Annotated in this window: 44 protein-coding genes; 35 read left to right on the forward strand and 9 right to left on the reverse strand. The window is 61.5% G+C overall.

Annotation, left to right across the window (positions count from 1 at the left end; translation table 11 throughout):
* Positions 1–127 precede the first annotated feature (127 nt).
* The 10 genes from J7355_RS16405 to J7355_RS16445 all read left to right on the forward strand — a co-directional run bounded on the left by J7355_RS16405 (position 128) and on the right by J7355_RS16445 (position 11,486).
* Positions 128–625, forward strand: a complete 498-nt coding sequence (locus J7355_RS16405) for a cytochrome c biogenesis protein CcdA (protein WP_209064646.1) — start codon at positions 128–130, stop codon at positions 623–625.
* A gap of 69 nt (positions 626–694) precedes the next feature.
* Positions 695–907, forward strand: coding sequence for a GDCCVxC domain-containing (seleno)protein (locus J7355_RS17955; RefSeq protein WP_280637641.1), 213 nt, complete (start codon positions 695–697; stop codon positions 905–907).
* A gap of 48 nt (positions 908–955) precedes the next feature.
* Positions 956–3,379 (forward strand): cation-translocating P-type ATPase, encoded by a 2,424-nt coding sequence (locus tag J7355_RS16410; protein WP_209064648.1) that lies wholly within the window; start codon positions 956–958, stop codon positions 3,377–3,379.
* Between the two features lie 45 nt (positions 3,380–3,424).
* Positions 3,425–3,832, forward strand: a complete 408-nt coding sequence (locus tag J7355_RS16415) for a hypothetical protein (RefSeq protein WP_209064650.1) — start codon at positions 3,425–3,427, stop codon at positions 3,830–3,832.
* Positions 3,833–4,071: 239 nt separating this feature from the next.
* Positions 4,072–4,356 (forward strand): hypothetical protein, encoded by a 285-nt coding sequence (locus J7355_RS16420; RefSeq protein WP_006911923.1) that lies wholly within the window; start codon positions 4,072–4,074, stop codon positions 4,354–4,356.
* A 209-nt stretch (positions 4,357–4,565) separates the two neighbouring features.
* The gene (locus J7355_RS16425) at positions 4,566–4,913 is read left to right on the forward strand and encodes a hypothetical protein (RefSeq protein WP_006911924.1); all 348 of its coding nucleotides are present in this window, start codon (positions 4,566–4,568) and stop codon (positions 4,911–4,913) included.
* 64 nt (positions 4,914–4,977) lie between these two features.
* Positions 4,978–6,369: a TolC family protein gene (locus J7355_RS16430; RefSeq protein WP_006911925.1), complete on the forward strand. Its 1,392-nt coding sequence runs from the start codon at positions 4,978–4,980 to the stop codon at positions 6,367–6,369.
* Positions 6,362–7,879, forward strand: coding sequence for an efflux RND transporter periplasmic adaptor subunit (locus J7355_RS16435; RefSeq protein WP_021031448.1), 1,518 nt, complete (start codon positions 6,362–6,364; stop codon positions 7,877–7,879). Before J7355_RS16430 ends, J7355_RS16435 begins: the two co-directional genes overlap by 8 nt.
* Complete coding sequence (locus J7355_RS16440; protein ID WP_123657079.1) at positions 7,873–11,109, forward strand: CusA/CzcA family heavy metal efflux RND transporter; 3,237 nt, start codon at positions 7,873–7,875, stop codon at positions 11,107–11,109. Before J7355_RS16435 ends, J7355_RS16440 begins: the two co-directional genes overlap by 7 nt.
* A gap of 137 nt (positions 11,110–11,246) precedes the next feature.
* On the forward strand, positions 11,247–11,486 hold the full coding sequence (locus J7355_RS16445; RefSeq protein WP_123657078.1) for a hypothetical protein: 240 nt from the start codon (positions 11,247–11,249) through the stop codon (positions 11,484–11,486).
* A gap of 289 nt (positions 11,487–11,775) precedes the next feature.
* Here the strand turns inward: J7355_RS16445 and J7355_RS16450 are convergent, their stop codons facing one another.
* Complete coding sequence (locus J7355_RS16450) at positions 11,776–12,183, reverse strand: helix-turn-helix domain-containing protein (RefSeq protein ID WP_006911929.1); 408 nt, start codon at positions 12,181–12,183, stop codon at positions 11,776–11,778.
* 88 nt (positions 12,184–12,271) lie between these two features.
* On the opposite strand from J7355_RS16450, the gene lnt reads away from it, so the two are divergent.
* The 25 genes from lnt to J7355_RS16575 all read left to right on the forward strand — a co-directional run bounded on the left by lnt (position 12,272) and on the right by J7355_RS16575 (position 35,451).
* Positions 12,272–13,810: an apolipoprotein N-acyltransferase gene (gene lnt / locus J7355_RS16455; RefSeq protein ID WP_006911930.1), complete on the forward strand. Its 1,539-nt coding sequence runs from the start codon at positions 12,272–12,274 to the stop codon at positions 13,808–13,810.
* Positions 13,811–13,899: 89 nt separating this feature from the next.
* Positions 13,900–14,529, forward strand: coding sequence for a cation diffusion facilitator family transporter (locus J7355_RS16460; protein WP_006911931.1), 630 nt, complete (start codon positions 13,900–13,902; stop codon positions 14,527–14,529).
* Between the two features lie 42 nt (positions 14,530–14,571).
* Positions 14,572–15,078, forward strand: coding sequence for a signal peptidase II (gene lspA, locus J7355_RS16465; RefSeq protein WP_021031445.1), 507 nt, complete (start codon positions 14,572–14,574; stop codon positions 15,076–15,078).
* A complete protein-coding gene (locus J7355_RS16470) occupies positions 15,059–15,451 on the forward strand; it encodes a hypothetical protein (RefSeq protein WP_123657077.1) in 393 nt (130 codons plus the stop codon). The genes lspA (J7355_RS16465) and J7355_RS16470 overlap by 20 nt, the downstream gene beginning before the upstream one ends.
* A gap of 68 nt (positions 15,452–15,519) precedes the next feature.
* The gene (locus J7355_RS16475; protein WP_209064651.1) at positions 15,520–17,055 is read left to right on the forward strand and encodes a multicopper oxidase family protein; all 1,536 of its coding nucleotides are present in this window, start codon (positions 15,520–15,522) and stop codon (positions 17,053–17,055) included.
* 87 nt (positions 17,056–17,142) lie between these two features.
* Positions 17,143–17,472, forward strand: a complete 330-nt coding sequence (locus tag J7355_RS16480) for a hypothetical protein (protein ID WP_209064653.1) — start codon at positions 17,143–17,145, stop codon at positions 17,470–17,472.
* 143 nt (positions 17,473–17,615) lie between these two features.
* On the forward strand, positions 17,616–18,101 hold the full coding sequence (locus J7355_RS16485) for a DUF411 domain-containing protein (protein WP_247740056.1): 486 nt from the start codon (positions 17,616–17,618) through the stop codon (positions 18,099–18,101).
* Positions 18,102–18,135: 34 nt separating this feature from the next.
* The gene (locus J7355_RS16490; protein ID WP_209064655.1) at positions 18,136–18,465 is read left to right on the forward strand and encodes a hypothetical protein; all 330 of its coding nucleotides are present in this window, start codon (positions 18,136–18,138) and stop codon (positions 18,463–18,465) included.
* A 4-nt stretch (positions 18,466–18,469) separates the two neighbouring features.
* Positions 18,470–18,757 (forward strand): hypothetical protein, encoded by a 288-nt coding sequence (locus tag J7355_RS16495; protein WP_006911938.1) that lies wholly within the window; start codon positions 18,470–18,472, stop codon positions 18,755–18,757.
* Between the two features lie 69 nt (positions 18,758–18,826).
* On the forward strand, positions 18,827–19,462 hold the full coding sequence (locus J7355_RS16500) for a peroxiredoxin (RefSeq protein ID WP_209064657.1): 636 nt from the start codon (positions 18,827–18,829) through the stop codon (positions 19,460–19,462).
* A 147-nt stretch (positions 19,463–19,609) separates the two neighbouring features.
* The gene (locus tag J7355_RS16505; RefSeq protein ID WP_006911940.1) at positions 19,610–20,245 is read left to right on the forward strand and encodes a methyltransferase domain-containing protein; all 636 of its coding nucleotides are present in this window, start codon (positions 19,610–19,612) and stop codon (positions 20,243–20,245) included.
* Positions 20,246–20,281: 36 nt separating this feature from the next.
* Complete coding sequence (locus J7355_RS16510) at positions 20,282–21,100, forward strand: VTT domain-containing protein (protein ID WP_209064659.1); 819 nt, start codon at positions 20,282–20,284, stop codon at positions 21,098–21,100.
* On the forward strand, positions 21,097–22,284 hold the full coding sequence (locus J7355_RS16515) for a thioredoxin family protein (RefSeq protein WP_209064661.1): 1,188 nt from the start codon (positions 21,097–21,099) through the stop codon (positions 22,282–22,284). The genes J7355_RS16510 and J7355_RS16515 overlap by 4 nt, the downstream gene beginning before the upstream one ends.
* Positions 22,271–22,897 carry a protein-disulfide reductase DsbD domain-containing protein gene (locus J7355_RS16520; protein ID WP_209064663.1) on the forward strand — a complete coding sequence of 209 codons (627 nt, stop codon included), beginning with the start codon at positions 22,271–22,273 and terminating at the stop codon, positions 22,895–22,897. The genes J7355_RS16515 and J7355_RS16520 overlap by 14 nt, the downstream gene beginning before the upstream one ends.
* A 732-nt stretch (positions 22,898–23,629) precedes the next feature.
* On the forward strand, positions 23,630–24,358 hold the full coding sequence (locus J7355_RS16525; protein ID WP_209064665.1) for a c-type cytochrome: 729 nt from the start codon (positions 23,630–23,632) through the stop codon (positions 24,356–24,358).
* Between the two features lie 64 nt (positions 24,359–24,422).
* Positions 24,423–26,399, forward strand: coding sequence for a copper resistance system multicopper oxidase (locus J7355_RS16530; protein ID WP_209064667.1), 1,977 nt, complete (start codon positions 24,423–24,425; stop codon positions 26,397–26,399).
* On the forward strand, positions 26,392–27,201 hold the full coding sequence (locus J7355_RS16535; RefSeq protein ID WP_209064668.1) for a copper resistance protein B: 810 nt from the start codon (positions 26,392–26,394) through the stop codon (positions 27,199–27,201). The genes J7355_RS16530 and J7355_RS16535 overlap by 8 nt, the downstream gene beginning before the upstream one ends.
* A gap of 97 nt (positions 27,202–27,298) precedes the next feature.
* Positions 27,299–27,649 carry an NADH-quinone oxidoreductase subunit A gene (locus J7355_RS16540; RefSeq protein WP_209064670.1) on the forward strand — a complete coding sequence of 117 codons (351 nt, stop codon included), beginning with the start codon at positions 27,299–27,301 and terminating at the stop codon, positions 27,647–27,649.
* A gap of 2 nt (positions 27,650–27,651) precedes the next feature.
* A complete protein-coding gene (locus J7355_RS16545; protein WP_209064672.1) occupies positions 27,652–28,902 on the forward strand; it encodes a hypothetical protein in 1,251 nt (416 codons plus the stop codon).
* The gene (locus J7355_RS16550) at positions 28,899–29,813 is read left to right on the forward strand and encodes an NADH-quinone oxidoreductase subunit H (protein WP_209064674.1); all 915 of its coding nucleotides are present in this window, start codon (positions 28,899–28,901) and stop codon (positions 29,811–29,813) included. Before J7355_RS16545 ends, J7355_RS16550 begins: the two co-directional genes overlap by 4 nt.
* Positions 29,814–29,872: 59 nt before the next feature.
* Complete coding sequence (locus tag J7355_RS16555; protein ID WP_348523048.1) at positions 29,873–30,412, forward strand: NADH-quinone oxidoreductase subunit J; 540 nt, start codon at positions 29,873–29,875, stop codon at positions 30,410–30,412.
* Between the two features lie 13 nt (positions 30,413–30,425).
* The gene (gene nuoK / locus J7355_RS16560) at positions 30,426–30,731 is read left to right on the forward strand and encodes an NADH-quinone oxidoreductase subunit NuoK (RefSeq protein ID WP_209064678.1); all 306 of its coding nucleotides are present in this window, start codon (positions 30,426–30,428) and stop codon (positions 30,729–30,731) included.
* 2 nt (positions 30,732–30,733) lie between these two features.
* Positions 30,734–32,557, forward strand: a complete 1,824-nt coding sequence (locus tag J7355_RS16565; RefSeq protein ID WP_209064680.1) for a proton-conducting transporter membrane subunit — start codon at positions 30,734–30,736, stop codon at positions 32,555–32,557.
* 1 nt (position 32,558) lies between these two features.
* Positions 32,559–34,043, forward strand: coding sequence for an NADH-quinone oxidoreductase subunit M (locus J7355_RS16570; RefSeq protein WP_209064682.1), 1,485 nt, complete (start codon positions 32,559–32,561; stop codon positions 34,041–34,043).
* Between the two features lies 1 nt (position 34,044).
* Positions 34,045–35,451, forward strand: coding sequence for an NADH-quinone oxidoreductase subunit N (locus J7355_RS16575; protein WP_209064684.1), 1,407 nt, complete (start codon positions 34,045–34,047; stop codon positions 35,449–35,451).
* A 216-nt stretch (positions 35,452–35,667) separates the two neighbouring features.
* Here J7355_RS16575 and J7355_RS16580 read toward each other — a convergent pair whose 3' ends face one another.
* The 8 genes from J7355_RS16580 to lspA (J7355_RS16615) form a co-directional block, all read right to left on the reverse strand.
* Positions 35,668–36,693, reverse strand: coding sequence for a tetratricopeptide repeat protein (locus J7355_RS16580; RefSeq protein WP_209064686.1), 1,026 nt, complete (start codon positions 36,691–36,693; stop codon positions 35,668–35,670).
* Between the two features lie 26 nt (positions 36,694–36,719).
* Positions 36,720–37,628, reverse strand: a complete 909-nt coding sequence (locus J7355_RS16585) for a cation diffusion facilitator family transporter (RefSeq protein ID WP_209064688.1) — start codon at positions 37,626–37,628, stop codon at positions 36,720–36,722.
* Entirely contained in the window at positions 37,621–37,974 is a 354-nt protein-coding gene (locus J7355_RS16590; protein ID WP_209064690.1) for a P-II family nitrogen regulator, read from the reverse strand. Before J7355_RS16590 ends, J7355_RS16585 begins: the two co-directional genes overlap by 8 nt.
* A gap of 14 nt (positions 37,975–37,988) precedes the next feature.
* Entirely contained in the window at positions 37,989–41,093 is a 3,105-nt protein-coding gene (locus J7355_RS16595; protein ID WP_209064692.1) for a CusA/CzcA family heavy metal efflux RND transporter, read from the reverse strand.
* A 9-nt stretch (positions 41,094–41,102) separates the two neighbouring features.
* Entirely contained in the window at positions 41,103–42,449 is a 1,347-nt protein-coding gene (locus J7355_RS16600) for an efflux RND transporter periplasmic adaptor subunit (RefSeq protein ID WP_209064694.1), read from the reverse strand.
* Positions 42,446–43,744, reverse strand: a complete 1,299-nt coding sequence (locus tag J7355_RS16605; RefSeq protein ID WP_209064696.1) for a TolC family protein — start codon at positions 43,742–43,744, stop codon at positions 42,446–42,448. Before J7355_RS16605 ends, J7355_RS16600 begins: the two co-directional genes overlap by 4 nt.
* Positions 43,745–44,805: 1,061 nt before the next feature.
* Positions 44,806–45,039, reverse strand: coding sequence for a hypothetical protein (locus J7355_RS16610; RefSeq protein ID WP_209064697.1), 234 nt, complete (start codon positions 45,037–45,039; stop codon positions 44,806–44,808).
* 104 nt (positions 45,040–45,143) lie between these two features.
* Positions 45,144–45,644: a signal peptidase II gene (gene lspA, locus J7355_RS16615; protein WP_348523049.1), complete on the reverse strand. Its 501-nt coding sequence runs from the start codon at positions 45,642–45,644 to the stop codon at positions 45,144–45,146.
* Between the last annotated feature and the right edge of the window lie 133 nt (positions 45,645–45,777).

Genomic DNA, 45,777 nt, shown 5'->3' on the forward strand with positions numbered 1-45,777 from the left:
CGTCGTATCGTCTCGCATGGTGGTGGCACCTCTTCTGTCGTCTGAAATCAGTGATTGGTCTTACTAATTTCAGCAGGTGGGTGCCGCCTCCTTCAATCGCTCATACACCAGAAATGAGCGTAGCTCCTTGGCCCGTGCCGGCATGATGACCGGACTGGGCGTGCTCGCGGCCGTGATTGGCGCCCGATTCCTAGGCATCCAGCACGGCTTGTGGATGGCACTGGGCAGCTTGTATGTCGCACTCGGTTTGGCATATCTGGCGGGCGGCGCGCCGTGGCTGATTCGCCAGAGCGACCGGCTGCTGCCCCACGTCCCAACGACGTCCGGGGGCGCCGCGCTCGGCGTTTTGTTCGGCTTCAATATCCCGGCCTGCGCGGCGCCGTTACTGGCGGTATTGCTCGGTGGCGCAGCCGCCCAGGCCGCCGCCGGCGGCGGAATGGCCTATGGCGGCGTGTCCCTGCTGATCTTTGGCCTCGCATTGTCCAGCCCGCTCGTGCTCGCGGTGTTCACCCAACGTGGAAGGCGGCTATTGAATGCGATCGCCCGTTTCGCCGCCCGCATGCCGCGCATCACCGGCGCAGTGCTCGTACTACTCGGTGTTTGGTCCATCGGGCTGGCGTTGTGAGGCCGTGTCTTGCGAGCGCACAGCCGGGCAGTTTCTTTTCGATATGCGTATCTGCACGCGGAGTGACCTATGAGTACCGTGACGCTGGAAACCACGCTCGTTTGTCCAGCCTGCGGGCATAACGCCCCGGAGACCATGCCGACCGATGCCTGCCAGTACTTCTACGAGTGCGGTGGCTGCGGTGCCTTGCTGCGCCCCGAAGCTGGTGATTGTTGCGTGTACTGCTCTTATGGGTCGGTGCCCTGTCCACCAGTGCAGCAGGACGGCGACTGCTCATGTTGAGGCGAACACGCATTGTGCACCGCGCGTTCTCCATTAAAAGGTGATGCCATGAACAAGACAACCGCAAATTCCGACGCGCTTCACCCGTGGAGCGATGACACCACTGGCGATTCCGGCATCCGCAGCGTGCGCGCCCATATCGGCGGCATGCACTGCTCGTTGTGTACCGGCACCATCGAACGGGCACTGGGTGCCAAACCCGGCGTCCAGCGGGTGGCGGTCAGCCTGACCCACGAGCAGGCGCTGGTCGAATACGACGATGGGCAGACCGACGCCGAAACCCTGATGGGCACCCTCCAGCAGATCGGCTATACCTTGAGCGATCCGCGCAAGGTCGAGCCGTTCGAACGGCAGGAGCAGGCGCTTGCCATCGAGCGCAACCGCTTCCTAGCAGCGCTGACACTGAGCCTGGCCGCGGTGGGCCTGATCGTGGATACCACCAGCGCCTGGACCCTGGGCCTGTCGTCGCTGGTCTATGTCAGTCTGATCGGCTTCGGCTATGCCGTGCTGCGTGGGCGCGGCCACGCCACTGCACTGGCCGGCAGCGCAGGGCTGGCCGCCGGCGGGCTGATTCTATTCGCGCTGCGCGCGAGCGGCATGCTAGCCGGTTACGAGCCGGTGCTGGTCGCCGCGCTCGCGCTCGCCATGATGTTCGGGCTGGCCCGGCATATGCTGGTGATGGCTGTTCAGGCGCTACGCCGTGGCATTCTCAATCAACACGTACTGGTCGAGATCGGCGCCTTCGCCGGTCTGATCGGCGGGGCGATCGGGTTGGCAGCGCAACCGCCGGGTTATCCGACAGCGGCGTTTTTTGCGGTGTCGGTGATGGTGCTGACCTATCACCTGTTTTCCGAATGGCTGTCGCTGATCGTCAAGACCCGCAGCGCACAATCGGTCAAGCGGCTGCTGGATCTGCAGCCCGAGACCGCGCACGTGGTCACCGATGACGGCGAGCAGGATAAGCCCGTGGCGCAGGTTGCAGCCGGCATGACCGTGCGTGTGCGTCCTGGCGAGCGCATTCCGGTCGACGGCGAAGTGACTGACGGCGGCTCGGCGGTCGACGAATCGTTGATCACCGGCGAGCCGCTACCGGTGGAAAAAACCACCGGCGACAGCGTCGTCGGCGGCGCCATCAACGGCAACGGCACCCTGCTGATCCGGGTCACCGCGGTCGGCGACGACAGTTTTTTGCATCAAGTGATATCCAGTGTCGAAGACGCCCGCGCGCTCAAGCCCGGCCTGCTGCACATCGTCGATCGGGTGTTGCAAGTCTATACGCCGACGGTGCTCGCGATTTCCGCGCTCGCTTTTCTGGGGTGGGCCCTCGGGCCGCTGGCCTTCGGCGCCGACCCCGAATTCCAGCGGGCGGTGTTCGCCGCGCTGACGGTGCTGGTAATGGGCTATCCCTGCGCGGTCGGCATCTCCGCGCCGTTGTCGATCGTGCGCGGTGCCGGCGAGGCCGCGGACAAGGGCGTGCTGATGCGCACCGGCGAAGCCTTCCAGGCGTTGCGCAAAATCGACACCGTGGTGTTCGACAAGACCGGCACGCTCACCGAAGGCCGGCCGGCGGTGCGTGATATCCATGGCGTCGATGGCAACGACGACACGCTGCTGGCGGTTGCCGCGGCGGTGGAAGCAGCGTCGGAGCATCCGCTGGGCCGGGCCGTGGTCGAAGCCGCACTTGAACGCGGACTGGGTTTCCCCGACGTGGCCGATTTTCAGGCCGAGTCCGGCCGCGGCGTGACAGCGCAGATCGACGGCGAGACCGTGCGGGTCGGCAGCCCGGCGTTCCTGAGTGCGGCCGGCATCGCGTTGGATGCCTTGCAGGAACGCATCGACGCTGCCGAACAACAGGGCCACACGGTGATTGTCGTGGCCCGCGGCGATCGCTTGCTCGGCGCAATCGCGCTTGGCGATGCGCTGCGCGCCGACACCGTCGATACCATCGCCCGCTTGCACGAGTTGGGCATCCGCACCGCCATGCTCACCGGCGACAACAAGCGCACTGCGACCCATATCGCCAAACGTGCCGGCATCGACGACGTGTATGGCGGCGTGCTCCCCGATCAGAAAGCCGAACGTCTGCGTGACATGCAGCACAACGTGCGTCTTGCGATGGTCGGCGACGGCATCAATGACGCCCCGGCGCTGATGCAGGCCGATATCGGCATCGCCATGGGCTCAGGCACCGACATCGCCATCGACGCGGCCGATATCATCATCCTCAACGGACAGCTCGGTGCGGTCATCACGGCCTGGCAGATCAGCCGCTGGGGCTATCGCAAGATGTTGCAGAACGTGGGCCTGGCTTTTTTGTTCAACGGCATCGGTATTCCGCTGGCAGCCACGGGCCTGATTTACCCGGTGTGGGCCATGGTCGCCATGGCGGCCAGCGTGACCGCGATCTTCGTCAACTCGCTGTGGCAGCGGCCAACGATGTTTTTCGATGCGGTGGCGAGTGTGGCCGACTGAACGAAAAAGCTCGCCGTTTATCGATTTTGACATGGAGCCGAGCCAATGAGAGTGGAACGACAAGTGTGGTCGCTTAATCGATGGCAGACCATTACGCTGATTGTATTGCAACTTTTATTCGCCGCCTGCGCGACCAGCGTTCTGATTTACCGCGCCCAAGGCTGGGCGCCGGAGGTGATCAATTTCGGGTGGCTATCGTATCGCGCCTGCAACATCTATATCTCCCTTGCTTTGGTCGCGTACTTCGTCGTTGGTTTGTGGCGAGGGCATCGTTATATCGCACCGCTGCTTACGCTGTTCGTGCTGTTTCATTTGGTTGAGGGGGCGATCATCGGCTTCTGGACCAAGGCGATCCTGCAACTCGCGGCGCTCGGTGTGTTGAGTTGGAGTATCTGGCCCGCGCTTCGTACGCCCGCGCCGCTGAAAAGCAGTTCAACCAACAGGGCGAGATGACCGGACTTTGGAATCAACGCCGAAAACAGGCAAAAGCGACGCTGCAAACCCATGGCCTCAACCGTCGCCGCTGCCCCGGGGGGAAGTCCGTGCCGCCGCATTGTCGTTCCCCTTACCGTTGTTGCCATCGCCAGTAACCGGGCACCACGGATTGTCAGGCACGCCGGCGCAAGGATCGGGCATGGGCGGCTGATCGGGTAACGGCAGCAGTTAGGCCCCGACGGCGCGTTCGTGCGCACATGGGGCGGGGGCCGTTCGGGGTCAATATCTTTGGCCCGTTCAAGGGTTGGTTCACCACCGTCAACTCGGTCGCCGTCGGCCCGCAGGGCAACGTGTTCGCCGCCGACTTCTATAACGATCGTATCCAGAAGTTCGATGCCGAAGGCGACTATTTGACGGCCTTCGCGCCGGATAACGTCGGCGGGCCCGGCCATACCGAAACCACGGTGGCCGTGGCCGCCGACGGAACCGTATTTTCCGCCAACTTCAAGGGCAACCGGGTGGAAAGATGGCAGCGCCCATGACTTGCACCATCTGCGATTAACTTACCCCGACGGCTGCTGCGTTGCCCGGCCCTCTTAATCTGTTCGAGGAATAACCAAGCCGAATCCGTCACGACAGCCACACCGGCAACGTGCTCGGCTGCCGGGCTCAGGCGCCTGGGAGAAAAACTTGACTCCGTACCACAGTCCGGACTTAATGTTTACGCTTGTGGCATGAATAGGTCGTTATCTTGAAATCTCCGGTTGCCTTTCGTCTATGGGTGTTCGTACTGGCGGTACTTACCGTGCTGCCCGCGCTCGCCTTGGCGACAAGTGTTAATGCGCAATCGCTGGATCAGAAAACGGCCCAGGCTTCGGTGGTTCCCGTCACCGATACCGCGGTCATGGCCGATAGCCATTGTAACGGCGAGATCTTTTGCCAGGCGCCTTGCGCCGTCGGCTGTGTTGCCTTGGTCGACATGCAAAAACCATTGCCGGTTACGGTGACAGCCAGGCAGCGCCCGGATGCCCAACCGGGCCATCCCACACCGCCCCACGACCACGAATTGATTCGCCCCCCGCTCATCTCCCGGATCTAGCTCTTTTCCAGGGCGCGCGCATTGGCATGCGCGGCTCTTGTTCAGCATTTTCCGGAGATGACACATGTCCCCTGGCATATTCACGCGCTATCGGCGCGCGCATGGCGGCGCCCGCGAGTGGGCGTTCGCGACAATACAAGAAATCGCCTGCGTCGGCGTGCTGCTGGCCGCCGTCCTGTTGCCCGCCACGCAGGCGCTGGCGCAAGACACCGCGTATGACTCGGCGCGCCTCGAACCCGACACGCTGGTCGCGTCGGTTCTCGATCGCAACGCCGGTCTGGCCGCGATGCGCTCGGCGGTCGACGCCGCCGAAGCGCGTATCGAACCCGCCGGGGCGCTGCCTGACCCGCAACTTTCGGGTGCGGTGGCGCCGGAGACCATTGGCGGCTTTGAAACGCCGTCCGGACGTGAGCGCAGTACCAATATTCGTTTCGAGGTCAGCCAGGATTTTCCCTGGCCCGGCACCTTGGGTCTGCGCGCGGACGCTGCGCGTAAAGAAGCGCTCGCGGCCGACGATAACGTCGCGGCGGTGCGGCTGCGCCTAGCCTCGGCCACCCGCTCGGCTTATGCCGAATGGTATTACGTACACCAGGCGCTGGAGATCAATGTCGCCAATCAAGACTTGGTGGATGAGCTGCGCCGGATAGCGGAAAATCGCTACGCTGCGGGATTGACCGGCCAGCAGGATGTGTTGCAGGCCGAGGTTGAACTCCAGCGCCTGAAACACCAGGCCATCAAGCTGCGACGCATCAAGCGCAGCGTGCGGGCCAAAATCAACAACCTGCTCAATCGAAAGGCCACCGCGCCCGTTGCCGGGCCGGCAGGGTTGCCCCTCCCCGGAAGCTTGCCGCCCTATAGCCGCTTACGCCGCAGCGCCCTGTCCAGTCATCCCGAACTGGCGCAAATCCAAAAGCGCATTGCCGCCGATGAGGACCGCGAAGCGCTGGCCAGAAAAGCGTTCTATCCCGACTTCAAGGTCTTCGGCGGCTATAACAGCCTGTGGGACGCCGGCGAGAAACGCTGGATCGCCGGTGTCGGTATCAGCCTCCCGCTGGACCGCAGCAAATACCGCGCTCGCCTCGACGAGGCCAAAGCCGAGACCATGCGCACGGAATACGAGCTGGCAGACCGCCGGACCACGCTGCTGAGCCAATTGGAACAGGCCCACGCCGCGGTGGAGGAAGCCAAGCACGCCATCGCCTTGTACGAGAACGAGCTGATCCCGCGCACGCTGGAAAACCTGGGCGCCGCCCGATCCGAATACGGCGCCGGCGGTGGCGCGTTCCTGGATGTGATTACCGCCGAGCAACGCAAGCTCAACGCGGAACTGGAACTGGAAAGCGCCCGCGCGGACTACTTCACCGCGCTGGCTGAATTGAGGCGCTGGAGCGGCGGCGAGCTGACAGGCATCACGGTGCCGGCCGCCATGAATTCCGAGGAGTTTATGCATGAATAAGAGATTAGTGATCAGCGCCCTGATCGCGATCCTGGCGGCGGCCGGCATCGGCGGCTGGCTGCTGTTGCGCGACGCGGGTGGCGCCGACGCCGGCCCGGCATCCCTGGCCCAGGCCCCGACCTACCAATCGGGACCGTTTCGACTCGCAATTGCGGTCTCCCCCGAAACGCCGGTGGTCGGTAAAAACCGGCTGGCCATCCGGCTAGAAGACAGCGACGGCAATCCAGTCTCCGGTGCCAGCATCAAGGCGGTGGCCACCATGCCGGCGATGGGGGGCATGGCGGCCATGCAGGCCCCAGCCGAGCTCGAAGAGACCGAGCCGGGGCGCTACGCGGGTCCGTTCAACCTGAAAATGAGTGGTGCCTGGCCGCTAACCCTGCAGATCAAGAAGGCCGGCCTCGGCAAAACCCGGATCAGCTTCGACCTGGCGACCGGTCGACAGGGCTTACAGCTCGCCACCGGCGGCCGTCGCCTCGGCGGCGGAGCCAAGGGGGAAATGGATTCAGGCGGGCAAGTCGCCGACGCAGCTTCGGACATGCCCACGATCAACCTCGATAACCGCCGGCGGCAGCTCATCGGCCTCGAGACCGGCAAAGTCGAACGTCGCCAGCTGGTGCGCGAGATTCGCGCCGTGGGCGAGGTGGTCTACGACGAAACCGAGTTGAGTGATGTCACGCTCAAGTACGACGGCTGGGTCGGCAACCTGAAGATCGACTACGTCGGCGCGCCGGTCGAGCGCGGCCAGATGCTGTTCGGCATCTATAGCCCCGAGTTGTTCTCGGCCCAGCAGGAGTATCTGCAGACCCTGCAGCGGCTGTCCCGCCGCGGCCCGGACGACAGCCTGGTTCAGGCCGCCCGCCAGCGGTTGATGCTGTGGGATATCGCCCCGGCGCAGGTGCGCGCGATCGAGCGGCGCGGTGAGCCGATCAAGTACCTGCCGATCCATGCGCCGGCGACCGGCACAGTGGTAGAGAAGAACGTGGTCGAGGGCTCGGCCGTCAAGAAAGGCCAGATCTTGATGCGCATTGCCGATCTGTCCACGGTCTGGATCGATGCCCAGGTCTACGACAGCGAGCTGCCGCTGATCGATGCGGGCATGACCGCCGAGGTCACCCTGCCCTATCTGCCCGACGCCCACTACGAGGCCGAGGTCGACTACGTCTACCCCTACTTCCAGGGGCAGACTCGCACCGGCCAGATCCGCCTGTCGTTGCCCAACCCGGACGGGCGGCTCAAGCCAAACATGTACGCCGAGGTCGAGCTGCAGGCCGATCTCGGGAAGCGTCTGTCTGTACCCGAGTCGGCGGTCCTGTTCTCCGGCGACGCGCGCGTGGTGTTCGTGGACCTTGGCGACGGCCGCCTGCAGCCGCGCTACATCGAGACCGGCCAGCGCAACGAGGACTACATCGAAGTCACCTCCGGGCTGGAGGCCGGCGAGACGGTCGTGACCTCCGGTAACTTCCTGATCGACGCCGAAACACGCCTGAAGACGGGGATCAAGCAATGGTGAGCGAAAAAATGCACGGCGCCGGCGACCGGCCGGACTGGATCCAGCGGCTGATCGCGTACTGCGCGCGTAACTGGCTACTCACCCTGATCGTGGTAGCCGCGGCCACAGCCTGGGGCTGGCGCTCGCTGGACGGCGCGCCGCTGGACGCGATCCCCGATCTGTCCCCTGTGCAAGTGATCGTGTTCACGGACTGGCCCGGCCGCAGCCCGGACCTGGTCGAGGACCAGATCACCTATCCGCTGGTCACCTCCATGCTCGCCGCGCCCAACGTTGAATCGGTCCGCGGCCAGAGCTTCATGGGCCTGTCGTTCGTCTACGTAGTCTTCGAGGGCGGAACCGACATCTACTGGGCGCGTTCGCGAGTACTGGAATACCTCAACTCGGCGAGCAAGGACCTGCCGGAGGGCGTCAATCCCACCCTGGGCCCGGACGCCACCGGCGTCGGCTGGGTATACCAGTATGCCTTGAAGGATACATCCGGTAACCAGAATCTGGCCGAGCTGCGCAGCATCCAGGACTTCAACATCCGCTATGCCCTGGAGGCGGTCGACGGCGTCGCCGAGGTGGCCTCGGTCGGCGGCTACGAGAAGGAATATCAGGTCAACGTCGACCCCAACAAGCTGGCGTCTCAAGGCTTCTCGCTGGACCAGGTGATCGAGGCGGTGCGCGAGTCCAACAACGATGTCGGCGGCCGGGTGCTGGAGGTCTCCGGCCACGAGCACTTCATCCGGGGCCGCGGCTACGTGAAATCCGTCGATGATTTGAAGCATGTCGTGCTGGGCACCGGGCCCGGCGGCACACCCGTCACCCTGGACCAGGTCGCCGACATCCACCTCGGGCCGGCCATGCGCCGCGGCCAGGCCGACCTCAACGGCGACGGCCTGACCGTAGGCGGCACCGTGGTGATGCGCTACGGCGAGAACGCGCTGGACGTGATCGACCGCGTCAAGCAGCGCCTGGACGAGGTCCGGGCCTCGCTGCCCGAGGGCGTGGAGATCGTGCCCGTCTACGACCGCTCCTCGCTGATCGAGCGTGCCATCGACACGCTCAAGCGGATTCTGACCGAGGAGATGCTCATCGTCTCCGTGGTGCTCCTGGTGTTCCTGCTGCACCTGCGCTCGGCGCTGGTGGCCGTGATCACCCTGCCGATTGCGGTGCTGCTGGCCTTCATCCCGATGTACTACCAGGGCCTGACCGCCAACATCATGTCGCTGGGGGGCATCGCCGTGGCCATCGGCGCCATGGTGGACGCCGCTATCGTCATCATCGACAACATCCACAAGCGGTTGGCCGCCTGGCAGTCTGGCGAAGCGCCGCCCGAAGAGCTCGCCAAATCGCGCACGGCGGTGATCATCGAAGGCATGCAGGAGGTGGGACCGTCCATCTTCTTCTCGCTGCTGATCATCGCGGTGTCGTTCCTGCCGGTGTTTGCCCTGGAAGGCAGCGAAGGGCGTCTGTTCAAACCGCTGGCCTATACCAAGACCTATTCCATGTTCTTCGCCGCGCTGCTGTCGGTCACGCTGGTGCCGGCCCTGGCCGTGCTGCTGATTCGCGGCAAGATCCGCGGCGACAAGAGCCGACTGAACCGTGGCCTGCAGCGGGCCTACATGCCGGTGGTTCGGGCCGCGGTCCATGCCCGTTGGCTCGTCATCGGCCTGGCCGCGGCGGCCCTGGTGGCCACAGTGCCGGTGTATCAGCAGCTCGGCAGCGAGTTCATGCCGCCGCTCAACGAGGGCTCGATCCTGTACATGCCCACCGCCCTGCCCGGCATGTCCATCGAGCAGGCCAATCAAACGATTCAGACCATGGACCGCCGGTTGAAGGAATTCCCCGAGGTCAAGCGTGTGTTCGGCAAGGTCGGGCGCGCCTCCACGGCCACCGACCCGGCCCCGCTGAACATGTTCGAGATCAACATCATGCTCGAGCCCAAGGACCGGTGGCGCGAGGGCATGACCTGGGACAAGCTGATCCAGGAGATGGACCAGGCGATGGACTTCGCCGGCATGCCCAATATCTGGTGGATGCCGATCCAGACCCGCACCGAGATGCTGGCTACCGGCATTCGCTCGTCGCTGGGCATCAAGGTGCTCGGCCCGAATCTGAAAAAGATCGAATCCACCGGCATCGCCATCGAACAGGCTCTGCAGGAAGACCCACGGACCGCACCGTACACGCGCAGTGCCTTCGCGGAGCGTACCACCGGCGGCTACTTCCTGGACTTTATCGTGGATCGGGCCGCCGCCGCCCGCTACGGGCTCAACGTCGGCGACGTCCAGGACGTGATCGTCGCCGCCATGGGCGGCCGTGCGGTGTCGCAGACGGTCGAGGGCCGCGAGCGCTACGACATCCTCGTGCGCTACGCGCGTGGCTTTCGGGATGACATCCAGTCGCTCAAGCGCACATTGGTCACCACCGCCGACGGTGCCCAGATCCCGATCTCCCAGGTGGCCGACATCGAGTTCACCACCGGGCCGCCGAGCATCCGCGACGAAAACGGCCAGCTCGCCGGCTACGTGAACGTGGATGTCAAATCCGAAATCGGCATCGTCGACTATGTGGCCAAGGCCAAACAGGTGGTCGCGGACCAGGTCGACATCCCGCCCGGCTATCGCCTGGAGTGGGCCGGCAAGTTCAAGTACTACCAACGGGCCGCGGCACGCCTGCAAATTTTGGTGCCGCTGACCATCGGCCTGATCTTCTTCATGCTGTTCATGCATCGGGGTTCGCTGGTCGAGACCGCGATCATCATGCTCAGCCTGCCGTTCTCGCTGGTCGGCAGCGTCTGGCTGCTGTGGGCGCTGGGCTACAAGCTGTCCGTAGCAGTCGCCGTGGGCATTATCGCAGTCTCCGGCCTGGCCGTGGAGCTGGGCCTGCTCATGATGGTGTATCTGGATTTGTCCTGGCTGCGCTACCGCAACGAAGGACTGATCCACAGCCACACGGACCTGATCGCGGCCATCGAAGTCGGCGCTACCCACCGCATCCGGCCAATGTTGATGACAGGCCTGGCCCTGTTCATGGGGCTGATCCCCATCATGCTCAGCCACGGCTCGGGCGCTGAGATGATGAAGCGCATTGCCGCGCCCATGCTCGGCGGCGTGGCTTCGGCGCTGGTCATGGTGCTGATCGTGTTCCCTGTGATTTTCTCGTTCTGGCGGGGACGCGGTTTGTCGCGGGAGGCCGACACGGAGTCGGGCACAACCAGACCCGGAGGACATCGTGACGCTTGATCGCCGCCGATCAATACAGAGACTCGCGTGCCGGATAGAACGGCGGGTGACAGACCCTGGGCACAGCGCCAGCCCCCCGGCATCCGTAGCTTCCACAAATCGAGGACCTCGTTTCAACCACGCTAAGGAGCAAGACCATGAAAATACTTGAAAGCATCTACCTCACTCTCTTCGCCCCGTTCGCCGGCATCGCCAACGCCGCGGAGCAAACCGGGCCCGGCCGGATGGGCGAGGGCGGCATGATGGACGGAGGAATGATGAACGGCGGCATGATGATGGGCGGGCCGATGATGTTCGCCTGCATGCTATTCGCGCTTCTTGTCCTCGTCGTGCTGGTGCTTGCCATCGTGGCGCTCGTCAAGTATCTGCGCAGCTAGACCGGTCATGGGGGCCGGAAACTACCGATCGTCGATGGCCCGTCAATATTCGCCATGAACGAGAGCGACCACACCCGTCGGCGGTGGATGGCGAGTGTAACGAGTATCGGCGCATTGTCGCCGGGATTCCTACTCGTCGGCGTTAAAAACGAAGCTGAGATTGATAACGATAGAGATGTTGGCACCATCGTGACAGCGCGAAAAGCCCATTTGACGTTGACGGGGTCATCTCACGAAACGGAAAAATCGTACGCTAACTGCGACGCTTGTCCGCAGCGTATCGGCAACGCTAGTGGTTATTCGCCAGGGCCTTGACGATGCGGCAATCTTCGATCCGCCCCCCATGGCAGGCATGGATCATATCGTCCAGTGAGTTTTCCAAAGCTTGCAAGGTCGCAAGCTTGTCACGCACGGCTTCAAGATGCTTTTCTGCGAGTCGAGCGACGTCTTCACAGGAAGCCTCACTCTGATCGGCATGTGTCAGGAGCGTGCGTACATCGTCTTGGCTGAAACCCAGTTCCCGGCAACGTTTGATGAATATGAGCCGTTCAAGGTGAGATGTGTCGTAATAGCGCTGACCCCCCTCACTGCGGCCCGCTTCCGGTAGCAGACCTACATCGCCATAGTAGCGGATCGTGGCCACGCCTACGCCCGTGCGTCGGGCGAGATCGCCAATACGCAGATCGGATTGCGTCATGAATACCTCGTGCTTGAAGCTCTAGCAACTCGAGGATTTATCGTGGCGCTCCTATCGCCCGCTGGCAACTCAAGCGTAGGAATATCGTGTGTGCAAGCAAGCATTGATCAACCGCGTGCCGGCGCGCAACATAACAGTATTCCCGGGCCTGCTCGCGGTCTATAGCGTGGCTTTGCTTGCTGGCGCGCTTCTGCCGCTAGCTTTCGCGCCGTTGGGTTGGTATTGGCTCGCCGTGCTGTCGCCGGCTGCTCTATTCCTACTGGCCGCCCATCTACCGAAACGCCAAGCGCTCTGGACGAGCTATTTCTTCGGCCTGGGTTACTTCGGCGTAGGCGTGTCCTGGGTGTTTATCAGCATCAGTCGCTACGGCAGCGGGCCTGCGCTTGCCATGTTCCTCACTGCGGCCTTTGTGGCCTTGTTGGCCTTGTTCCCGTGGTCAGCGATATTTCTCGTGCGCACCTTATGCTCGCGGACGGGTGGTTTCGCACTGTGGCTTGGATTGCCGGCGGCATGGGTATTGAGCGAATGGGTCCGGCTCTGGTTCCTGACCGGCTTTCCTTGGCTTTTTCTAGGTTACAGCCAGATCGGCACACCGCTTGCCGCAATCGCACCGGTGTTTGGCGTGCTGGGCGTGAGCTTTGTTGTGGCCGTGATGGCAGGTGCTCTGGCGTGGACGATGCTTCGTTTCAGCTTGTGGCGCCTGGCAATCACAAGCGGCGCACTGGTGGCGCTATTGCTCGGCACATCACTGCTTGATCGTGAATGGACCGAGCCGGTCGCCAAACCCCTGTCCGTCGCGCTTGTGCAGGGGAATATGAAACAAGACAGGAAGTGGAAGCCGGAGGCGCTCGCGTTCACCTTGAGGCGCTATCGAGCGCTTACCCAACCCTACGCGGGAACCGACCTTATCGTCTGGCCGGAAACCGCCGTGCCGGCGTGGTTCGGTCAAGCCTCTGAATATTTAGACCGATTCCAAACACGCCTCGGCGCACGCGGATCGACCCTGATACTCGGGATTCCCGTGCGCACCGACCAAGGCCAGGCATACAATGCCGCCGTCAGTTTGGCTCGTCCGCGTCGGTTCTATTACAAGCGCCATCTGGTGCCCTTCGGTGAATACGTCCCACTGCGCGGACTCGTCGGCCCATGGCTCAATATCCTGGGCGCGCCGGTAGAAGACTTCAGTGCAGGCCAGCGACCGCGACTGCTATATGCCTCCGGCGTGCCCATCGGTGCATTGATTTGCTTTGATGTGGCGTTCGGCGCTGAAGTCGCCGACCTGCTCCCGGCCGCGCAGTTGTTGGTCAACCTGAGTAACGACGCCTGGTTCGGGGATTCCCTCGGGCCGCATCAACATCTGCAAATTGCGCAAATGCGCGCCATTGAGACTGGGCGTCCGCTCTTACGTTCAACCAACACCGGCCTCACGGCCATGATCGACCACAACGGTCAAGCGCTGGCCCGCGCGCCACAGTTCGAGTCGACTGTTTTGCCGGCAGAGGTTACACCGCGCACGGGGACCACGCCCTACGTCCGCTGGCGGGACAAGCCGGTACTGGCTTTCATTGGGATCGCGCTGAGCATGCTCGTTTGGGCAGGGAAAAGGCAAAGGGATTCTTCGCGCTGACTGCTTGACCCTTTAGTTGCTAGAGGTTTTATCGTCGCTATATGTTCAACAGAGTCGGTGCACGATTGCGCCGGTGGAGGTAACACGCGATGGCCGATTGCGGCTGTGAATTCGAGGCCGAAGACCAGGCCCAACAAAAGGCGCTCTACTGGCTGCTGGCGATCAATGGCGTCATGTTTCTGGCTGAATTCGGGATTGGTTTGCTGGGCGGCTCCACCGCGCTGATCGCCGATTCACTCGACAACTTCGCCGATGCGGCGGTTTATTCTGCCGGGCTGTATGCGGTGGGGCGCGCCGTCCATCACAAGGCGCGCGCGGCTTCCATTGGCGGCGTTGTGCAGATATTGCTCGCTTTGTTCGCCTTGGGCGAAGTGGTCCGGCGGACCGTTATGGGCAGCGATCCCGAGCCCGCCTACATGATAGCGATGGGCTTGGCGGCACTTGTCGCGAATATCACGTGTTTGCTCATCATCGCCCGCCATCGGGAAGGCGGCGTCCATATGCGCGCGAGTTGGATCTTTTCGGCCAACGATGTGATCGCCAATGTTGGCGTCATTGTCGGCGGCGCGCTTGTCTACTACTTCGACACGCGTTACCCCGACCTCATTATCGGTCTGGTCGTTGGTTTCATCGTCCTACGCGGCGGTGTCCGCATCCTGAAGGACGCGCGCAAAACGCGAGACGAACTTCAGGCATCGTCGCCCACGGGAGCCCTTTGACGTGGCGATATATACGTGCACTGCGAACAGGAGTCACAGCTCGTGTCTACGGGGTCGATAGGCGGCACGCTGAAAAGTGCTAGCCCGACCGACAAGCTGCGGTGGCTGGGGTTGTCTCTTGCGCTGCTGCTCGTAGATCAAGCAGCCAAGTACGCGGCCAGCACCTATCTTGACTATGGTGAGCGCAGAGCCGTCACAGAGTTTTTTAGCTGGACACATCTACATAATACGGGTGCCGCATTCAGCTTTCTGGCCGATGCGGGTGGGTGGCAACGGGCATTCCTGATCGGTGTCGCCGTTGTCATATCGGCCTTTCTGTTGCGCTGGCTGTGGCGCGGGGTGACTTCGCAAGGTCAAGGGATCGCGCTCAGTGCGATTTTAGGCGGTGCGCTGGGCAACTTGACGGATCGCCTGCTACGCGGCTACGTCGTGGACTTTCTCGATTTCCATTTCGCACAGTACCACTGGCCGGCATTCAACCTGGCCGACGTCTGGATCACAACCGGCGCTGCATCACTGATGTGGGCACATGCAAGATACCGCGAGTGAGCGTATCGGCCCGATCGCTGAGTCCCGGCTCGGGCTGCCCGAATCCCCACCGCTGGCCGGGCACGCTAGAGTAATTTTGAATGACAAGTACGGCTCGATACCTGAATCTCTACCGACCAAAAGCATGGAAAACACCATGAAGCTATTCGTAGCATTGCTGTTGAGCCTGCTTGGCTCCATTATCGGGATCGCCCCTGCCGCGGGACAGACCGGCCCGGGCCGCATGGGCGACGGCGGTCTGATGAACGGATCAATGATGCAATGCGGCATGATGGGTGGCCCGATGATGGCCGCGTGGGTGCTGTTTGCACTTCTCGTGTTGAGCGTATTGGTGCTCGCCGTGGTGGCGCTGATCAAATACCTGCGTAGCTGATGACGACTATCGACCCCAGACGCCGCATGCTATTGCGTTGCGTGGGCGGCCTTGCGGGTATCACCGCTTTGACGCCCACAGCTCTGTTGACGGCGTGTAAAGACAACGCGGCCGCGGGTACGAAACGCGAAGGCGCGGGCCATTACGGCCTCGAAAATGGCCCCTTCGACGTCGACATTCGGCTGCGCGCGCGTCCGGATACCGTGCCCATTTTGCCCGGCACGCCAAGCGAAGTCTGGCGCTACACGGCCGAACTGCGTAATGGCCCCGCGGATACCATCACCCCGGTGGGCGACAGCTACACCGGGCCGCTGATCCGGCTGCGCCGCGGCCAGCGTTTCCACGCCCGGTTGGAGAACAGCCTGCCGGAGGACACCACCGTGCATTGGCACGGGCTGCACGTGCCGCCGGATGTGGACGGCCAGCCACGGCTGCCGATCAAGCCCGACGAAGCCATGACCGTAGCCTTCGATGTGCGCGACCGCGCCGGGCTGTACTGGTACCACCCGCACCCGCACGGACCGGACGGCGGCCGGGTGGGCTTTCAAAGCTATGCGGGTTTGGCCGGCCCGCTGGTCATCGAGGACGAGGCCGAGCGCGCCCTGGGGCTGCCGGCCGGGGATCAGGAAATGATCCTGGTTCTGCAAGACCGCCGCTTCGCCGGCGACAACGAGTTGACCTATATCGGCAGCGGCATGGGCACCATGATGACCCGCATGCGCGGCTTTCTCGGCGACCGCATCCTGGTCAACGGACAACCGGATAGCGCACGCGAAGTCGCCACCCGGCCGTACCGTCTACGAATACTCAATGGCTCCAACTCGCGCATCTACAAACTGGCCTGGAGCGACGGCCGGCCCATGACTGTGCTCGGCACCGACGGTGGCCTGCTGGCGGCGCCGCGCCAATATCCCTTCGTGGCCCTGGCGCCGGCCCAGCGCATCGATCTGTGGGTGGATTTATCCGCAAACGACCCCGGCGATGAACTGCGCCTGCTCAGCGACAGCTACCAGGCCGGGATGATGGACAACATGATGGGCGGCGGAATGATGGGTAGCGGCATGATGGGCGGCGCAGACCTCCCCGCAGGCACACGCGTCCCGTTACTCGCCTTGCGCGTAACACGGCGCGAACGCGGCAAGGAACGACTGCCTGAACGTCTCGCCGAGGATTTGCAGACGCCACCGGTCGAGCGCGACACCCCGTTGCGCCGCTTCAAGTTGGGCATGGTCATGATGCGCGGCTTCGCCATCAACGGCCGCCGGTTCGAAGGCGCCACCGTGGCCGACCACGAAATCGTGCCCCTGGGACACACCGAGGTCTGGGAATTTGTCAATGACTCCATGATGCCGCATCCCATGCACGTGCACGGGCTGCAGTTCGCGGTCGTCGGGCGAGAGCAAATCGGCGGCCGCCGGGGCTGGAGCGGTCTGGCGGCCGGACTGGTCGATTCCGGGCTACACGACACGGTGCTTGTGTTGCCGGGCGAACGCGTGCGTGTCGCGTTGACCTTCGCCGACTTCGAGGGGCTTTATTTGTATCACTGCCACAACATGGAACACGAGGATAACGGCATGATGCGTTACTACCGCGTTCGTTCATAAACCGAGTTACTATCGTGTATAAAAAACCTCGACTCCGTACCCGGCTTCAGTCTTGTAAAGATAAAATCCAAGCCCTATAGTTTTTATATGAAGCGGTTCATTGCCCAATTGCTCGTGATGATCGTTATGCTCGGCAGCGTACTGGCGAGCCCCGCGGTCATGGCATGGTCCATGGAGTCCGAGACCCGGATGGACGATTGCGCACTTTGCCAGAACGAGTTGTCGAATCAGCCGCATTCGGCATCGGCTACCGCCAGCTGTGCCGTGGCCGCCTGCGCGATGGTCGCCAGCATGAACCGTACCGATATACCGGTTTTTCATCCGGCGCCCGCGGCGCTGTTTCCTTCCCCGTCCGCCCATCGCGGCCGGCTGCTGGATGGCCCCGATCCCTTCCCTCCGCGTGACCTCCACGCCTGATCCGACGGGCGCCTAACGCGCCACGTTCCTCGGATTCTTCCTGGCGGTCGCTCGGGCAATTTGTGCCCGACCGCAGCGCTCCGCAGCACACGATCGTCGTGACCCGACGAAATACGGGTAATGCGAAAACCGTGCCCCTGAGGATGAATCCGGACACATCGATTCAAGTCACGTGGAGTCATATTCCGATGAAGAACATTCTAATTCGCGCCATAGCGATGTGGTCGCTCCTGGCGTTTGCCTCGGCCTTTACCGGCATCGCTTTCGCGGCGCCGATCCAGGCCGCCCTGTATCACAACCCCGGCTGTATGTGCTGCGAGAAATACGCCGACTACCTCAATGAAAACGGTTTCGACGTCGAAGTGCTCGACACCAACGATATGGCCGGCATCAACCGTCAGCACGGCGTGCCCGCCAAGCTCTCCTCCTGCCACACCATGATGGTCGGCAACTATGTCGTCGTCGGCCATGTGCCGGCGCAAGTAATCAACAAACTGCTGGACGAACAGCCCGATATCCGTGGCATCTCGCTGCCCGGAATGCCGATGGGATCCCCCGGCATGGGTGGCGAAAAGCAGGAACCTTTCGTGATTCACACGCTGAGTGATGACGTTTACACGACGTATTAGGCCTGTCTTCAGGCAACCATCGAGGAAATCAATGGTGAAAAGCTGCAATTCCGAAGCATCGACTTCGTCGTCCGACTCGGGTCATCCGGCCCGGCGCTGGCTCGAGCCACGCAGCGTGCTCGTGGGCGGCTTGGTCGCCGCGGTAATCGGGCTCGTATTCAACTGGAACTGGGTCGTGGCCATCGGGGCCGTGCCGCTGCTGTTCATCCTGCCCTGCATGATCATGATGGGCTGGATGATGTGGAGCATGCGACCGAAAGCTACTGATGATTCAACGGCCCGACAGGAACCAAACACGCAAACCCGTTATTCACAGCAGACAGCGCCGTTGAGCGCGCCTTCTGCACAATCCAAAGAGGACTAGAACCATGCGTACAACAGTAAAAACGATTATTGCCGCCGCTCTGATCGCGGGCGCACCCGCCGTACTCGCCGCCACGCCAGGCGACGATACCCAGTCGGCACCCGCGGACAACATGGGGCAGATGATGCAAGACGATAGTGAAAAGGGTCATGGCATGGGCATGAACAACAAGGACATGCCGATGATGAAAATGATGACCCGGATGAACGACATGATGGAAACCTGCAACAAGATGATGCAGAGCAAGATGGAGAATATGAACGGCCCGGACGGTTCGACCGACAAGGGCTAGACACGAATGCGCCGGCGGCCCCAATCCCGGTGGCCGCCGGCCTCTTCTTGATCGAACAGGAGTATAGAAATGAGCTTACATCTAGGCGATACCGCCCCGAATTTCACCGCCGATACCACCGAAGGCGAGATCGATTTCCACGAATGGCTTGGCGACGGCTGGGGCATGTTGATGTCGCATCCGGCCGACTTCACACCGGTGTGCACCACCGAGCTGGGCGCGGTCGGCGGTCTCAAGGAAAGGTTCGCCCAGCGCAACGTGAAAGCCATCGTGGTCTCGGTGGATTCGGTGGATGATCACAAACGCTGGTCGGCCGATATCGAGGAAACCCAAGGCCAGTCCGTGAACTTCCCGATCATCGGCGACTCCGACCGCAAGGTCGCGGAACTCTACGACATGATCCACCCGAACGCCGGCGACACGTCGACCGTGCGCAGCGTGTTCATCATCGATTCCAACAAGAAGATCCGGATGACGCTGACCTATCCGAAGAGTGCCGGGCGTAATTTCGACGAGATTCTGCGGGTGATCGATTCGTTGCAGCTGACCGACAACTACAAGGTCACCACCCCGGCCAATTGGCAGGACGGCGACGACGTGATCGTGTCGCCGGCGTTGTCCAATGAAGAAGCCGAGAAGCTGTTCCCGGCCGGCTGGAACGAACTCAAGCCCTACCTGCGCATGACCAAGCAGCCGAACAAGTAACGACTGAGAGTGTGCTGCCCCGGATACAGGCGCGTCGCGTTGCTGTATCCGGGGCGTTACCGGCGATCACGTCATGAGCCGTCCGCGCTGGGTATGGACCCGATCGATGCATGACGTCGGCCATCCAATCAAAGGCTTGTTTCCGACATGCAAACCCAAGCTCCGTACCAAGAGGTTGTCGCGGAATACGCTCGGATTGCGGGCCGCTATGATCGGAAGTGGTCGTTCTATATCGAGGCGACGATGCAGGAGACGATCGCGCGTTTGCCGCTGGGCGAGGAGGATCGATTACTCGATGTGGGCTGCGGAACGGGCGCCCTGCTTTATCGTCTTGCGACCGTTCATCCCCCAACTCGGCTCGTGGGCGTGGATCCGGTACCCGCCATGCTCAAAATCGCGCGCCGCAAACTCCCGTCTGATATAGCGCTTCATGAGGGATGGGCAGAGCAGCTCCCATTTGCCGACGCACAGTTCGACCTCGTCGTTTCCTGCAGCATGTTTCACTACGTCGCGCGGCCGCTCGACGCGTTGATCGAAATGCAGCGCGTGCTGCGACCCGGCGGCCAGCTCATGCTCACGGACTGGTGTGGCGATTATCTGATGTGCCGGCTGTTCGAGCGCTATCAACGGCTGCGCGCTCATGCGCACGCACGGACCTATCGAACGCATGAGTGCGCTCGAATGCTCAAAGAAAGCGGCTACGCCGCCGTGCAGATCGAAACCTACAAAATCAACTGGCTCTGGGGGCTCATGACCGCCCGTGGTACCCATGTTCAAGCTTAATTTCCTACCGAAACGAAAAGATCGGCGAGAAGCCCGATGGCGATGAACGCAGATTTGCTGTTCGTCTGCCTGGCGTTGGCCGCACTGGGCCTCGTATTGTTGGCCGTGGTCTTCCGCACATTGCTACGCACCGCGCGCAGCGGGTGGCTGATAGCGGCTGTGGTGCTAACCGCGGCATTGCTTTGGATCGATATCGTTATCCTCTGGTGCTTGGTCGAATACACCCTGTTTGCTGTCGATTTTAGTAGCGATGGTTTGCACGCGCTCCTTGAGCGCGCTGGTCCCTGGGCGCCTGCGGCTTCCATCGGCCTGATGACGGCTCACTCTTTCGTGCCGTTTCCGGCCGAGGTGATCGCAATCGCCAATGGCGTCGTCTTCGGCTCCGGGCTGGGTGTACTGCTCACCTGGGCGGGTGCAATGATCGGCGCAATACTGAGTTACGAGATCGCAAGGGCCCTGGGCCCGGCCGCACGGTCACGCTTGGTTCCGCTGCGTTACCAGGCGCGGTTGGATGCATTCGTGAGTGATAGCAGTATTACGACACTGCTGACCGCGCGCCTGATACCGATCATGTCCTTCAATCTGGTCAATTACGCCGCGGGACTCGCCGGCGTGCCGCGATGGACGTTCGTCTGGACCACCGGCGTGGGTATTTTGCCGCTGACCGTACTGAGCGTACTGCTCGGCAGTCAGGCGCTGCACTTTCCGGCCTATATCTGGATTCTCGCAGGCATTGCCGCGCTGATCTTGTTTGGCGCGGCGCGACTCACTCGATCGCGTGTCGCATATGAGAACGACGGCCGTCGCGCCAAATCCGAGACCCGGAATCGCCGCCGAGAAAAGACCACACGATGACGATCTGGACGAATCTCCTATTGGCGATGTTTGCCGGCGTGCTGCTAAACCTCACGCCGTGCGTTCTTCCCGCTTTGCCCATCAAGTTGCGCACGATCGCACGTGTGGTGGGCAACGGTTCGCGACAACGCTTTTTGGCAGCGATCGCGCTGCTGGCCGGCACGCTCACCTTCTTCGGCGCGCTCGCTTTGGCGACCGCCATGCTGAACTGGACCTGGGGCACCCTGTTCCAGGCGTTCTGGTTTCGCGCGGCCCTGGCTTTTCTGCTTGCCGGCCTCGGCGTTTACAGTCTCGCGGGCCGCGGCGTGCAACCGCCCCAATGGGTCTATCGCGTCCAGGGCAACGGCTATGCTGAACCCTACTTTGCGGGTTTTCTCGCGGCCGTCTTATCCGCGCCCTGCACCGGACCTTTCCTGGGCGGCGTTATGGCATTTGCTCTCACGCAGACGCCAAGCACGATCTTTGCCCTGTTCATGGCGGTGGGCGTTGGGCTGGCCTTGCCCTACCTCATCCTCCTCGCGCAGCCCGGGCTATTGACACGTATACCGCGCAGCGGCGTGTGGCTGTCGCGAGTCCAGCAGGTCATGGGCTTGATCCTTCTTGCCGGCGCGACATTCTTTGCAACAACCGTTCTCGTCGAGCGCGTCGGCACCCTGCTGTGGACCGCCTGGCTCGGGACTCTGGCTTTCTGGTTGATCCGTGCATTGGTGGTCGGCCCCGGACTCGGCGCACGTTTGGTACCGGCGCTCGTTTTGGTGATTGGCCTGAGCGGCGCCGTCGCACTTGGCTTTGATGGGAACTCGCACGGCCAGAACGCGCTACCTTGGCAACCGTTGACCGAACACGCGCTGGCTGACGCCCGCGCCGTAGGCGCGCCGGTGCTTGTCGAGTTCACGGCGGATTGGTGTATCAACTGCAAGGTTCTGGAACAAACCGTTTACGCCGACGCCACGATTGCGCAAGCCGTCGATGCAGCCCAGATGCGCGTTCTACGCGCCGATCTCACCCGGCCGGACGCTGCGCTTGACGCCTACCTACGATCCTTCGGTGGCGCCGGCCTGCCTTTCGCCGTGGTCTTGAAGCCAAACGGGGCGGTTCACCGGCGCCTACCCGATCTATTTACGGTGGGCACTTTGAAAACAGCCATCGAAACCAGTGGAGAGCAGACGCGTGTCGACCCGTAAAAGTTTTGTCCTCACTTGGCTATTGCCAGCGACCATCGCTATCACGGTCAGCGGCCTTTTTCTTTTCTGGCAATGGACAGTGCCTGGTACGGAATCCGAAGTGCAATCGACGACCGACCAGTCGACCGTTAATACCCGGGATGGCAAGCAGGACGTTGTTGACCTCTATACCGCGTCAGAGTCATCAACAGCCTCGAAGTCCGTCCCACCGCAAACACAGCGTTTTAGCGCGGCCCACGTGGATCTCGATGCAACGCGCGAAGGCGATACGATCCAAATAGAACTGGACATCGCATCGGAGTGGCATATCAACGCCAATCCCGCCTCCTTCGACTTTCTTATTCCGACCGACATCAAAATATTTGCGAACGGCGTGCTGTTATCGACCGAGGTTGCGTACCCAACGGGTGAGGAACTCAGCGTCGGCCTCGAAGACCCGATCCGGGTGTATTCGGGCAAGGTTAAGTTGATAGCGGCCCTGGATGAAGTTGTCGACAACGACGTACCCACCGTCGAGGCTGTGGTACAAGCCTGTAATGACTCGGGGCTTTGCCTTCCGCCCTCAACGCTTTCTACGTCTATTCCGAGCACCGTGAACCCATCGCTACCTTAAGCTGCATATGAGCTTCAAAAAACCTCTAAGGCCTCCGGTCGATAATGCAAGCAAAGCGGAGAACATGTCCGACCTTGCATGCGTGCGCTTCGCGCCTTAGAACCACCCAACCTCGATGATTTAAAACTTTCTTGCTCGAGCAAAAACTTAGGCGACGGCCATTGCTAGCCTCGTCTATTTTGATATAGTCAACATGATGCGTGCCTTCTTGGTTCTAATTTTGCTGTTGCAAGCTTTGGTCGCCCAGGCGGGCGTTCCGGGGATATCTTGCCTGCACGATTCCGAGCACGCTAACGCGGAAACATCCGCTGTTACGAACCCGGGTGCCACGGCCAGCGGGCATTCACACGCGACCAAGCACGTCGAGGGTAGTGGCGACTCCCCATCGCATGATCGATGCTGTTGCTCGGTCATGGGCCATTGCTCCTCTAGTGCGGTCGACACCAGCTTCCCAACCGATGCGCTGTTTCCCCCTGCGGCGCACTTGGTAAGCCGTGCGCTTGTCGCGGTCGCCCCCGGGTTCGACCACCCCCCCTATCGGCCGCCGTCTATCCGCGTCTAATTGAAGCTTCTGGTGCATTTCACATGCGCCAAACATCAATCAGGACGGTGGTTGCGGCTTCTGCGAAGTGGTCTACCGGGATTTGTCGAGTGGCACCAAAACTTGGTGTTGATCTTGGCTAATATTCCCTAGATCGCTCCACCGCGTCACCGTTCCGACGGAGACGCAGCGTGCGAACTTTGAAAATTATTGTTGCGACGTTAGTCGTGAGCCTGCTAATCGCAGGCGGCGTGGCAGCCGGCATCATTTATTCCGGTGCCTACAACGTGGCCGCCACGAGCGAACACTGGCCGATCACGCACTGGGCTTTGCAGAAAACGGTCCATCGCTCGGTTGAAAAACAGGCCGCCCGCATCGAAGCCCCGGAGCTGGGCTCTGGAGAACAGCTGCTGGCCGGCGCGGCCAACTTCGACGCCATGTGCAGCGATTGTCACGCCTCGCCCGGCGGCCAGCAGTCAGTCGCGGCGCGCGGCATGTATCCCAGACCACCCGAGCTCACCCACGCGGCCAAAGAGAAAAGCCCGAGCGAAATCTTCTGGGTGATCAAGCACGGCATCAAGGCGTCCGGCATGCCCGAGTGGGGCTCGTCACACAGCGACGCAGACATATGGGCTATGACCGCGTTCGTCGAGAAATTGCCGGGAATGTCAGCGGCCGACTATCACCAAATGCTGGCGCGGGCCGAAGCGAACGGCGTCGGACACCACGCCATTGGCGGCGCACCCGATCATGGTGGTGGAAACGCAACTCGCGAAGTGGATGCGACGACCGGCTCGAGTAAAGGCCATAACGACGCGCACAGCGCCGGCTCGAACGAGGAGCATCACGATGAGGGCACCAAGGGGCCAGAGAGCGGCGGCGACTCAACCGCGGGTCACGACGATGGGCACGCGCATTAGGCGCGCAATCGTCGAAACACGGCTCGCATGTCATCCGAACCAATTGAATAACGAGGATATTTAAATGACTCGACATACACACGATAGCGACCGACGTCGCCTGTTGCGCGCCATGGGCGCGACCGGCGTGCTGGCCGGCTTCAATGCGTTGTTACCAGCCTATGCCCGCAACGGCCTGGCCGCTGGCGCGGCAAGATACCTCGACACCGCCGCCGCTCAGGTCCCGGGCGGCGCCGCACGCGATGTGGTGATGGACGTCCATGTCCGCCGCGAGATGATCGATATCGCCGGCGGTCGCGCGTCGGCCATTACGCTGAACCACACCACGCCCGGCCCGATCGTCGAACTCTGGGAAGGACAGAACGCCCACCTGCGGGTGCATAACCATCTCGACGAGTCGACCTCGATCCACTGGCACGGCATTTTGCTGCCGTTCCAGATGGACGGCGTGCCCGGCGTCGCCTTTCCCGGCATCGATCCCGGCGAGACCTTCGAAGTCGATTTTCCGGTGCGCCAGGCCGGCACCTACTGGTACCACAGCCATTCCGGGCTGCAGGAGCAAGTTGGCCAGACCGGGCCGATCGTGATTCATTCGCAAGGCGACGACGGCATCAATGCCGACCGCGAGTACGTCATCGTACTCAACGACTGGACCTTCGAGGATCCGCATCGTCTGCTCGCAAAGCTCAAGGAAATGAGCGATTACTACAACTTCAGCGAGCGCACGCTCGGCGATCTGGCCGAGGATTTTCGCCAATCCGGCGTCGCCACCACGCTGAAGGATCGCCTTGCCTGGGGCGACATGCGCATGAGCCCGCGCGATATCGCCGACGTCACCGGTTACACCTATAGCTACCTGATGAACGGCGTACACCCGGATGCGAACTGGACCGGCCTGTTCACGCCCGGCGAGCGTATTCGCCTGCGCGTGATCAACGCCTCCGCGATGACCTATTTCAACGTCCGCATGCCGGGCTTGCCGATGACCGTGGTAGCGGCCGACGGCAAGGAAGTGCAGCCGGTCGAGACCGACGAGTTTCAGATCGGCGTGGCCGAGACCTTCGACGTGGTGGTCGAGCCCCGGGCCGATCAGGCCTACACGATCATGGCCGAAACCATGGACCGCAGCGGCTATGCCCGCGGCACGCTCGCGCCGCGGGCGGGCATGGTCGCGCCCGTGCCGGCGCTGCGCGAACAGCCGCAGCGCACGATGGTGGATATGGGCATGGACATGAGCCAGATGGACATGGGCGGCATGGACATGTCGCACCGCCAAGGCCAGAAGGCGATGGATCACGGCTCGATGCAAAAGATGGCCATGCCCCAAAAGGAATCGGGCATGGCCGGGATGTCGCATCAGGGCCACAAGATGGCCGACTCGAAGATGTCTGGAAAAATGGCCGGCATGGGCCACGATATGAAAAAGATGGCCCATGGCACGGGCCCGAATGCCGGGACCATGGGTACGGGCGCAATGATGGAACAATCCGGGCCGGTGATCGCCAAGCACGGCCCCGACATGCACGGTGCCGGCAATATCAACATCGCCAACGTACAGCGTGATCGCCTCGCCGAGCGCGGCACCGGGCTGGAGGACGTCAATCATCGCGTGCTCACCTACAGCCAGCTGCGTAACGTCGTTCCAATGCAGGACCGGCGTGAACCGTCGAAGACCATCGAGATCCATCTCACCGGCAATATGGACCGCTATATGTGGTCGTTCGACGGTGTGAAGTACTCCAACGCCACACCGATCGAGTTTCCGTACGGCGAGCGGATTCGGCTGATCATGGTTAACGACACGATGATGGAACATCCCATCCATCTGCACGGCATGTTCATGGAGCTGGAGAACGGCCAGGGCGAGCACCTGCCGTTCAAGCACACCCTAAGCGTGCTGCCGGGATCCCGCGCATCGCTGCTGATCACGGCAGACGAACCGGGCCGCTGGGCCTTTCACTGCCATCTGCTCTATCACATGGAAATGGGCATGTTCCGCGTCGTGCGCGTGAGCGATCAATCCGGAGACAAGAATGCTTAAACAATCGACCCCAACCATCCTCGGCGCGGCCGTTCTTCTTTTGGGATCTACGGCCCCAGCTTTTGCGGCATCCGATGGCAAAGCCGATCTCGACTCGGTCATCCCCCAGGGGCCCGTCGAGCCCTCAAGCGGGGCGCCGCTGGCCTGGAAAAAGCCCATCAAAGATCAGCAGATTCATAAGTTCTTCCTGATCGATCGCCTCGAGTACGGCGACGTCGAGGGCACCAACAACTATCTCTGGGACGCTCAGGGCTGGATCGGCGGCGACTACAACAAACTCTGGTTCAAGACCGAGGGCGAAGGCCCGATGCGCGGTGGCTCCCCCGAGAGCACCGAATTTCAGGCGCTCTACAACCGCACGATCTCGCCGTTCTGGAGTGCGCAGGCCGGTCTGCGCTACGACGTCAACCCGAATCCGGACCGCGGCTTTGCCGTGTTCGGGTTGCAGGGCTTGGCGCCGTACTGGTTCGAGTCCGACACATCCCTGTTCGTCAGCGAGGACGGCGACGTAAGCTTTCGCGGCGAGTTCGAGTACGAGCTGCTGCTCACCCAGCGCCTGATCCTACAGCCGCGCGCCGAAATCAATGCCTCAGCCCAGGATGTGCCGGAATACGGACTGGGCAGCGGTCTCAATAACACCGAGATGGGGATCCGGCTGCGCTACGAGATCAAGCGCGAGTTCGCGCCTTATATCGGCGTACGCTGGGAGCAGACCTATGGCGAAACCAAGGACATCGCCCAGGCCGAAGGCGAGGAAACGTCGTCGACCGCTTTCGTGGTCGGTATCCGCGCCTGGTACTGATAGGGAAATCACCGGATGTATGGAGGGCGTTCATCTCATTAGCATGTCTGTGGACTTCGCGTACGGGCTTGCAGCGAGCCAAAGAGGATAAAACGCAATGGCGTTAACGGGCCTACTCACCATCATGGGCACGATCGTGGCGGGCGCCCTGCTGTTGCAGTGGGTTGCGGCACGCACTCGTCGCGATCGCGTGGTCGAGCCGCAGAAGATCCCGTTTCTCGGGGGTAGCGCACCGAACACGCACGCCTGGCAGCGTTTTCATGTGCGTTACTACTCGATGACGCTGCTGTTCATCGCCTTCGAGATGGAGATGATGTTCATGTACCCATGGGCGGTCGTGTACGTCGCCGAAGGCGTCAAGGCGCTCGCGGAGATGGGCATGTTCCTCGCCATCCTCACGGTGGGCATTCTCTACGGCTGGCGCGAAGGTATCTTTCGGTGGCAGTGAAGATGCTCGAGCGCCTGGCGGCACGCGCTCCCGTGCCGGTATTCGTGGCCATGGGGCGCGACCGCGCCCCTGCCGTCGAGCGCTTGCTGCGGAATGCGGATATCGACGTGACCGCCACACCCCGGCACGCCAGTATCCTGTTGGTCGCGGGCCGCGTCCGGGATAGCGACCAGGCCTACCTCGACCGGCTCCACGACCAGCTCCCCCACCCACGCGCCACGTTCTGGTGGGGGGACGAGCCTCAAGCCGACGTGGACGACGCCCAGCGCGCTGCGTCATCCGACGATCCAGTAATTTCTTTACGTGCGCTTTACCGCAACCTGATTTCCGGCGCCCATGCATCGGAGACGCACCGGCTCCCGGACGAGCCACCCGCTCCCTGGCGCGGCAAGGGCGATCACGGTCAGGGCGGCGAAGGGATGATGGGTGGCGTGCCCTACGGGCGCATGATGCCCATGCCGCCGACGCCGGATATTCGCGACGGGCTAACGCTGGATGTCTACACCACCCAGATCGGCCCGTTCATGCCGTACTGGCCCGCTGGACTGGTACTGGAGGTGACGTTCCAGGGCGACGTGATCCAGTCAGCCGAAGTGGTTAACCCAACCTATCCGCCGCGCGACGTCGATCGCGTACCGTTCGATCACTTGCTGCACGAAACGACGGCCCTTGCGCAGATCGAGCGAGCACGCGCTGCGCACCATCTCGTGTGCATCGCCCGCCTCCTGTCGCTCGTCGGATTGCCAACACTGAGTCGGCGCGCCCAAATATTGGCGGCACGCGTACGCGCGAACGAGACCATCGCTATTGCGCCGCTGCGAAAAGCGGCCGCCCGATCCGGTTTGAAGGCTGCACTCGCGCCGGGGCTCGGTCGGATCGATGACCGACTGGCGCGTGAACTCGGCGGCCCGGTACAACGCGCTGCCGGCCACGCCATCGACCACCGCAGCGACAACCCAACGTACACACGACTCGACTTCACGCCGGTCATGCAAACACAAAGCGACTGTCGAGCGCGTCTGGCGCAGTGGTTCGACGAAGCCGAACAAGCGCTGGCGCTCGTTTCGGCGGCACCCGACGCGATGATCGACCATGGCGCACTTATCGAGGCGCCATGGGCGCATCGGGCACCGCCGATCGATTATCGCGTAACCGAGCTGTTACCGGGGCTTGAATGGAGTGAGGCGCTGCTGGTGCTCAACAGTTTCGATAGCGCCGCGCTGTGTCGCATGGCGCCACTGGAGGCCCCATGACCCCGATCGTTCTAACCATGACCTGGGTCGCTTTCCTCCTCGGCATGGCGTGGTACATAGCCGTGCTCGACGGGCTCTGGGCGGCCGCGCGCGAAGGTCGACAGCCGCGCGCGCCGCTCGCCAACCCGCTCTACCGGTGCGCCACGATACTGCGTCAACAGTCCAACCTGACCGAAGCGCCGGATTTGCTGAACTGGCGCTTGGCGCCTGCGCTGTACGCTGGGCTGGCTGGTACCGGTGTCGCACTCGTGCCTTTTTCCAGCACCAACGTACTTGCGGACCTCGAAGTCGGCATCGTCTGGTGGGGCGCCGTCGAAGCGCTGACGGTTGTGGTCGTCTTCCTGCACGGTTGGTCGGCCAATTCCCAATTCGGCCTGATCGGCGCCTACCGCTATGTCGCCATCGGACTGCCGGTGATGCTGATCAGCATGTTCGTGCTTATCGCCGCGGCGTTGCCCGCCGAGTCGCTGGCTGTTCCGAAGATCATCGAATCCCAGCGCGAACTCTGGAATGTCATCCGCCAGCCGCTCGGGCTCCCGCTTTTCCTGCTGCTTGGCCTGTCTCTAAGCTTCAGAGGCCCGTTCAACTATGCCGACTCGGCGGATATTGCGGGCGGCACCGCGGCCGAGGTATCCGGCGCGCCGCGACTGGTCTGGGAATTCGCGCGGCTCGCGATGCTTACAGCGGTGGCCACCGTAGCGGCCAGTGTATTCCTGGGCGGCTACCTGGGGCCCTGGCTGCCCGGGCCGGTATGGCTGGTGCTCAAGACCGCAGCCGTGCTTCTGGTCCTGGTCGGCCTCAGCCACCAGCTGGCTCGGATTTCGCCGAGTCGGATGATGACTTTGATCTGGACGGTGCTACTGCCGCTATCGTTCCTGCACCTGGTATGGGCCGGAGTATTGGCGCTATGAACGTCACCGATATCACATTCTGGATCTTCGCGGCGATCGCCGTGGTAAGCGGCTGGCGCGTGTTCTGCACCGACTCGATGGTTCGCGCCTCGTTCCTCCTGATGCTGTCGTTCATCGCCGTCGGCTTGATCATGGTCTTGCTGAACGCGCCATATCTCGGCATCGCGACCGTCTTCATGATGGCAGTGGAGATGATGGTGATGGCGTTGTTCATGGTCATGTACATGATGAACCCGGCGGGCCTGAATCCGATGATGATGGTGCACCAGCACCGTTTCTCGATCGCGGCCGGCGTCTTCCTCTTCGCGGCACTGGCCGGTCTGATCATTGTCACGCGCTTTGCCTCCAACCCGGTCGCACCGGGCACCGAGGTCGTCGCCGGCCTCGGCAAGGAACTGCTCGGCGACTCGATGCTGATCTTCGAAACCGCCGGTGTCACGCTGCTGGCAACCATGGTTGCCAGCGTCATTCTGTCGAGCCGCAGCGGACGCTTCGGCGCCGCCGATACGGGCTCGGTACCGCCGCCCCTGGAACCGGGTGGCGAGCCGGCGGGCCGTCAGCCGGAACAGGGCGGCGGCCACGCCCATCATCACCACTGATCGAGAGGCGCTCATGACACTCACAACGATATTGGTCGTCGCCGCCGCGCTCATCGGCATCGGGCTCTACGGCACGTTGTCGCAACAGTCTTTCGTGATGCTGATGATGGGCCTCGAACTGATGCTCAACGGCGTCATGCTCGCAGCGGTCGGTTTCTGGTCGCTTACCGCAGGCGGCCTGCCGACAGGCCAGCTGCTGACCATTATCGTGATGGCCGTGATGGCGGTCGAAATGGCCGTAGGCTTCGCATTGATCACTGCGGTCTACCGCAATCGCCAGGCTGATGTCACCGAAGGCCTGACGACGCTGAAGCATTGATCATGCTCTGGCTTGTCGCCCTGTTTCCGCTTTTCGCTGCCGTCATCGTTCATGCGTCGCCGATGCAGCGCCGTCCCGCTCTGGGCGCTACGGGCTGTGGTGTGCTGCTGGTCACACTATTGCTGACGGTTTTCGCGGGCCTGGAGGGCTGGGTCGGACGATTCGCCTGGAGTACCCCGCTTCAGTTCGAGGTGGTACTGACCTCACGGTCGGTCGTCATGGCGTTGCTGGTACCGGTCATTGCGCTACCCGTGCTGGCCTACGCCGCGGCCCACGAACGCTTGCAGGGTTTGAACCGTCTGGTATCGCTGTTACTGCTGTTCGTCGGCGCCATGCTGTTGCTGGTGATCGCGGCCGACCTTATCACCCTGCTTATCGGCTGGGAGCTAGTCGGCGCCTGCTCTTGGGCGTTGATCGGGCACGAACGGCAACGCGTATCGCATGCGGCCTCGGCGCGCTACGCATTCGTGATGACCCGTTTCGGCGATCTCGGACTGTTCGTCGCGGCCATGGTCGTGTTCAGGGATACGGGTACCTTCGCTTTTGCCGCGCTCGAAACCCTCGGTGGGCCGCAGCAAACGATTCTGGTTGCCGGGATCGTACTGAGCGCGGCCGCGAAATCCGGGCAGCTCCCGTTCGCGCCGTGGTTGTTTCGTGCCATGGACGGGCCGACGTCGGTGTCTGCCCTGCTGCATTCGGCCACCATGGTCGCTGCAGGGGCCTATCTGTTGATCCGGCTCGAACCCATACTCGCTCAGATGCCTTGGTTTGGACCTGCCTCAATCGGCATCGGACTCGCCACGGCGCTTGCAGGCGGTTTGACCGCCCTGCTCCAGCCTCACGCAAAGAAATTGCTCGCGGCTTCCACCTCTGCACACTACGGTTTGATGTTCGTCGCGGTCGGCGCTGGCTATCCTGAAATAGCGCTGCTGCATCTGGTGGCGCACGCGGTATTCAAGGCATTGCTGTTTCTAAGCGCCGGCATCGCGGGCCGTCAGGCCGTGAGTTTCAGCCTGACGGAGATGGGCTTCGGGCGCGTCCTCCCAATCACGGCCGTGGCAACCGCGGTCGGTGCGCTCGCCTTGGCCGGTATACCACCCCTGGGCGCAGCGTGGACGAAGGAAATGATGGTCACGGCCGCCGGGCATTTCAGCCCTTGGTTGGCGTTTGCCGTCATGCTTGCCGGCGCCCTGAGCGCGGCCTATGCCATGCGCTTTGTCTATAGCGCCTATGGCCCTAGCGCCAACGATAGCAGCGCCACGTCGCGAACGACCGAAACCATAGCGACCGGTTCGCTGGCTGCCACCAGCCTGGCGCTTGCCCTACTCTGGCTGCCAGGCATACAGCAGGCGTTGGGCGGCTGGTTCGCGACCCCGTTTCCGGCGCCCCCGGCCTGGGAGACCATCGGCTCGTTGCTGGCTGTCGGTGTCGGTCTGTACGCCGGCCTCCTGATCGCGCGCCTGCACCCGGCGCTGGGCGCGAGCGGCGCGCTCGCAAGCTGCGCCGACTGGCTTGGCCTGCCCTTCGCGATCGATCGCTTGATCGGGCGCCCCATTCATGCGCTCGCACAGCGCTGCGCAGGATTCGACGATGCCATCATCGATGGCGCCGTGCGCCGAATCGGCGCCGGCGGGCTCTTCACAGCGCGTGTCGCCTATCGAGGGCTAGACCGTCTTGCCGACGGCCTGCCGGAGGGCGCCAATCGCTGGTTTGCCCTGAGCGGCGATGACAGCCGCCGTTTCCAGACCGGGCTTTCACACCACTATCTTGCCTTCATGGCCGCGGGCGCCGTGGTGTTGGCGATCATTCTCTTTGTGGGGCGCTAGCATGCTCACGGCCACCATTCTGATCCCGCTGCTGGGCGCGCTCGCGTTCAGTTTCTTACGCCTGAATGAACCAGCGTACCGATGGCTCGCCTGCGGCGTAGGCAGTGCGCCGTTGCTCCTGCTCGCAGCGGTCTGGCTCGGCTTCGATACCAGCACGGACGCACCCGCGTTTCAGTACGTTGTCGACTATCCGTGGATTCCGGCGCTCGGCATTGGCTGGCGTATGGGTGTCGATGGTATCGCGCTGGTAGTCGCCACAATGAGCGCCCTGCTGTTCGTCGCGGCGATCGCTTGGCCCGCCGAAACACGAGGGCGGGCGCGAGAATACTACGCGTGGTTTCTATTTCTCGAAGCGGTATCGCTCGGCGTGTTCCTTACCCTGGATCTGGCGCTGTTCTATGTCTTCTTCGACCTGAGCCTGGTCGGTCTGTTCTTCCTGATCGGGCGTTGGGGCCACGGCGATGCCGAGCGAGCCGCGATCAAGTTCTTCGTCTATACATTTGCCGGTTCTTTGGCCATTCTGCTGGCGATCATCGGCCTGGTGCTAGCGACCGACCCGCTGACCTTCGACATGCGTACGCTGATCGCCGAACAGGCACTCGCAGGCATGGACCTGCGCGCGACGCTAGTCCTTGTGGGATTCGTCGTCGGCTTCGGTATCAAGACGCCGTTCGTACCCCTGCATACCTGGCTGCCGCCAGCGCACGTGAATGCGCCCGGTCCGGCTTCGGCCGTGCTCGCGGGCGTGCTCCTCAAGATGGGCGCCTATGGTCTCATTCGCATTCCCTATTCGATGCTCAGCGAGACCTTCGCACGCTATGCTTTCGCGCTGGCCGTTCTGGCGGTCATCTCGATCCTCTGGGGCGCGTTGGTCTCGATGGCGCAGCGCGATCTCAAACGCCGCATTGCCTATACGTCAGTCAATCATATGGGTTATGTGCTGCTGGGTATCGCCGCGGCCGCAACGATAGGCGGCGAGCAGGCCGCGCGGCAGATGGCGTTAACCGGTGCCACCGTAGAAATGGTCGCACACGGACTGATCACCGGCGCGCTGTTCTTAATCTGCGGCGCGTTCTGGCAGCGCACCGGCGACTACGACCTCGAGCAGTACGGCGGTCTGAGCCAGGTCGCGCCGAACCTCACACGTTTCACGGTTCTCGCGTCGTTCGCGAGCCTGGGTTTGCCGGGGCTCGCCGGTTTCGTTGCCGAGCTGCAGATATTTGTCGGTGCTTTCAGCGTCTATCCGTGGCTGGCCGCCATCGCGCTGCTGGGTATTCTGATTACCGCCGCGCTCTTCCTGCAGATGCTGCAACAGCTGTTTTTCGGTGAGCTGCCGGCGGACCGCAAGAGCTTCGGCGATCTCGCGCGCGTCGAAATCGGCGTCCTCGCCATACTCGCACTGCTGATCGTGGTGATCGGCATATATCCAAATTGGCTGCTGACACCGATCAGCAGTGCAACCGCCTTATTGACGGCCGGGTTCTAGGATGCCGGTCAGCGACGTTCTCCCCGAACTCAGCGTTCTGGTCAGCGCGGTGGTGCTGCTACTGGCGGCGAGCTTCATGCGCGAGCGCGATCAGTGGTTGGCTGCCCCGGGCGCGCTCATCGGTCTGACCGTGGCAGCCGCGTTCTGTCTGGCCCAATTGGGCGAGGCCCCGAGACTGACTTTTTCGGGGGTCTGGGCCCTCGACGGCGCCAGCATCTGGGCGCGCGTGATCATCCTGGCCACGGCTGCCTTGAGCGTTCTGCTGACGCCCGAATGGCTGCGCAGCGACCGGCGCCACGGCGAATACTATGCGATCTTGTTGTTGGCCACACTCGGGGCCATGCTGCTTGCCGGCGCGGCAGACCTGATGCAACTGATTATGGCCGTCCTGCTGTCCTCGGTGACGGGCTATACGCTGGCCGCGTACCACCGTAGCTGGCCGCTGTCGGTCGAAGCCGGCATGAAGTATTTTCTGGTTGGCGCGTTGGCGAACACCCTGCTCGTGCTCGGAGTGACGTTGATGTTCGGGCTGTTTGCCACCACGGACTACGGCGAGTTGGCCGCCCGCACGAACGACAGTCCGCAATGGATGACGCTCGTCGCCTTCGGCCTCGTCGTTGTGGGTGTCGCGTTCAAGCTCGCTGCCGTGCCGGCCCATACCTGGATGCCGGATGTCGCCGAGGGCGCGCCGCCGCCCGCGGCCGCCTTTCTCACTATTGCACCCAAGGTCGGCGCGGCCATCGCGCTGGCCCGCTTCGTCGATCTGTTCCCGCAGCAAGACATTGCCTGGCGCGCCGTGGTTGCTACGATCGCGGTCGCGACCATGACCATCGGCAACCTGGGCGCGCTTGCTCAGAATGACGTGCGGCGCATGCTGGGCTGGTCCTCGGTCTCGCAATCCGGCTACGCACTGATGGCGGTTGTCGTGCTGGGGCTCGACCCCTATGCCCTGCCGGCTTTGCTGTTCTTTCTCGCAGGTTATGCCGTCGCGAACCTCGCAGCATTTGGTGTCGTGACGCAACTACGCGGGCGCACGAACCTGGCCGACTATCGCGGCCTCGCCACCGCTCATCCGCTGCTCGCGGCCGCACTGATCCTGAGTTTCCTATCGCTGGTGGGTATTCCACCGCTTGCCGGTTTCGTCGGCAAGCTGGCGCTGTTCGTCACCACGATTGAATCCGGCTACGCCTGGCTGGCGGTGCTCGCGCTGGTCAATACCGTGGTCTCGCTCGTTTACTACCTACGCGTGTTGGCACCCGTATATTTCGCCGAGCCGGCACGGCCCATGCACACACTCGGCTACTGGGCGGCACTCTCTGTCTTCTTATGTGCGTCGTTTACCGTCGCTCTGGGCGGCTTGGCGGATCCTCTCTGGCGGATGCTGTCACAAGCGACCCTAATTCCCTAGGCAGCTACTGAAATAGCCTTTGAGTGTTCGCACGGTGCTCGGCCGGAAAAGTGAGCCGATGCGGATGCCGACATCGCCTATTCTGAGCAGATTTGCCAAATGACTTGTTCTTTCAGAACATTTCGACGGTCGCACGCGTTTCGAACGGCACAAGGCGTAACACTTCTAATTTGACCGATGAAACACTCGACTAGAAGTGGTGGCATTAACCGGTTTTTAGTCTTCGAAAGCCTCGGCCTGCTCAGGCACGAACGCTTCGAGTCCTGATATTGGTTTTGTGGCTCCTACACTACGCCGACTTGCCACCTGGCGATCATGAGCTTCATTCAGATCAAGCGTCTCGCTCCGGTCAGCAATTAGAGTTTTGGCTCGTTTGATTTGCTCGTCGGACATTAAGCTCAGGAGGAGCGCCTGCTCTTTTAAAGCCGCTTCTAGCCCTTTGTTTGCTGCTAATGAAACCCACACGTAGGCCTCGACGAGATTGACCTCATCGCTCTGCGCGCGCTGGTACAGCTTACCAAGGTTGTACTGAGCGACCGCAGAATTCTGTCTTGCTGCGCGCTTAAACCATCGCCGAGCCTGCGTCAGGCTTTTATCAACGCCCCTGCCCTGGGCGTACTTCACCGCCAAGTTAATCTGGGCATCGACGTGGCCCTGCGTCGCGGCTTTCAAGTACCACCGAGTGGACTCGACGTCGTTTTGGAGCACCCCAATGCCTTTTTCATAACACCATCCGGTATAAAACTGCGCGGCCGCAAAACCCTGCTTTGCAGCCAACAAGTAATACATTGCGGTGCGCTCACGTCGATTTTCGTGAGCTTCTCTACCTTTGCGATAGAGTTCTGCGAGACTGAATTGTGCAGGAAGAACTCCTTGGTCGGTCGCTTTTTGCAACCATTGCATTGCAGCCTCCGAACTTTCCCCAAGACTAGGGCTTTGGCGCAACAAAAGGTACAAATTGTATTGGGCAGCCGCATGACCTTGCTCAGCTGCCTTGCGCAGCCAGCGATACGCCGCGGCGGCGTCCTGTGTCACGCCTTCTCCCACAGCCAATGCGCCGCCTACTGAATTTTGTGCGTTAGGGTCGCCACGCTCCGCGCGCTGCAGGGTGGACTCAAAACGCTCTCGGATCACTTCGCTTGTAGCAGTAATTTCGACCGCGAGAGCGTTGCTATGGTCCAGAGTAAGTAAGCTCGCGAATATGGCAATAACAACCCGAACAACTTCACACTTCTTTGCCATGGTTACCACCGTTAACGCTACGCAATCTAGCGGCGTGCTGCAGGCCCCGCGAGATGCGAGCTAGCGTTTTGATTGGTTTCCGGCTGCAATGTGCTGTGTCCGACACCAAAATCCCGCTGCAGCAGTTCTTGCAGCTTGGGGAGAACTTCTTCCCACTGTCCGATCTGGTCGAGCTTTATTTGCGCCGATAACGCATGTCGGCTCGATGAGAGAGACCAAACATGAATGTGGTGGGCCTCCACAACACCCTCGACCTCTGCCATAGCGCGCTTCAGATTATCGATATCGACATGACCGGGCGTGCCTTCCATAAGGACGCGTAGAACATCACGTAGAACGTTAATGCTCGCAAAGCCGATCAGCACACTGATGAATAGTGACAACAGCGGATCAATCGGGAGCCATCCCGTGAGATAGATGATTAGCCCGGCCAGCAACGCTGCGACCGAGCCCGCCAGATCACCCATCACGTGCAACAACGCGGCACGCACGTTCATGCTTTTCTCGCCCCGCATGAGAATCCACGCGACCGCGATATTGACGAGTAAGCCTATAAAGGCAACCACCATGACGGTGGTTCCACCTACTTCCTGTGGGTTTGCAAGCCGCTCGAAAGCGGCTACGACAATCCAAACGACAACGCCCAGCATGAACAGGACATTCACCAACGCCCCGATAACTTCGGCGCGGGCATAGCCATACGTGTGTTTTGTCGATGCACGCCGCTGGCTCAGCCACGCAGCGAATGCCCCAATGCCGAGAGACATGGAATCGGTGATCATATGACCTGCATCAGCGACCAGGGCCAATGAATTGGCCCAGAGTCCACCGATCACTTCCACAATCGCGAACCCGGTCGTGAAAACGAGAGAGATGATCAGTAGCTTACCGCTGGCATGCCCGTGGCTATGACCGCCGTGGTCGTGCTCACTCATCTGAATCTCCTGCCTTCGGCGAGTGGCGAACGGCGTTTTCATTGCGCTGTCCGTCGCTGATTCGAATGGCATCCCGCAAGTCCGAGATGAAAACCTTCCCATCACCAAGATGGCCTTCACCGGTACGCGCACTTGCCACGATCGCGTCAACCACCCTATCTGCAAGGGCTTCCGGCACGTCGATTTCGAGCTTGGCCATTTTGACCCGCTCCAATCCGCCGTCTTGGACATGGCCGTATTCACGCAGGTGCACCACAGCAATCCCGGGTATGCCGTCAATGTCCGCCAGGGCTGACATCACCTGTTCGAGCATGACCTCTCGTACATAAGCCTTGATTTCTTTCATGGTCAGCCTCCTTCTTATAGCTCTACTTCGCGACGTGGTTCGGCGAACCAGCGGTACACGGCCGGCAAAACCAATAGCGTCAGGAGCGTTGAGGTCACGAGCCCGCCAACGACTACCGCAGCCAAAGGCCGTTGCACGTTAGACCCAATACCGTTGGCCATGAGCAGTGGAATCAAGCCCAGAATCGCTGTTAGGGCCGTCATGAGTACGGGTCGCAGCCGATGTTCTGCGCCGGTGCTGACCGCTTCATCAAGCTCCATACCGTGATCACGCAACTGATTGATATAGGAAACCAGGACTACCCCGTTTTGAACGGCCACGCCGAACACGGCGATAAAGCCCACCGCAGCGGGGACGGATAGATACAGCCCGGATATCCACAGCGTGAAAATGCCGCCGATGATTGCAAACGGCACGTTCAAGAAGATTAGCGCCGCATAGCGGAGGCTCGAGAATGCGCTGTAGAGCAACAAAAATATCAGCGCCATAGTTATGGGCACGACGAGATAAAGCCTTTTCATGGCCCTCTGCTGGTTCTCGAACTGGCCGCCGAAGTCGACGAAATAGCCGGGGGGCATGTCGATCTCGCGATCGATGCCGGCACGCAGGTCATTCACGACGCCGCCCATATCGCGACCGCGTACGTTCATCTGCACGTACAGGCGCCGGCTGGCGTTGGAGCGGGAGATCTGCTTGGGGCCGGTATAAACCTCGACATTCGCCACGCGAGACAACGGAATCAATGCGCCGTCGGGTGCTCGAAGATTCAAGTTGCGAATCGCGTCGATCCGCTCGCGCTGGTTCGCCTGCAGACGCATGAAAATATCGAACCGCCGCACGCCGTCAAAGACCTGGCCAACGGAGGCGCCACCGACGCCGACGGACACGGTGTTCAGCACATCGTCCACGCTGATCCCGTAGCGTGCCAAGGCCTCGCGATCCGGTTTTATTACGACCTGCTGCTTGCCGCCTTGCTGTTGGGCTCGCACGTCCACGGCGCCAGTGGTGTTGCGCGCCAGCTCTGCAACCTGCTGGCCGACCTCGGCAAGCTTGTCGAGGTCGTCACCGAAGATACTTACGACGAGCTGTGCTTGAACGCCTGAGAGCAGCTCGTCGGTTCTAAGCTGGATCGGCTGGGAAAAGTTGTTCGCCAACCCGGGGACACGCGCTGCGAGCCGTTCGGACATCGCGTTCTGAAGGGCCTCGTAAGAGCGTCCGCTCTGCCAGGCATCGAGAGGTTTCAGGTTGATCGTTGTTGCGACGACGTTGACTGGCTCCGGATCACCGCCCACCTCGGCACGACCGACACGCGAATAAGTGCCGGTGACTTCTTCGAACTCGCCGACCGTATCCTGGACCCGCTTACCGTATGCAATCGCGGAATCCAGGCTCGCCCCGGGCGGTAGGGTGGAGCGAACCATGAATGTGCCTTCCCGCAGGGTCGGGATGAACTCCGTACCCAACTGCGGAAACACAGCGAGGCTGGCGATGAACAACACGACCGCCGTTCCCACTACGACTACCGGAGCCTTAAGCGCGGCATCCCGCATCGGCCGATAACCCGCTTTCATCCATGACACGAACCGTGGTTCCTGCATCGTGGTCACCCGTCGGAATGCCAGCACGGCCAGCACGGGAACCAGCGTCAGGGATAGCAACAGCGCTGCGGCCAACGCGAAGCTGATCGTATAGGCCATCGGCGAGAACAGTTTGCCCTCGACACCCTGGAGCGTGAACAACGGCAGGAACACGAGGATCACAATCGCGACAGCGAACACGATCGGCCGACCGACTTCACGCGCCGCGGCCCCGACCAGATCGGACATGCTCGCGGCTTTAAGGTCACGTTCCTCAAAATGCCGGAAGATGTTTTCGATCATCACGACCGAGCCATCGACCATCATGCCAATGCCAATTGCTAGGCCACCGAGGCTCATCAAGTTCGCGGATAAGCCCGACACGCGCATTGCGATGAATGCCACGAGCAGTGATAGCGGCACACTCGACACCACAATAAGCGTTGACCGCACGTTGCCGAGGAACAGATACAGCAAAACAAGTACGAGTACAGCGCCAATTAACAGCGCTTCGACGACCGTGCTAGTTGCCTTGTCTACCAGTTCGGCCTGCGAGTAGTAGACCTTGGCGACCATCCCGTCGGGCAACGACTTGTTGATTTCATCAAGCTTGGCATTGGTATCCTCGAGGACACGCTGTGTATCCGTTCCGATCAGCTTGAGAACATAACCACCAACGGATTCCTCGCCGTTAGCGATTTCCGCGCCGCGTCGAATTGCCCGGCCATAACCAACTTCGGCGATGTCCTGAATATAAACCGGCTGGCCATTACGCGTGCCGACACGGGTGTTGCGCAGATCGGACAAACCTTGATCGCCCGACGACACCCAGCCGTAGCCGCGAATAATGTATTCCTCACCACCGCGCTCGATGAACGAGGCACCGACGTTACGATTATTGCGCTCCAGCGCTTGGCGCACATCCGCCGGGGTCAACCCGCGGGCGGTCATGGCACTCATGTCCAAGCGCACTTGGTATTGCTTTTCGTAACCGCCGATCGAGAGCACGCCCGTGACACCATCGACGGTTCGCAGCTGCGGCTTGATCAGCCAGTCCTGCGCTGTCCGTCTTTCCGTAAGCGAGTAATCTGCGCCGGGCTCGTTTTCGACCGAATACATGAGAATTCGGCCGAGCCCGGTCGTAATGGGCCCGAGCTGCGGCTCGCCTAGACCTTCGGGGATATTGCGACGCGCCTCCGATAGCCGCTCGTTCACGAGCCGGCGGGCAAAGTAGATATCCGTGCCGTCTTCGAAATAGACGTCCACACGCGATAGCCCGAAGATGGACGTGGACTGTACTTTTTCGAGGCCCGGCAGCCCGTACATGCTGATCTCGATCGGATAGGAGACCAGTGTTTCAATGTCTACCGGCGACAGTCCTTCGCTAGCGGTATATACCTGCACGAGGGCCGGCGTCGCGTCCGGAAATGCATCCACGGGTAGTGCACGCAGCGAAAAATAGCCGCCGATAGCCAGCGCGAAAACTGCGACGAGCACTATGAGCCGGTTCGCCATCGCCAGGCGAATAATTGCGTTAATCATGACGCCCTCCTAGTGGCTGTGTGCGGCGCTACGGCCACCGGCGGTGAGAGCAGCTTTAAGATCGAATGCGCCGCGCACGACCAGGGTGTCACCAGCTCGAATCCCTTCCCGGATTTCTACCTGGCCTTGGTTTTCTGCGCCGGTGCTTACCGGTCGAAACGTGTAAGCACCCTCATGGTCGGCGGGCACGAATACGCCTTCACGCTCACCGATTTGTTGCACCGCGTCCACGGGAACGAGCGCAATACGTGAGCGCTCACCGCTAGACGCCCCGGCGTCGATGTTGGCGTCTGCAAACATGCCGGCTCTAAGCAAACCGTCGGGATTTTCGACGACAGCGCGGGCACGTACCGTTCTGGCTTGTTCGTCGAGCTGTGGCGAGATCCAGTCGATCGTGCCCACGAAGGTTTCATCCGGCAGTGGCCGCACCGTGAAGCGCACTTTTTGGCCTGCTTCCAACACCGGCAAGGCTTGCTCGGCCACATCGATCATCAACCACATTCGCGTGTTATCGACGACATGGATCGGGGTTTCGTTGGCGCTCAGCGTTTGGCCGGCGACCAAGTCGCGTTTCGCGACGACGCCATCGCGTGGCGACGAAAGTTCCAGTCGCGACAAGGGCTCGTCCCCGCCACTGCTAATGGCGTCGACCGCCGCATTGTCTAGGCCGTAGAGCTTGAGCTCAGCACGCTTGGCGCGTCGCTCGGCCTTGGCTTGTTCGTATGCGGCACGAGACTCGGCCAAATCCGAATCACTCACGATCTGATCCGCAGCCAATTTGCGGTCTCTCGCATAGGCGGCCTGGCGCGTGTTGAAGCGCGCGGCCGCGGTGAGATATGCCGCCTTTTCCTTGCCTAAAGCGACACTGTCGAGTACTGCAAGCGTTTCACCGCGCGATACTGCTTCACCCAGATCCGCCGATACCTCGACCACCTTGGCTTGCAATCGCGGGCCCACACGAGCGACGCGGTCAGCATCGAAATGCAGAGTCGCTGGGGCTTGGATCGACGCGTTCGCCGTACCGCTCTCTGCCGGGCCGGTGGCGATATCCAATTGCTCAAATTGCTCGGCGCTAAGCTTGACGCGATCCGGATTTTCTTCGCCGTGCCCCTCGTGGCCACCTTCGCCTTCGCCCTGAGCTGATTCGTGTGCGCCTTTTTCGGCGTCGCCGTGTTCCTCTCCTTCGTGGCGGGCTTCGTCGTGATCTGCATGATCGCTTTCTTGCGCTTGCGCCGACCCGGCGGTCTGCGGCCCTTCGGCGTCGCCGCTGTTGGAGTTACAGCCCGTTAGCAAGAAAATCGCAGCGAGCAGTAGAACGGGGATTCGGATGTGCCTCATGGATTTCTGTCTATTCATTGCGATGCTCCGCGGCTGTCCATCACGAGCAAACCACCCGTGGCGCGCTCTAGATCGGTGCCGGCCGTAACCAGCGCGCCAAGCGCGTCGAGGTAGTCGCGGCGCACATCAAAAAGGTTGTTCTGCGCAGAGGTAATCGCGGTTGCCCCCACCTTGCCGGCTGCGAATGAGCGTCGGGTGAGCTCCAGAGAACTCTCCGCGGCCTCTAAAACCGCATCACTTAGCGCATCTGCTCGTTCGCGCCCGGCGTCATATGCACTGATGGCCGAAAGCACCTGCAGTCGAACCTCGCGCTGAAGGTTGTCCTGATCGAGCTGTGCTTGCGCTAGATCAGCGGTCGCAATCTGGCGCTCGCCTTCATAGCGATCCAGCAGCGGCAGCTCGAAACCAACACCGCCGCCGGTGATATCCGAGCCACCTTTGTCACGACCACCCGCTTCCTCGCGGTAAAAACCGAACACGGTGAGGTTCGGTATGATTTCGCGATTGGCGAGCGACAATTCCTTTCGAGCGGCAATCACGCGCGACGCAGCGGCCTGCAAGTCCGTGCGCCGCTCGACGGCGCGCGTCAGCAAGCGATCACGATCCGGCATATCGAGCAGCGCAAAACTCAGATCGCCCTCGATCGCGAGCCGGCGCGTGGGATCGATCGCGAGCAGGTCCTTGAGTTCCAGCCGCGCCTGGGTCGCCGTATTTCGAGCCGCGGCGGCGAACGCACGTGCTCGCTGCAACCCAAGACGAGCTGCGTTGGATTCGATTCGGGTACCTGCGCCTGCGTCGAGTCGCTTCCTGGCGTAAGTCTCGAGCTGCTCGTTGGTATCAACGACGCGCTCGGCGGTGTTTACTGCCTGCTCCGCGACCAAGACAGAAAGGAACGCCGCACGCACACGCGCCGTCGTTGTGGCCGCCAGGAAATCGTAGTCAGCGCGCGCGGCGCCCAACCTACTTGTCGCAGCGTCCTCGCGTAGACCGCCCTGCCCAGCGATCCAGAATTCTTGGCTGAGCTGAATACCGATGTCGGTACTTGAGCCGTTCGGCTGATCGCGCTGGCCGGCTTCCAGTTCCAAGCGCGGGTTAGATGGCACAGGGACATCCGCGTGAATGGCCTCGCCACCGAGGCGTTGGATACGCAGACGAGCCGAACGCAGCGTCGGATTATATTCGCTCGCCCAATTCAGGGCGGCATTGAGAGTCAGAGGTTGAGGTATCTGCGTGACCGCGGAGGCGGACAGCGAAACCCATAGCATGCAAAGTCCACAGGCAGCTTTGCCCGGGAGAAAACGGGGGAAATACATTGTGAATCCTCATCGCAATAGAAGAGGCGCCTGCAATGAAGCAGCGCCCGGCGAAGAAGATTCAGGCTATGGGGGGGTCGACTAGGGGGGTGTGAGCCAAACTGCGATAAAGGTCGCGATGTCGTCCATTACGCGACGATATTTTGTGGAGCTCCATATCCGGCGTGCCACTTTGTATTCCTACCAAGTGAGCGGATGCATGGCTGCAGTGATCATTATGTTCAGCGCTAACGCCGGAATCGGCACCATCTACCGCAGTGGACTCAACGTGAGAGTACGTTTCGCCATCAGATGACGGCCAATCCACGTGGCTCGCCCACGCCTGCGCACTCAGTGCCACAATCACTGTGAGCACTATCGCCACAAGTCGTTGTAGATTGGTGCGGGACGACGGCATGCGTTGGAAGCTACCACACACGCTACCCGAAACGCTACAACGACCGTGACGAGAAATTCCGTAATGCAATCTGCGAGCATACCCCTGAGCGCTATCGCGTATGGCAAGATCCGGCTACCGACCAGTAACGGGAAATCATCCGCCGCTGATCATGAGTCAACCGAGTTGCTGAACTCCCGCGCGCAAGAACATGCGAACGCGATCTATCCGCTTGCCACTATGCATCGATGACTTTCCTTCCTCGATACATCGATGGGGCCACCTACGCCACCGCACCTAGAGCCACGCCTTAGGTGCCGTGGAGAATACACAAGCGATAAATACACGTACTGACATCGCCTGTATCTCGACTCGCCCGTTGACAGGATCCGATTGCCCCAAAAGCTCCGTCCCCGCGGCATTAACTGGCCCCCCCCTACCGCTTACCGCTATCACGACCGAAGCATTCGCCCGAACCTGTCGAGTTCTCAAGGCCGCTCGCACGCTCTGCAGTCTACCGCCAGACTTTGCACCACATGCCAAGTCGAAAAGTCATACTTTCGCAGGCGGCAATACCCTAAAGACTGCCTCGGCAGCGCCCTAGCATGCAGCGAATTTGGTCAATACTTATTGTGTACGACCTCTGCGAGCTTTCTCCTCGATTGGGATAGACAAATGTGCCCGCTCAGCTACGCAGGTATTTGACCAGCGCTACGATAGCGAGCACCAACCCGACAAGCACCAGGAGTACGAACAACATCCAGACGATCATCATCGGACCACCCATCATGCTGCATTGCATCATTGATTCGTTCATCATGCCGCCGCCCATGGGGTCCGGGTCGCTCTGACCCGCGGCTGGGGCGATGCCCACAATGGTGCCCAGCAGGCTCAACAGTGGTACTACGAATAGTTTCATTGTTTACTCCAAACTTGTGCTCTAAAGAGCTTGTATCGCGTCTTCTGAGCCATGGTGGGGATGCAGGCAGCCCGAGCTGGGACTGAGTAATACGGCCGATACGCTCAGTTGCCGTATTTTCTATGCGCCCAGATCAGTAATGCGGCTCCCGTGGTAATCCAGACATCGGCCAGGTTGAATGCCGGCCAGTGATACTGTGCGTAATGGACGTCGAGAAAGTCGACCACATGGCCGCGTAGCAGGCGATCCGTCAAGTTGCCCAGTGCACCGCCTAGAATTGCACTGAGCGCGATCGCTTGACCTTTCGAAGTCCCCCCGCTCCACAGCCAGCCCAGCAGCATGACCGATATGACAATGGGCACACCGATCAGGAATCCCCGCTGCCAACCACCCGCATCGGCCAGAAAGCTGAATGCGGCACCTGTATTGTGTAGATGGATCCAGCTAAAAAACTCTGTGACGGCTCTGCGCTCACCATAGGCGAGATAGGTGCTGGCCGCGTACTTGGTTGCTTGATCCAGAAGCAGCGTCACGAGGGATAATCCCAACCAACGCAACCTGTCGGCCAGGCTAGAACTTTTCAGCGTGTCCTCCCCTATCGTCACCCCCGCACGACCATCCCCCACTATTGAGTAGCAGGCCGATCTGGAGTCCAATCACCCGAAGTCTGGAGATTGGACATGAAGAAGCGTTACACCGAAGAGCAGATCATCGGTTTTCTGAAGGAGGCCGAGGCCG

Source organism: Endozoicomonas sp. G2_2 (assembly GCF_017744135.1).
Taxonomy (GTDB): domain Bacteria; phylum Pseudomonadota; class Gammaproteobacteria; order Nevskiales; family Salinisphaeraceae; genus Salinisphaera.

Excerpts from the sequence above, each read along its gene's own strand:
- J7355_RS17955 (WP_280637641.1), top strand. The coding sequence starts at position 695 with ATGAGTACCGTGACGCTGGAAACCACGCTCGTTTGTCCAGCCTGCGGG.
- J7355_RS16410 (WP_209064648.1), top strand. The coding sequence starts at position 956 with ATGAACAAGACAACCGCAAATTCCGACGCGCTTCACCCGTGGAGCGAT.
- J7355_RS16415 (WP_209064650.1), top strand. The coding sequence starts at position 3,425 with ATGAGAGTGGAACGACAAGTGTGGTCGCTTAATCGATGGCAGACCATT.
- J7355_RS16420 (WP_006911923.1), top strand. The coding sequence starts at position 4,072 with ATGGGGCGGGGGCCGTTCGGGGTCAATATCTTTGGCCCGTTCAAGGGT.
- J7355_RS16430 (WP_006911925.1), top strand. The coding sequence starts at position 4,978 with ATGTCCCCTGGCATATTCACGCGCTATCGGCGCGCGCATGGCGGCGCC.
- J7355_RS16435 (WP_021031448.1), top strand. The coding sequence starts at position 6,362 with ATGAATAAGAGATTAGTGATCAGCGCCCTGATCGCGATCCTGGCGGCG.
- J7355_RS16440 (WP_123657079.1), top strand. The coding sequence starts at position 7,873 with ATGGTGAGCGAAAAAATGCACGGCGCCGGCGACCGGCCGGACTGGATC.
- J7355_RS16445 (WP_123657078.1), top strand. The coding sequence starts at position 11,247 with ATGAAAATACTTGAAAGCATCTACCTCACTCTCTTCGCCCCGTTCGCC.
- J7355_RS16450 (WP_006911929.1), bottom strand. The coding sequence starts at position 12,183 with ATGACGCAATCCGATCTGCGTATTGGCGATCTCGCCCGACGCACGGGC.
- J7355_RS16460 (WP_006911931.1), top strand. The coding sequence starts at position 13,900 with ATGGCCGATTGCGGCTGTGAATTCGAGGCCGAAGACCAGGCCCAACAA.
- J7355_RS16470 (WP_123657077.1), top strand. The coding sequence starts at position 15,059 with ATGCAAGATACCGCGAGTGAGCGTATCGGCCCGATCGCTGAGTCCCGG.
- J7355_RS16480 (WP_209064653.1), top strand. The coding sequence starts at position 17,143 with ATGAAGCGGTTCATTGCCCAATTGCTCGTGATGATCGTTATGCTCGGC.
- J7355_RS16485 (WP_247740056.1), top strand. The coding sequence starts at position 17,616 with ATGAATCCGGACACATCGATTCAAGTCACGTGGAGTCATATTCCGATG.
- J7355_RS16495 (WP_006911938.1), top strand. The coding sequence starts at position 18,470 with ATGCGTACAACAGTAAAAACGATTATTGCCGCCGCTCTGATCGCGGGC.
- J7355_RS16500 (WP_209064657.1), top strand. The coding sequence starts at position 18,827 with ATGAGCTTACATCTAGGCGATACCGCCCCGAATTTCACCGCCGATACC.
- J7355_RS16505 (WP_006911940.1), top strand. The coding sequence starts at position 19,610 with ATGCAAACCCAAGCTCCGTACCAAGAGGTTGTCGCGGAATACGCTCGG.
- J7355_RS16510 (WP_209064659.1), top strand. The coding sequence starts at position 20,282 with ATGGCGATGAACGCAGATTTGCTGTTCGTCTGCCTGGCGTTGGCCGCA.
- J7355_RS16515 (WP_209064661.1), top strand. The coding sequence starts at position 21,097 with ATGACGATCTGGACGAATCTCCTATTGGCGATGTTTGCCGGCGTGCTG.
- J7355_RS16530 (WP_209064667.1), top strand. The coding sequence starts at position 24,423 with ATGACTCGACATACACACGATAGCGACCGACGTCGCCTGTTGCGCGCC.
- J7355_RS16535 (WP_209064668.1), top strand. The coding sequence starts at position 26,392 with ATGCTTAAACAATCGACCCCAACCATCCTCGGCGCGGCCGTTCTTCTT.
- J7355_RS16540 (WP_209064670.1), top strand. The coding sequence starts at position 27,299 with ATGGCGTTAACGGGCCTACTCACCATCATGGGCACGATCGTGGCGGGC.
- J7355_RS16545 (WP_209064672.1), top strand. The coding sequence starts at position 27,652 with ATGCTCGAGCGCCTGGCGGCACGCGCTCCCGTGCCGGTATTCGTGGCC.
- J7355_RS16550 (WP_209064674.1), top strand. The coding sequence starts at position 28,899 with ATGACCCCGATCGTTCTAACCATGACCTGGGTCGCTTTCCTCCTCGGC.
- nuoK (WP_209064678.1), top strand. The coding sequence starts at position 30,426 with ATGACACTCACAACGATATTGGTCGTCGCCGCCGCGCTCATCGGCATC.
- J7355_RS16565 (WP_209064680.1), top strand. The coding sequence starts at position 30,734 with ATGCTCTGGCTTGTCGCCCTGTTTCCGCTTTTCGCTGCCGTCATCGTT.
- J7355_RS16570 (WP_209064682.1), top strand. The coding sequence starts at position 32,559 with ATGCTCACGGCCACCATTCTGATCCCGCTGCTGGGCGCGCTCGCGTTC.
- J7355_RS16575 (WP_209064684.1), top strand. The coding sequence starts at position 34,045 with ATGCCGGTCAGCGACGTTCTCCCCGAACTCAGCGTTCTGGTCAGCGCG.
- J7355_RS16580 (WP_209064686.1), bottom strand. The coding sequence starts at position 36,693 with ATGGCAAAGAAGTGTGAAGTTGTTCGGGTTGTTATTGCCATATTCGCG.
- J7355_RS16585 (WP_209064688.1), bottom strand. The coding sequence starts at position 37,628 with ATGAGTGAGCACGACCACGGCGGTCATAGCCACGGGCATGCCAGCGGT.
- J7355_RS16590 (WP_209064690.1), bottom strand. The coding sequence starts at position 37,974 with ATGAAAGAAATCAAGGCTTATGTACGAGAGGTCATGCTCGAACAGGTG.
- J7355_RS16595 (WP_209064692.1), bottom strand. The coding sequence starts at position 41,093 with ATGATTAACGCAATTATTCGCCTGGCGATGGCGAACCGGCTCATAGTG.
- J7355_RS16600 (WP_209064694.1), bottom strand. The coding sequence starts at position 42,449 with ATGAATAGACAGAAATCCATGAGGCACATCCGAATCCCCGTTCTACTG.
- J7355_RS16605 (WP_209064696.1), bottom strand. The coding sequence starts at position 43,744 with ATGTATTTCCCCCGTTTTCTCCCGGGCAAAGCTGCCTGTGGACTTTGC.
- J7355_RS16610 (WP_209064697.1), bottom strand. The coding sequence starts at position 45,039 with ATGAAACTATTCGTAGTACCACTGTTGAGCCTGCTGGGCACCATTGTG.